Source organism: Paenibacillus sp. FSL H8-0280 (assembly GCF_045040665.1).
Lineage (GTDB): Bacteria > Bacillota > Bacilli > Paenibacillales > Paenibacillaceae > Paenibacillus > Paenibacillus xylanexedens_A.
In genome coordinates, this window is record NZ_CP150296.1 from 2,883,569 (window position 1) to 2,941,239 (window position 57,671).

The window sequence follows — 57,671 nt, forward strand, 5'->3', positions numbered from 1 at the left end:
GCTTATACCGGAAAAATCGAAGAAGCAAAGCTAGCCTTTCAGAATGCGGGCCTATCCGATGTGACGATTACGGTTGGGGAATTCAGTGATAAAAGTAACTACATAGCTGGAGCCAAGCATGCCGTTGGCGAGCTTGTTTACGATGAACTTCAATTGCAGGCACCTGCAAAAGTCCAAACGGATATTATCGATGCAGATAAATATTGGGGTGATGTCTCCATGGAAGTATTACCCGCTTACTCTGGGGATTATATGATCTTCTTAGGAGATGGAAACGTTGCTTCTGATAATGCAGTGTGGAATGCCATACCTGCTGTGCAACATGATCGGATCGTAAAGGTAGATTCTTCGCTATCTTGGTCTACGGACATAATGACTTCCAGTGCATTGATTGATTATATTGTTAGTCAATTGCTGGCATTAGCTAAATAAGAGTTAGAACGAAATTTTAATTGAGCACTCCAAATTTTCAAACATGACCAATCGAATTTATGGACGTTAATATCCATATTCGTTTGGATTGTCAATAGGTGATGAAAGGGAAACGAAATGAAAAGCAAGCCTGAACAAAAACGCCGTGGGGCGATGAACTTCACCATGTACATGGTAGTGGGGCTTGGATTAACGGTTCTCATGTCGGCGGCATCAATTATGTTTGGTGCTGCTGATATGAGGTTAGCAACGGTATGGGAGGCTATTTTCCGATTTGATCCAATGCTCACTGAACATCAAATTATCCAAACCATGCGTCTTCCGCGTACCGTAGCCGATCTGATCGTTGGGTGCAGCCTTGCGGTATGTGGCGCTATCATGCAAGGGACAACGCGCAATCCGCTGGCCGACTCCGGGCTCATGGGGATTAGCTCTGGCGCAGCATTTGCAATTGCACTATGCCTGGCCTTTCTGCCAGGTTATTCGTATTGGCAGATGATGTTATTCGCTTGTCTGGGAGCAGCGATCGCCACCGGTATGACGTACTTTACCGCGTCACTGGGCAATCGCGGAATGACGCCTCAGCGGCTTGTACTCGCAGGTCTGTCTATTTCAATGTTGTTTGGCGCACTCAGTCAGTACTTGGCGATCAATTATAACCTGGGCCGAGCATTAACATTCTGGACGGCGGGTAGTACAGCGGGGGTCAAATGGGGAGAATTGCTGATTATCTCACCGCTCTTTGTTGGTGGTATACTGCTGGCACTGGCGCTGTCCCCTTCCGTTACATTGCTCAGTTTGGGAGATGATGTGGCAAGTGGACTCGGCATTCGTAGCGGACTGGTCAAGATTTTGTCGACAATTATTGTACTTGTGCTGACTGGATTGGCTGTTGTTGTGGTTGGCCCGGTTGGTTTTGTGGGTCTGATCACCCCGCATATTGTGCGATATATGGTAGGTGTCGACTATCGATACATTATTCCGGCAGCGGCGTTATATGGTGCGTTGCTGACCGTATCGGCCGATTTGGCTGGACGTTTGATCAATAAACCGTTCGAAACGCCGATTGCCATTATATTTTCTATCATTGGTGTGCCGTATTTTCTCTTCTTGGCTCGAAGACAAAGGAGGGAATATGAATGATCAAGCGGCGTTATACGATGAAACGAGGCATTATCATCAATGTAGTGCTTATGGTGCTCATCCTTGTGTTTGCGATCATTAGCATGAATTCTGGCAAAATGAATCTTTCACCGCTAGAAGTGCTAAACGTTCTCATAGGAAACGGTACCGATAAGCAAAATCTGATTGTGTTTGATTTTCGTTTGCCACGAATTGTACTTTCGATTTTGGTAGGTCTGGGAATGGGAGCGGCGGGGGTCGTGATGCAGAGTTTGCTGCGTAATGACATGGCTAGTCCGGGAACATTGGGAATTAGTTCGGGATCGGGTTTGTTTGTCCTGTTCTTTGTTGTATTCATTGCATCCACAGGAAAGAGTTCCTTTATTGCTCTGCCTCTGTTGGCTTTTGTTGGCGGACTATTGGCAGCGGGTTTGATCTTTTTATTATCGTATCGCCGCGGACGAGACATCTCGCCAATCGGTTTGATCTTGACCGGGGTCGCGCTAGGAAGCGGGTACGGGGCGCTGACGACTTTCTTGACACTCAAGCTGGATGATTCGCAGATGAACTTCATGCTGTATTGGCTGGCGGGGAGCCTATGGGGCGATGATTGGGGCTATATTTCCATACTGACACCATGGGTCTTGATCTTACTCGGCTATATTTTTTACAAGGCTCGCATACTGAATGCCCTCCATTTGGGCAATCAGACAGCACAGGGGCTTGGTGTTTCCGTGAAGCGACAGTTCTTGGGGTTGTCAATCGCTGCTGTTGCTTTATCCTCTGGCAGTGTAGCTGTGGGAGGCAGCTTCTTTTTCGTTGGATTGATCGCTCCGCATATGGCCAGAAAACTGGTCGGTCCCGATCACAAATTGCTCATTCCGGCTGCCAGCTTGGCTGGGGGACTAGTCGTGGTGTTGGCTGACACGATTACGCGCACGGTTAGCCTCGTAGGAGATGTGCCAACAGGAATCGTTATTACAGTTATTAGTGTTCCATATTTTCTTTATTTACTAGCAAAAGCCAAATAACACAATCAATAATATAGTCGGAATTTTTTGTGGAAAACGGCTTGGCAGGACTGTGCGCTGCATTTTAAAGCAGAATGCACGATATCAAAAGTTCAAACATCGAAGTTACCCTGTATTACCGCTATGCTTCTTAATCAATAGTATATAGAAAAAGATGCCATTACGAGGATATCGTATTGGCATCTTTTGATTTTTACTCATTATTTGATAGTTAAGTGGATTACCGGGAAATTGCATCAGGATTTATATCGCAGGTTCATCCGACAGCTGGAAACGGGAAACGAAATACCAGATGAGCTCGCGACGTGAGGATACCTTGGTTTTGGCGAAAATGGATTTTAAATGATCCTGAACGGTGTAGACAGAAATATGCATCGCGGCAGCAATCTCTTTGGAAGAATAGCTGCGCAGCACATATCCGAGCAGTTCCCGCTCTCGACTGGATAATCCGTGGCTTTCGGCGAGCAAGGGCAGCAAATCCTGTGGCATCGCCTGCTCCAAACGGATAGCAATCTGATCCGGTCCCGTAAGCTGTTGCATGAGACTGGCATGAAGTATGAGGTAACGCCCATCCGGAAGTTGAATGCAAACTTTGGAGGGTGAGTCGGGTGCAATCTGAGTACTCACGACCAATTCTGCCCGATTCTTGCGCTGCAAGTGTGAACTCACTGCACGTACCGGACGGGGGAGAACATCAGGCCCTACATGTTCCAGCATGCGCAATTGTGACAGCCAATATTGAGCGGAGGCGTTCAGGGATAAGAGCTGGAACGTGTCTGAGGTGATCAAAATTCCGGGTTCCTCGGGACTTTCACTCGTGATCTCATCGATCAGTGTCAAGCTCGTGGACCGCAGCATTGATGCAATAGAAGCAGTCCAGGACTGTATCATCCACCGCTCCTCCTCTGTAAAGACAGCATTTTCTGTCTTACGATATAGGGTCAGATATCCCCAGCAAGCGTCTCCACTGACCAATACAGCACGTAGTTCATCACCGAACCCCGCTGGCTGAAGAATGTTGATATAACGTGGGCTTTGTTCAAGCTGTAAGTTCATGGACGTATGAAGTGTAGCTGTATGCTCACCGCTGCGAATTAATTCAGCGTATTTATGTATATCTTCTTCCATGTATTCATTGATGAATAACCGATCATGAATGGCCTCAATGCCATCTTCTGTCACGGCTCCTGTGGAGAGAAGAGTCAGAGGATCAACGGTGGTAAAGCAGTATGCGTCGTAAGGTACAACCGAATGGATCTGCTTGAGAACAGCTTCCCGATAGGTACGTGAGGTCCAGGTTCCTTTTTCAAGAGAAGTGATAAGTCTGTGGTTCCGATCAATACGTGATGTCAACAAGATTACTCCTCTCTCTGTGCGCATATCCCAATGTTCTGGGATTGTAGGCTCGCCGTATCCTTCTATAATGAAATTAGACGAACAACGAGTCAAGTCTAACTTCAATTCAAGAGGAGTGCAGTGTCCATGAATCACAATCCATCACCGATGAGCTGGGAAACAGCAGATGTTCATCGTTACGAACAATCGATAGCCCTGAAAATTCCGGGTTATTCTCATATGCATGATCTAATGGAACGGCTGCTTGCAGCAACTGTTACAGATAACAACGATATTCATATCCTTGTTGCCGGAGCGGGAGGGGGAAAAGAGATTGCTCTGCTCGGATCACGTCATGCCGGTTGGACATTGACTGGAGTAGATCCATCACAGCCCATGCTGCAACTTGCTGAGAAACGAGTCGCGGAAGCAGGCATCGGTTCCAGAGTGAAGTTGCAACCTATCACGGTTGAAGAATTGCCGGAGGATATCGTATATGATGGGGCGACAAGCATGCTCATGTTACATTTCCTTCAGGGGATGGAGGCCAAGAGAACGTTTCTGACCAGCCTCGCAACGAGACTTAAACCGGGTGCACCACTGATCATTGCGTCTGTAAATGCCCATCTTCGTTCACCTGCACATCCAACTATGATGCAAGCTTGGAAGGATCACATGTTGAGTGTGGGCGTCCTTCCTGAAGAGTGGGAGCGGTTTGCTGCTTCCCTGGGCCGTGAATCTGATCCAATATGCTCTGAAGAGATGACTAAGCTACTGACCGAATGCGGTTTCTCACATATTACACGTTACTTCGGGGCGTTCTGGGTGGAGGGGTATTATGCAATTCGAAACTAACGTGAAGCCTATGAAAGATCAGATCTGGGTGGTTGGCGGTTATGGTCAAGTGGGGCAGATGATATGTACTCAACTGGGGAAAATGTTCCCGGGTAAAGTATGGGCTGCGGGTACACGCATGAACCGTGCGGAGGAATTCAGCAGGTCTACAGGTGGTGCTGTGCTACCACTTCAACTGGATGTAACACGGCCTGTAGAGCCATCCATGTTAAGGCCTGTGAAACTGGTCATCATGTGTGTGGATCAGAGCGATACCCGTTTTGTTGAAGCCTGCGCACAAGCCGGAACCGACTATATTGATATTTCTGCAAAATATGATTTTCTCGCCCAGGTGGAACAACTGCATACCAAAATGCAACGTTCCCAATCGACCGCGATCCTCAGCGTTGGATTATCACCCGGAGTGACTAATTTGCTTGTGCGAGAAGCGACCATGCATATGGATCAGGTGGAGGAAGCAGACATTACCGTAATGCTGGGACTTGGAGAGAAGCACGGAAAAGCTGCCGTGGAGTGGACCGTTGATCAGATGAATGCCACTTACCAAGTGATGCATAAGGGCAAACCTGCTGAGGTACAAAGTTTCGGAGATGGCAAACGTATTGATTTTGGAGCAAAACTAGGGCAGCGGAAGGCCTATCGATTTAACTTTTCGGATCAGCATGTGGTTGCCCGGACGTTACGTATTCCAACCGTATCTACCAGACTCTGTCTGGACTCTCGCTGGATCACAGGATCCATGGCAATCTCCAAACGTGCAGGGTTGTTTTCGTTGCTGAGTATCCCGTGTATTCGGAATGGAACGGTTAAGGCATTTGGCCGTATTCCTGGGGGAGAGCCAATGTATGCAGTCAAGGTCGATGCCGTAGGATGGGAAAATGGTGAGCAAATCCGCGTCGAACAACTACTGGTCGGCGCAAAGGAAGCAGATGCAACAGCAGCCGTAGCTGCAGCCGTGGCAGAACGTGTGTATAAAATAGAATTGCCTCATGGTGTGTTTCATATTGAACAGTGTCTCTCTTTGCAGGACATTCAGGATGCACTTCATACGCCACTAAAGGTGACGACCAAGATCACCTAGTTTCATGTTCTTTTGCTGAGAACCTCCGATCTGCTATGATGGAACAATAATCATGGCATGAATGGAGGGAGATCATGAACTGCGTTGCTGTATTACCTTATTACAAAGTACAGAGAGAAGTGACGGGTCTCGCCCAAGAGATTGAGATGAATGCCCGCTCCATGATTCTGTATTCAGATAAAATCGTGACCAAATACCGCGAGTTCAACATCACGGAAGTGTTTGATATGTCATTTCGCCGTATGGGTGATGAAGGTGGATTTTTCTATCTGCACACAAGCACAGGAGTATATCCATATATGGTCGAAATCGACCCCAAACCTTTTATACAAACTTTCAGAAAGATGACGATTCAAAAATTGAAATGACTTGACCTTGCCGTTACGTGAAGGCTTACCCTCGGATAGGAAGGAACCATAACCAATCCAGAGGAGCCGTGAATGTAATGAGTATATTGATTCAGCAAGCGACCATCTTAACGATGAAAAATGCCGATGCCCCCTTCACGGGGGATATTCGTGTTGAGGGAGATCGTATTACGCAGATTGCCGATCACATTCTGCCTCAACCGCAAGATGAGATTATCGATGGTCGCAATAAGGTTGCCATGCCAGGACTGATTAATGCCCACCAACATACACCGATGAGTCTGCTCCGGGGATTCTCGGATGATCTGAAGCTGATGGAGTGGCTCGAACGCAAAATGTTGCCTGCCGAAGCGAGGATGAACCCGGAAGACATCTATTGGGGTGCCAAGTTATCCATCGCAGAGATGATCCGTTCGGGTACCACTGCTTTTGCGGATATGTATATCCATATGAATGAGATTGCAGAAGCGGTTAAGCAAACGGGTATGCGGGCATCGCTTACACGTGGGATGGTATTCATGGAAGATGATGGGGGACGCAGGTTGCAGGAGGCGATCGATCTGGTACAACGCTGGTCTGGAGCGGCCGATGGGCGGATTACAACCATGTATGGACCCCACTCACCCTATACATGTCCTGTAGAGCCGCTACGTGAAGTCATTGCTCTGGCTGTCACTGAGGATATTCCTCTGCATATTCATCTGGCTGAGACAAAGGAAGAAGTTGTAAAGATTCGTGAGCGCTATGGCATGACACCGACAGAGTATTTGGAAGAGGCGGGGATGTTCGAACAGGCACATGTACTGCTTGCGCATGGTGTACATCTGAATCGAAGGGACATCGGCAGATTGAAGAGCATGCGCGGCGGTGTAGCACACAATCCAGTCAGCAATCTGAAGCTGGGGTGTGGAATTGCTCCAATTACCGAGATGTTGGCACAGGGAATTAACGTGGGAATCGGAACGGATGGAGCGGGAAGTGCCACAACCGTGGATATGTTCGAGGAGATCAAAGCCGCGACCTGGCTGCAAAAGCTGGACTATGGCGACCCAACTCGCTTGCCAGCCAAGGATGTACTAAGAATGGCTACACGCGGAAGTGCTAGTCTGCTAGGTCTACAGGATGAAGTGGGTAAGCTTGAGGTGGGGTGCAAAGCTGATCTGATCCTGATCGATCTGGCGAAACCACATCTTCAACCGGTACATGAGGTAGAGTCGCTACTGGCATACAGTGTAAACGGTGCGGATGTGGATACCACGATCGTGAATGGTCAGATCCTCATGAGAGGCAGAAAGCTGCTCACGATCGATGAGGATGAACTTTACCGTGAGGTGAAGGTTAGAGCCAAACGGATTGTTGAGGGAATTTAATTTTAGGTGAATATGATCCGAACTGGAAAATGATTTGTGTTCAAAACGCTATGGAGGCTTACTCCATGGCGTTTTTTGTCGAATTACAACTGGAAATAGTTCTATAGTCCTGTTCAGAATCGGTTCAGAATGACTCGTTATACTGAGCATGTAGTTGTTCAAATTTGAAATGTACACGAGGAGGAACATGAATTGAAGGGGAAACAAAACAAAAAACGGCTTAAGCCGATATTGAAAAAAAGCATGTTGACTGCACTCGGGTTGGGCATTGCGTTGCCTATAGGTGGAACGCTTCCACAAGCTAATGCAGGAGAAATTGGCCCAGAGATTAACATTTCACGGCCTGTGCTCAACGATGGCATCCATTGGTTAAATTATTCATCGGAACAAAACGATCCTTCTTTTGTGTCCGGTGTACCCATCGAGGTAACGAACAGAACAGTTACGATTGATTTAAGTACCCATTTTAATTCGAATGAGTTTAATATCATCAGCGCCACTTCAGGTGATTATAGTGTAGCAAGCGTATATATAGAAGGTGGAAATAAATTAGTTGTGGTTCCTTATAGAAGTGGCAAAATCAACATCGAATTGAAGGCTTATTATACTGTATCTGATGTACCGGAAACGGTTACGGATAACTTTGAACTTAACATTAGTAAAAAAGGGGATGTAAATGCAGACGGAAAAGTGAATTCTCTGGATGCAGCAGACCTTTTGACTTATCTTCGTAATATGGTCAGTCGCCGCGGTTATTCTTATGTAGAGATGAACCGAATGGACGTGGATCGTAATGCAGAACCCACTTTGGGGGATATGAATGCGTTGTTAACCGGATATGCCAATAAAACACTTGGCGCGAAAAACAATGACTATGTGTTGACCTTTCAACAAGTGGACGATGCGCCGTATGTGCTGAATGGTCAATTGAAGGATTACATGGAGAACGTAATTGCCACAGATTATTATTTAATGGATGTTGATGGTGATGATATTGATTACATCAATTCTCCTTCTTATCAGTGGTACCGCGCAACAGACCCTTCAGGAGAAGATATCGTTCCAATAGAAGGGGAGACACGAGAACAGCATACCGTTACATCTGAGGACGAGGATTATTATCTTGTGCTCGAAGTGACTGCTCATTCCAGTTCGGACGCGAATACGGAGCCTAGACGAGTATACATTGTTGGAAAAGAAAAAATACAACGCCCTGATTAAGTCATATTTTTTAATTTAGATAACAAATAACAATTTTTTTCTATCGTTACCATACATTATACCAATTGATACAGACATGGAGGCTAATACATGTTTCAACCGAAAAAGAAACGTCCAAGAATCAGAAGAACAATGTCAGGTCTCATCGCACTGACGCTACTCTCGTCTCTCGTATTCCCGAGTATAGCTGGGGCAGAGCCGGCAGAACCATCACAGGTGCAATTTGCAAATGTTAGTGTACAGGCGGGGCAGACGGTTCATGTCCCTGTTACATTGAAGCAGTCCTATTCTCAGGTTAGCGCTTATAATATGCAGATTGATTATGATACATCTGCCCTGGAAGTTGTCCGTATCACGCCTAAATCTGTCAGCACCATTAGCACATCTCCAGAAGAAACCGGTACAGGAGACTTCCAGTACGTAATTAATAACGAAGAAGGTTGGGTACGGATCATCTGGGTTGATTTTACTGGGGGTGACCACTCAATTGTAGATGAAACCCAATTATTTGATATGGAAATCAAAGCCAAAAGCAATGCGGCGCCTGGAACGAAACAGCTATCCGTAGATCAAACTGATTCAGAACATTGGCATTTTACAAATGTAGAACACAATAGTGGTGCTCAGTTGTCTGGTGGAACAATCACAATTACAGCAGCAAACTCAGGTGGCGACAATTCTGGTTCGACACCTACACCGAATCCTGGTAACTCTTCGGGTGGAGGAGGAGGTAGTGTATCACCAACCTCCCCTGTTGTTACCCCTGTTCCATCGACTCCGGCGGTAACTAAAGGTGTAGACATCTATGTGAACGGTCAGAAACAGGAACAGTCTGCTACGGCTAGCACATCAACGGTAAACAATCAGGTTACCACCACGGTTCATGTGGATAATGACAAAGTCATCAATCAGATTGGTAGTGGATTAAGAACGCTTCTGCTGCCTATTACAGGTACTGGTAAAGGCGCAGTCGTTGGTGAACTGAACGGCAAGCTGGTCAAAACGATGGAAGGAAGTAATGCCGAAGTTGTCATACAGACTGATAGCGGTACGTACACACTTCCAGCTAATCAGATTCGGCTAGATCAGATTCTCAATCAATTCGGAAACACGATTCCATTGGAAGATATCACTATTCAAATCGCTATTGTGCCTAGTGCTACATCCAAGCAAACAGCAATTCAGGCCGCAGCGGACAAGCTGGAGAACACTACGGTGGTTGCAACTCCGGTTGATTTTGAAGTAAAAGCGATCTGGAATGGGCAGCAAGTTAATGTAGATCGTTTCAACTCTTATGTAGAGCGCTCCATTACTTTGCCAGAGGGTGTCGATGGTTCAAAGATCACGACAGGAGTTGTGCTTCAGCCAGATGGCAGCCTTCTGCATGTACCGACAAAGGTTATCAAAGGTAACGGGCAAGATTCTGCTATTATTAATAGCTTGACGAACAGCACTTACGCCCTGATCTATCATCCGGCAACATTCAGCGATGTAACGAATCACTGGAGTCGTGATGACGTACAGGATCTGGCATCCCGTCTGATCGTTGAAGGTACTGGTGAGAACGTATTTGCGCCGGACCGGAGTATTACGCGGGCAGAGTTTACGGCTGTTCTGTTAAGAGGTTTGGGCCTGCACTCCCCGCGCAGTACAGAAGCGGCATCGTTCACAGATGTGAAGACTGGCAGCTGGTATGAGGATGAGGTTCAGACGGCTGTGTCCTACGGACTGATCTCAGGTTATGCTGACGACAGCTTCCGTCCGAATAGCGAAATTTCTCGTGCGGAAGCGTTGACCATTGTGTCACGTGCGATGAAACTGGTCGGTCTGGCACAGGCAAACGCGTCAGAGACAACAAGTCTGCTGAGCACATACAGCGATAGCGCTAAAGTACAGGCATGGGCAGCAGAGCCGGTTGCATCGGCGATTAAACAAGAGCTGGTACAAGGTGCTGATGGCAAGCTGATGACAGATGCAGACATTAGTCGTGCGCAGTCGGCGGCGATTGTGAAAAGGCTGCTGGCAAAAGCGGGATTAATCTAAACTTTATAAGTTGAACTAAAGATTATTTACACTGACACTACGACGATAGAATAACCTTCCAATCGCTGTTATCCCCAGATTTTTTTGAATCCCTTTTCCAAAGGTGAAAATCCGGGGATAAAGGCGAACGCTTCGCTTTTTCAGGTTTTTTCTGTCTTCTCCGTTATCGTGTAAATGATTAGTTTAACTTATATTATCAAATGCAATAACGAAATAAGATAACCCGAGTCCTTATATCTAAGGATTCGGTTTTTTTGTATATAGTTCTTTTGAACAACCTCTTATAGGTGCAATGGTCCAGTTCATTATCAGTTCATACTGATTTGTTACGATATGAACATCAAATAGATAGATATTGTGCATGATCAGGAGAGGAAGAGATCCATATGAAAATACTGGAAGTTAAAAATGTGAAGAAATCATACACCTTATATGGAAAAGAAAGAGTTCCGGTACTCCACGGTTTGAACTTAAGTTTTGAGACAGGGGAATTTGTCTCCATCCTTGGCGAATCTGGCTGCGGTAAGTCGACACTGATGAATATCATTGGTGGCATGGACTCCGACTATGAAGGGGATGTCGTTGTTCGTGGCAAGAACTTAAGTGCAATGACAGAGAAGGAAATGGATGATTATCGGAAGAATAATATCGGCTTTGTCTTTCAAAATTTCAATCTGATCCCGCATCTGTCTGTCCTCGAAAATGTGACGATTGCGATGCAAATGACGGATACCAATGAGAAGGAGCGGAACCAACGTGCCGTTGATATATTAACAGAGGTTGGGCTGAAGGATCATCTGAACAAACGTCCTAACCAGTTATCTGGCGGTCAGAAGCAACGGGTTTCCATCGCACGGGCTTTGTCCAACAATCCCGATATTATTTTGGCTGATGAACCGACAGGTGCTCTGGATAGGGAAAACGGAGATCAAATCCTCGCTTTGCTCGATAGCATAGCCAAAAAGGGAATGCTGGTGATTGCCGTAACTCACTCGCAGAAAGTCGCTGACTCCGGTACACGTATTGTGAAGGTTGAAGAGGGGCGCATTAGTGACGATATTCACCTGAAAGATCCTTCTACGGCTGTTTACGAGAGTGGTCAGGATTCTTCCCGGAGCTTGAGTTTGCTTGCTTCATTCAAGATGGCACTTAAAAATATGAAACTCAACGGCAAGCGTAATGTACTGGTAGCATTGGGTGGATCTATAGGCATATTAAGTGTACTCCTGATGCTCTCCTTGGGGAATGGTATAACGACGTATATGAATGACGAAATCAATTCGAGTATGGACCCTTTGCTCGTGGATATAACCAAGCCGAGTGAAGAAGCCAAGGACATGCAAGGTCCCGAGGCCTTGATGGCACCAGGTGAACCGTTCACCGAAGCTGATGTTGAGACGATTCGCAATTTTCCTAATGTGGATCATGTAGAGACAATTACAACTATTACAGGCAAATCGACTATGGTGAATGAAAAACAAAGTGTGGGACTCACGCAATTAACAACGTTAACGGATGCTTTTGATCCAGCATTGATAACAACGGGTGTTCTGCCGGTAGAAAATGAGATGTTGTTACCCCTCGATACGGCGAAACAATTAAGCGGAAATGATCAAGCTGAAACCATGATCGGTAAGTCTGTGTTTCTATATATCAACGAGATGGATGGCAATAATAAACCGGTAACTTTGGAGAAAGAAGTAACGATCTCAGGTATCTATGAAGCCGCAGATCAACGATCTCCAATGCAACAATCCCCGGGATACATTTCATCAGGGACGCTAGAGCAAATGTATACGGACAAAGGAATAACAATCGGACCGATTCAGGTTAACGCCTATGCAACCGATATGAAATATGTAAATGATATCAATGAAGCTGCTGTTGATGCTGGCTTCGCAGGCTCCCAGATGGCCAAAGTTATGGAGAATATCACGACATATGTAAGTATGGCTTCCATTGTGCTCGCGGGTATTGCAGGCATTTCGTTGATCGTATCTGGTATTATGATATTGGTTGTACTCTATATTAGTGTCGTGGAACGGACAAAAGAGATCGGCATTCTTCGGGCCATTGGAGCTAGAAAGAAAGATATCAAGCGAATATTCTTCTCCGAATCTGCCTTATTAGGCGTATTTAGTGGTATTATTGCGGTGGTCTTTGCAGTGATCATTAGTTATGTATTAAATATTCTCCTGGACAATGCGTTTGGAGCCAAACTCATTAATCTCTCGGGATATTATATCTTGTTTGGTATCGTGGTAAGTACAGGAATTAGTATCGTGGCCGGTTTGATGCCATCATCAAAAGCGGCGAAGCTGGACCCGATGGAATCCTTGCGATACGAATAAAACCAATTGCGGAAAGGATAATGGCTGCATGAACACAATTCTGGTGGTGGACGATGATTCCCATATCCGCAAATTAATCCGAATCTATCTTGAAAAGAATCAATTCTCCGTGCTGGAAGCACCAGACGGTCAAGAGGCGTTAGATATCCTCTCGCATACGAAAGTTGATCTGGCGATTGTGGATGTGATGATGCCGCGAATAGACGGCATTGAACTGACGGAAGATATTCGGTCTTATCTGGATATTCCAATCCTGATGGTGACTGCCAAGGGAGAATCCAAGGACAAAGTCAGAGGATTTAATGCCGGGTCAGACGATTACCTGGTTAAACCATTTGATCCTGTGGAGTTAATCCTGCGTGTAAAATCGTTACTGAAAAGATATAACAAAAGTTCATCAAACATGATTCAGATCAGCGGTGTAACGATTGATTTGGGCAATCTGATGGTTGTTGCGGACAGACAAACTATCGAATTGAAAAAGAAGGAATGTGAATTGTTATTTTCTCTGGCGAGTTCGCCAGGGAAAATATTCACACGTACACAGCTTATAGATGACATATGGGGCATCGATTACGAAGGAGATGAGCGTACAGTTGATGTACATATCAAACGGTTAAGGGAACGTCTTGAACATGTTCCTGAGTTAGTGATCTCAACGATAAGAGGACTCGGTTATCGGCTGGAGCGGGCATGAAAATGTTTAGAAAAAGCCTGCGACTTCGCATCGTAGCTACATTTATCGGGATTGTTCTGGTGAGTTTAATTCTCTCCTTTATGATAAATAACGGGTCTCAGGAAAAAACACCGAATCGGTTTATGGTTACCTTTGCTCAAGATCTCGCTACACTGATTAACCTGATCGATGATCCGGAAAAAGTACAATCAAGCTTAGGTATCTTTGCTCGCTACGGGTTAAATATCACTCCCGTGAATGAACAAAGTGAAGTGTTATCTTCCTTGCCAGAGGACAAGGTTCATTCGTTATTTGAAACGGGTACAACGGATGCCATTTTTCTGTCCAGTAAAGATGGAATCGCGACCATAGGTGTTCCTGGAACAAACGAGGGGATCGGCACATTTCTGATTCAAAGTGATTTCTCATCTCTTTTTCATACACTGCGAAACACGCTCTTAACCTCACTATTAACGGTTCTGGTTATTGGCAGCTTATTAATCTTGTTCATGTCTGGGTACATTGTGAAACCGATTAAGAGATTAACGGTTGCAGCGAAGGAGATGTCATCAGGTGACCTGTCGGTCCGCTTGAAACATAATAATCAGGATGAGTTTGGGGAACTGATGGAGAGCTTTAATCATATGGCCAGTGAGTTGCAGAAAATTGATTCGGTTCGTGATGACTTTGTCAGCAACGTCTCTCATGAAATGCAGTCTCCGCTCACATCAATTAGAGGATTCACCAGAGCACTACAAGATGGTGTTATTCCATTAGAAGAGCAGAAAGAGCATTTGGATATTATCTATGAGGAAACGCTGCGCTTATCGAGGCTCAGTGATAATCTGCTTCGGCTAGCCTCGCTGGATTCAGAGCATCATCCGGTTCATTTCACCACATTCCAGGTAGATGAACAATTAAGAAGGGCGATTTTACTGGCAGAGCCGCAGTGGGCTCAGAAGGACATACAGATCGAACTGGACTTGTTGCCCTGCGAGATCACAGTGGACAAAGATTTGTTTGATCAGGTCTGGCAAAATTTAATAAACAATGCGATCAAATACACCGGTCCTAAGGGTACCATTCATGTCGAAATTGAGACGTCATCTTCACATGTAAAGGTATTGATTAGAGATTCAGGACAAGGTATACCTGAGGAAGCACTCCCGTATATCTTTGATCGATTCTACATGGTGGACAAAGCACGGAGCAGCTCGCTTCGAGGAAATGGATTGGGTTTGTCCATTGTGATTAAAATTTTGAAATTGCATCAATGTACAATTAATGTAGAGAGCGAAGTAGGAAAAGGTACACAGTTTATTGTCACGATCCCCAGATCGACTATTACACCTACATCTTAAGGCAACCCAGAACAGAGAGAGCAGTATGGAAACAATCGGTCCCTGTGCGTTCAGGATTCAGATTGCTGCCATATTGCTTTTTTTGATATCCCTATTCGCGACAAAATTTCACATATAGTTTTGTTTAGCAGTGGATCATTTGATAAAATAGAAGAGACGTTATGTGAATCTATGAACTTAATTAATTTAATCATACAGAGAATGGAGCCATCCAATGAAATATCGCAATATGGAAGATTGTATTAACGATCTGGAGCAGCATGGTCATTTGATTCGGGTCAAAGAAGAGGTTGATCCTCATCTGGAGATGGCAGCGATCCACATGAAAGTGCACGAGGCTAAAGGCCCGGCGTTGTTATTCGAAAATGTAAAAGGCTCAAAGTTCCAGGCCGTATCGAATCTGTTCGGCACGGTGGAACGAAGCAAGTTTATGTTCCGCGGTACGCTGGAAGGCGTACAACGGGTCATGGCAGTTCGTGACGATCCCATGAAGGCGCTTAAGACGCCATTTCAGCATGTCCGTACAGGTCTTGCTGCATGGCAGGCGCTGCCAAAACAGAAATCTATAAGCCTACCCGTGTCGGCGCAAGAGATTCAAATCTCGGACTTACCACTCATCAAACATTGGCCTATGGACGGTGGGGCATTTGTGACGCTGCCACAGGTTTATTCGGAAGATCCGGACAAACCAGGAATCATGAATTCAAACTTGGGGATGTACCGGGTTCAACTGGATGGCAATGATTTTGAAATGAACAAGGAAATTGGGTTACACTATCAGATTCATCGCGGAATTGGTATACATCAAGCCAAAGCTGTCAAAAAGGGAGAACCACTGAAAGTGAGTATTTTCATTGGGGGTCCACCTGCACATACACTTTCAGCGGTTATGCCTTTGCCTGAAGGACTAAGTGAGATGACATTTGCCGGTTTACTCGCTGGACGTCGCTTCCGGTACAGTTACAAGGACGGATATTGCATTAGCAATGATGCTGATTTTGTCATCACGGGTGATATCTACCCAGGCGAGACAAAACCCGAAGGTCCGTTCGGTGATCATCTGGGTTATTACAGTCTGACCCATGAATTTCCGTTAATGCGTGTGCATAAAGTCTATGCCAAACCGAATGCTATCTGGCCGTTTACGGTTGTTGGTCGACCTCCGCAAGAGGATACCGCGTTTGGTGATTTGATTCATGAGATTACAGGAGACGCGATTAAACAGGAGATTCCAGGTGTCAAAGAAGTGCATGCGGTCGATGCTGCAGGGGTCCATCCATTGCTGTTCGCCATTGGTAGTGAACGTTACACGCCGTATCAGGCGGTGAAGCAGCCGACAGAGTTGCTTACGATTGCCAATCGTATTTTGGGTACGGGTCAGCTCAGTCTGGCGAAGTATCTCTTCATTACCGCAGAGGATCAGCAGCCTTTGGACACCCATAAGGAAGTTGAATTCCTGACCTATATCTTGGAGCGCATGGATATGCAGCGGGATATTCATTTCCATACCCATACGACCATTGATACATTGGATTACTCGGGTACAGGGCTGAACAGCGGTAGCAAAGTTGTTTTTGCAGCCTATGGCGACAAGATTCGGGATCTGTGCACGGAAGTTCCGGAGTCTTTGAAAAACATTCGTGGTTATGAGAATCCACAGTTCATCATGCCGGGTATCGTTTCGATCCAGACATCGGCCTTCACGAGTTATACGGATACAGCACAGGAGATGCAAGCATTCACATCTCTATTGAAAGAACAGGGAGGTCTGGACTCGTGTCCGATGATCATTCTATGTGACGACAGTTCGTTCCTGAGTGCTAACCTCAGCAACTTCTTATGGGCAACCTTTACTCGCAGCAACCCTTCACATGACATGTACGGGGTTAATAGCGGATATGACCACAAGCATTGGGGCTGTGATCAGGTGATTATTGATGCACGTACCAAACCCCATCAGGCACCGCCGCTGATTCCCGATGCTTCGGTCGAGAAGAGCATTGAACGATTTTTTGTTAAAGGTGCTAGTCTGGGTTCGATCAAAATCTAATTTGAGATGTCTTGAAGAAGTTCAAACGGAGCGTTTGAACTTCTTTGGCTTACTCTGATACGGCAATGAGGCACAAAAGTGTGTAAAAGTTTAAAACCGGGACTAATTTGGATGTTGGAGTGAGGATAAAGTCTTAGGCGTTCGTATTTACCATTGTGATTAAGGTCGTTTGAACTATGTATGAAATGAAGAATTATAACGATATAAAGAAGTATAGGTATTTTTGTGGCCCCGTTCCGTTGGGTGCTGTTACTATAATGAATTGTTCAGGGGGAATACCGATTTGAGAATCCATATTATGAACCTGCAAGACGGAGACCGTCTAACTGCGGATACATTCAGCGATGCAGGATTACACGTTCTCGGGAAGGGAACTGTGATCAAAGGTGAGGATATCACCTTGCTTATGCAGCACCGTGTAGATTATGTAGATATTGAATCACGCGAAGAGGAAATCACTGAAGCAGAATTTTTTGCAGCAGCCGCAAAGCATGCTTCGGGGATAACTACGAAGGAAGAACCGCCTGAAGAAGAGCTGAAGTCCCAATTTATTCAGACTGTACATAATTATCAAAATGCTTTTCTCGAAGCTCTGACCGTTGGCAAGTTCAACGCCACCATGGTGGATGATGCACTGCAACCGATGGTTGAGGGACTGGATGAGCAGAAAGATGTCGTTCATCTCCTGATGATGCTGGAGCGGGATGACGTCAATAACTATACACATTCAATCCAGGTAGGATTGTTGTCCTTCTACCTTGCGAATTGGCTTGGATATTCTCAGAAGGAGAGTTATCAGATTAGTCGCGGTGGTTATCTGCATGACATTGGAAAGTGCAAAGTATCCCACCGGATTCGGAACAAAACAGAACCGTTGACGGCTGATGAGCAGCTTGAAATGCAGCGTCACACCATATATGGCCATGAAATTATCAAAAATTCGATGACGGATGAAGCGACAGCACTGGTTGCTCTGCAGCATCACGAGCGGGAAGATGGGTCGGGTTATCCGATGCAACTTGAGAAAAGTGAAATTCATCCATATACACAGATTGTATCTGTAGCGGATATCTATATAGGCATGAGATCCGGGAACCACGGAGGAAGCAATCCAAATCTGATCAACAACCTTAGAGATATCTATGGAATGGGATTTGGTAAATTGAATGAAAAACCGGTTCAGGCATTGATGCAACATTTGCTTCCAAATTTCATCGGGAAACAGGTACTGCTCAGCAATGGAGAAAAAGGTGTTATTGTCATGAACAATACGTCTGATATTTTCAAACCACTCATCAAAGTGGAGTCTGAAGAATATCGCGATCTCTCCAAAGAGCGTACGCTTGCCATTGATGAATTGCTTATTTAATCTAAATATGATCTGTATTCCTTACTTATATTGAGAACGGGCCTCCTGTACTAAGACAGGGGACCCGTTTTTTGTTATATCATCCTAGATGTGTTGTTCGACCAAGGAAGCAAGCGTATACTTTGCAAAGACCTTATTTTTCCTGCCAAGGAGCGATCGCCATGATTGAAGTGACAACCGAGATTACGATACATGCCTCGATTGAACGATGCTTTGACTATGCCCGGGATATTGATGTACATACTCAGACCGTCTGGCAACATACGCGAGAGCGAGCAGTTGCAGGAGTAACCACAGGAAGAATTGGAGCAGGGGATACCGTTACATTTCAGGCTACTCATTTTGGGGTCAGACAGAAGCTGAAGTCCCGAATTGTACAGTTTGAACGACCGTTCCTCTTTGTGGATCAGATGGAGAAAGGGGCTTTCAAGAGCATACGACATGAACACCATTTCAGCGTAATTGGGGATCAGATGACTTGCATGAGAGACACACTTCGATTCGAAGCTCCACTTGGATTGCTGGGATGGGCAACGGAGCGACTTGTGCTGAAGAGATACATGCAGGCATTTCTAGAGGATCGTAATCGTAAGCTCAAAGATATGCTTGAGCAGTAGCCAGAATTGAAGGGATAGAGGAGAGAAGACGTTTGATGGATAATGAATATTTTGTAGGTTGGGGCACACTTGCCTTGATTAATGCCGGACTGGCTCAGGGAAAAAACAGAAGTGGTCGGAACTGGTTTCTGATTTCCCTGTTATTTGGTCCGTTGGCAACTCTCTTTATTGTGGTGTGGAATAAACTGGACTAATTCAACGATCGAGATTCCGATGCATATAACGATCGATCATCCAGAACACAAGGGCTGCTGCACTAACGCCAGCACCTAACCAGCAAACAGCTGTCCAGCCCGCCCATGCATACACTTGGGTAGAAACGATGGAGCCGGTTGCACTGCCGATGGAATAAAAGATCATATAGGCTGCCGTCAGGCGGCTCTGCGCTTCGGGGCGAACTTCGTAGATCAGGCTCTGGTTGGTAACATGTACGGCCTGCACGGCGAGATCGAGCAGGATAACACCCAGGATCAGGAACCACAGGGAGTGATGGACATAACCGATGGGCAGCCAGGACAAGAGCAGAATGACAAGGGCGACACCGGTTGTTTTCTGCCCAAGGCCCCGATCGGCGAGTTTACCTGCACGGGCAGCAGCCAGTGCTCCAGCCGCTCCTGCAAGACCAAATGCACCTATGACTGTATGAGACAGGGACAGTGGAGGGCTACTTAGTGGCAGAACCATGGAAGTCCATAAGATGCTGAAGGCTGTAAAAATCAGCATGGCCAGCACACCTCGTACTCGTAACACACGCAACTCACGGTACAGTTGCAAGACGGAACCGAGTAATTGGAAGTAGCTTTGTTTTACTTGTGTGGATTGTTGCCTTGGGAGAACAAAAAATAAGGCGACAATTCCGAGTAATGTAAGGCTGGCCGAGAAGAGATATACCGATCTCCACCCGAACCAATCGTTCAGCGTACCTGCAACCGTTCGTGCAAGTAAAATGCCAATGACGATTCCGCTGGTTACCTGCCCGACAATGCGACCACGTTCGGAAGGGGCCGCCAAGTGTGCAGCAAAGGCAACGAGCGTTTGCGTAATGACGGCTAATAAACCTACGACAGCCATGCCCGCGAATAAAAGTGAGCTGGATTGTGCGGTTCCTACGAGAACCAGTGCAAGCACGGATAAGAGCATTTGAATGATGATCAGCTTGCGGCGATTTAAGAGGTCACCAAGCGGAACAAGAAGGAACAGCCCCAAGGCATAACATATTTGAGTCACTGTGATGACAATCCCTATGGATGATGGCGAGAGGCTGAATTCTTGAGCGATGGAGTCCAGCAAAGGCTGAGCATAATAGATATTGGCGACCGCAAGTCCGCTGCACACGGCAAAAAGAAGAGCAACTAACCGTGACATGGCAGGACGATCCTTATTGGATAATTGTGCATCTGGAGAAGAAGTTTGCATAAATGGATGTCACCTTTCTATTATGTACTGATCGGTATATTATGTTTCGGGATAACCATACTTTATTTGCGTAAATTCTGTCAACAGAGAATTGGGTGAGATTTTCAATTTGGTTAAAAAGGCTTTATGGAGGAGTTTACTTAATTTTAATAATTTTAAATGAGTGATCTTTGACTTATCCATTGTTATGAGGTTAAAATATATAAACATACTGATCGATACATAAAGAGGTGAATTGTATGGTTAGACAACGGGAATTTGATACGGATAAAGCACTCGATGCAGCGATGCATACGTTTTGGGACAAAGGGTTCGAAGCGGCATCTTTAAATGACTTGACGACCGCAATGGGCATACAACGTCCCAGTCTGTACGCGGCTTTTGGCGATAAAAAGGAATTATTTGAAACAGCACTTCGCAGGTATACCACTCAGCATGCGGCCCAAGTCAGAGCCAGACTTCAACAGGGCTCCTCCGTGCGGGAAGCCTTTCGTGGATTGTTTGAACATATTGGAGCAGAGGGGAGTGTGACCGAGCCTAGTCACGGCTGTTTTTGCATTAATACGATGGTTGAGCTGGCTCCACGTGATCCCAAATTCGCTGTCCTTACACGGGAGCATCAGATGTACCTGGGTGTTCTTTTCAAAGAAACGATAGAACGAGGGCAACAGAACGGGGAGTTGTCTACTGACATGAACGCGAGTGCGGTCGCACAGTCTCTGGTTGTATCCATGATTGGACTGACCGTACTGATGAAATCAGGACCGGACCGCTTGTTTGTAGAGCAGAGCATCCAGGTTACGCTGTCTTTGCTGCAGTAATAGGTATTTATTCTGTTTAAAGTGATGCGGAGTTGCTACAATATGTTTAAGAATTGAGCAGGTATAGGAGGAGATCAGAAATGAATACGAAGTTGCGCTGTGCCGTTTTGGATGACTATCAGAACGTTGCGCTGACGTCGGCGGATTGGGGTCCGTTGATGGATCAGGTGGAGATTCAGACATTCAACAACTATATGGGCTCGGAAGAAAAAGTCATTCAGGAATTGCAGGATTTTGATATTGTGGTCCTGATGCGGGAACGTACACCGTTTCCAGAGAAGGTCATTTCGCAGCTCCCTAAGCTAAAACTTCTGATTACAAGTGGTATGCGCAACGCGTCGATAGATCTCAAGGCTGCAGAGAAGAACGGCATCATTGTGTGTGGAACCGAGGGAAGCTCTAATCCGCCGACGGAGCTTACATGGGCACTGATTCTGGGGCTGTCCAGACAACTGGTTACGGAAAATAATGCACTTCGCTCCAATCGAAACTGGCAGAGCACTGTAGGGTTGGATCTGCATGGGAGAACACTTGGATTGCTTGGTTTGGGCAAGATAGGTACTCGTATGGCTGAGATTGCACGAGCATTCGGTATGAATGTGATGGCCTGGAGCGAGAATCTGACACAAGAGAAAGCCGAAAAACATGGTGTGATCTGGGCCGAGACCAAGGAGCAACTGCTTGCACAGAGCGACATCGTATCCATTCATCTGGTGTTAAGTGATCGTACGCGGAATCTGATCGGACAAGCCGAATTTCAACTAATGAAATCGAGTGCGCTATTAATAAATACGTCGCGAGCGGGCATTGTAGATCAGGAAGCTATGGTGGAGGCATTGCAGCGTGGTGTGATTGCTGGTGCAGGTCTGGATGTATATGAGCAGGAACCGCTACCAGTTAACCATGTAATGCGAACATTGCCCAACGTTCTGGCCACACCGCATCTGGGTTATGTGACTCGTGGCAATTATGAGATCTATTATAATCATACCGTAGAGAATATAGCGATGTTCCTGAAGGGAACACCGATCAGGCAACTGCTTTCTTAGAATGAACGTATGCGGAGTATGACTCTGCTATAGTTATATATAATCAACGACAAATAAGGTGCTGCCAGGAAAGAGTTAGACCTGAGCAACACCTTTTTAGTATATCTGTGTAGAAAACAAATGAAGGGACGGATGTAAAATACATCCTATCCTGGTGACCCATCCCCCTCACCAAATTTAACGGCGTGGCCCTCGCTGGGAAGAATGAATCATGGCTACGCTTGATTCACGAACGATTAAGCGTGGTTCAAATTGGATGTGTTCGTAATCGGTAGTGCTCATCTCCCGAATTCGTTTTAACAACAGCTCGGTAGCAAGTCTGGCGACTTCTTCGCCCATTATGGACACGGAACTAATCTGAGGAGACGTGACGGTTGTCCATTGATTGTTATCGACACCCACAACTGCCACATCTTCAGGTACACGAACCCCTAACTCCTTGAACCGATTAACCAATCCGATGGCAACCATATCATTAATGGCATAGACAGCATCTGGCATATGCGTAAGTCCATAGAAATAATCTGCAGCATTGGCACCTGTATTCAATGAAAAGTCCTCACCAAAGTATACGAGAGAAATGTCTACGTGACCTACGGCTTGCTCATACGCACGAAAGCGTTCTTCAATAATGTCCTTTGGTGCTCCTGCATAAGCGATTCGAGTCCGGCCAATTTTGAACAGATGTTCCATCACCAGTTTGCCTTCAGGTTGAGACAGAGAGACGATATCTGCCTTCATGCCCGGTTCCAGTTTTTTACCGTAATTAATCATGGAGATAGGGAGCGGCGCTTTATCAATCAGTCCGGGTAACGTTTTGGGGTACGCCAGAGGCATGAAGATCAGTCCGTCCACATGCAATTTTTTGACATTACGAATGGTTTCCAGCTCGGTTCTGGCATTGCCTGCCGTATTGATCTGCACGACATGGTACCCATGCTGCTTCGCCGTTTGCTCTACAGACCAGGAGATTTCCGGAATGATGGCGTTACGAATGTCGGGTACCACGAGCGCGATCTGGTGCGTTTGCCGGATTTTCAGACTCTGTGCCGAGGTGTTGGGTACAAACCCCAGTTCTTCAATGGCCTGCATCACTTTATCCCGTGTTTTACTGCTGATGCCTTCTGAATTGTTGATGGCCCGGGATACGGTAGCGATGCCGACGCCGGCACGCTCTGCAACGTCCTTGATCGTAAGTTTCTGTTCTTTCCTCAATGTACGCTTACCTCACTTTATCGGAAACGATTCCGAATTATTAGGAATATGTATGAACTTCACGATAGTTATATAACTTGATTATAACATTTGAACAATGAAGTATCCCGTGAAAGGACCAGATTTATGGCGAGGCCTGATTTAATTTCAATGGGACTACAATAATATTTGCCATAATATATGTTAATAACAAGGATTACATCGTTTGAAATACCGCTAAGATCACTTGAATTAAAGTATAAGCATTCTAAAGTGAACTCGATATGATCATGAAATAGACATATTAATGGAGAAATATGTTTGACAGCGTATCTAAAATGTGACATATTTAATTTACGGAAACGTTTCCGATTATATCACAAATTATGATCTGGGAGATGAAATGAATGAAAGCATTACGTTGGCATGGAGTCAAAGATTTACGTCTCGAAAATATTAATGAACCTCACCCTGAAGAAGGAAAGGTCAAAATAAAAGTGGAATGGTGCGGTATCTGCGGCAGTGATTTGCACGAGTACACAGCAGGTCCAATCTTCATTCCCGCTCAAGCACCGCATCCGCTAACAGGGGAACAAGCGCCTATAGTTATGGGGCATGAATTTTCAGGACAGGTGGTTGAAGTAGGGGAAGGTGTTACGCGTTTCAAGGCAGGCGATCGTGTTGTGGTAGAACCCATCTATGCATGTGGACACTGCGAAGCTTGTAAACAGGGCAGATACAATCTTTGCGATCAGATGGGTTTCCTTGGACTCGCTGGAGGCGGAGGAGGATTCTCTGAGTATGTAACTGCTGCAGAAAACATGGTACATGCCATTCCGGATTCAATCTCGTATGAGCAAGGTGCGTTGGTTGAACCTTCAGCTGTAGCACTTCACGCTGTGCGCCAGAGCAAACTGAAAGTGGGAGATACGGCAGCTGTGTTTGGCGCAGGCCCAATCGGACTACTGGTCATCGAAGCGCTTAAAGCTTCGGGAGCGTCGGATATTTATGTGGTGGAGTTATCGGATGAACGGAAAGCAAAAGCAGAAGAGCTTGGTGCCATTGTGATTGATCCAATGCAGTTTAATGTAGTGGAAGAGATCCATCAACGTACACAAGGCGGCGTTAACGTAGCCTATGAAGTAACCGGTGTTCCACGTGTTCTGCAACAAGCCATCGATTCAACACGTATTGGTGGAGAGTTGATGATCGTCAGTATTTTTGAACAGGAAGCGCCGATTCACCCGAACTCGATTGTCATGAAAGAACGTACAGTTAATGGCATTATTGGATATCGCGATGTGTTCCCGGCGGTTATCAGTCTGATGGATAAAGGTTTCTTCCCGGCTGACAAGCTGGTGACCAAACGAATCTCGTTGGATGAAGTAGTAGAGCATGGATTTGAAGCACTGTTGAAAGAGAAAAATCAGGTTAAGATTTTGGTAAAAGCTGAATAGAAATCACAGACAGTAAGAACAAGTAGACAGCACATCAACAGATGTGATTGTCTACTTTTTTTGTATAAATAGGGCGGAATTTGTTGCATGTGCGGGTGGTTTTACATAGTATAAAAAGATACAAATTGTATCATCTTGGTGTGAAGGTAATGATGATGAAAAAATGAAGGAGGAAGCGGACATGCAGAGACATACAAAATGGACAGCCGTAATTTTGACCATTGTCGCAGGAATGAGCTGGATGCTTATGGGGAACTCCAAGCCGAAAAACACCACGTCAACGAGTCAACCCCCTGCGACGGAACGTGGCCTTGCCAAGGTGTCAAATGCACCGATCAGTTCAGCCGATGTAACATCGAAGATCGAACTGCTAGGCAGACCTTTTACCAAAACACCATATGCTAATAACGTCTGGGACATGCAACTGTACAACGGCAAAATATATTTGGGCCACGGAAATAGCAGCAATCTGGGCGTAGCTCCAAATTCAGGTCCTATTCCAGTCATTTATTATGATACAGCGAATGCAAAATTCAAGACCCAGTCGGTGACTAACAGCAATCCGAGCATTTTGCCATCAACGAAGATGTATGTGGATGAGGAACAGATTGATATCTACCGAGTACTAAACGACAAGTTATATATTCCTGGCAATGATTCCGATAGTGAACAGTGGGAGCTGGGTAACTTCTATCGTCTGGATGGAGAGGTGTGGACCAAATATCGCAATCTACCGCTGGGTGTACACGTATACGATTTGGCATCTTATCAAGGCAAGATGTTTGCCGCGCTGGGTACAGAGTCCAAACCAACCATTCTAATCTCTCATAATGAAGGTGAAACTTGGCAAAAATATGCGACCATTAATACGTTTGGTTTCCGGGCTTATACCATGTTCCATCTTAATGGCAAGTTATATGCATCTGGCATGATGTATCCTGCCAATAAAATATGGAATGACAAAACTAATATTCTGGAGATTAATGAAAAACTTGAGAAACGAGATGTTGTCATCTATGGTAACAAAATGCTGCCTGGACTAACCTATCAAACGGGCACGATTCCTTATAATAAAATAGGCAAAAATGTTAACTTCAATAACAAGTTGCTCTATATAGCAGGTGGCGTGTTTAATGATGGGCAGCTGCTGCCCAAATCTTTGAATGTCATGACCGACATCAATCAGGCAAGGCGAGTTAATCTCCCGGATGCCAAGGCGCTCCCAACCGATGTGCTGTTGCGTGATGGCAAGGTGTATGTGCTTACGTACACTCGCCAAAGTGCCAATCTGTATATCAATCGGGTCTACCAATCAACGGATCTGACCACATGGAATGAGATTTTACGTTTTAACCAGGACACCTATGCCAAGTCTTTCGAAGAGAACGAGGGTGACTTCTACTTTGGTCTGGGTACTGATCCGGATGTGTTATCAAATTCATCAGGGAAATTGCTTCGAGTGAACCGCAGCGATATCCCCGTGAATGCTAATTAAATTGGAAGGAAGATTATGGATTATATACTATGCTACATCCACATTATTGGTGACCGGGAAAATACTTTAAGATGTAGTAGAGTGCATGTCAGACTGCTTCGGTAGTGTGATCCAACAGAGGCTGCCGTAAGGTAGCTTTCTTTTTTTTCTATAAGAGTAGTTTGAACGCCCAACTTCGAAAATTTGAAAATAAAATTAAGAAACTATAAAATGGATAGAGAAATAATCCTAAACCAGTCAACTGGATTACACGTGTTACAATATACGAAAGCATGTCGCATTTCATGTGGATGCGGAGTTCCACACTTCCAATTGCAAAGGAGCAATGTACTATGAACGTACCTTCAGCATTATTCAAACCTTTCACCTCGGACAAGCTAACATTGTCTAATCGAATCGTTATGGCACCCATGACTCGCGGATTCTCACCAGAGGGCGTACCTGGACCAGAAGTTGCTGAATACTATCGTCGCAGAGCAGCAGGTGGAGTGGGGCTCATCATAACGGAAGGTACAGGCATTAATCATCCATCTTCGGTTAGTGGAGCGAGTATTCCATTATTCCATGGTGAAGATTCGTTGCAAGGATGGGCTAATGTAGTGAAAGCAGTACATGAAGCGGGTGGCAAAATCATGCCACAATTGTGGCATGTGGGTACAGCACGTCGTTCCGGTGACTTGCCTAACGCAGAAGCTGAACCTGTAAGTCCGTCAGGGGTAAGCATGGCAGGTGAACCATCACGTGAACCATTAACGGAAGAGGAGATTCAAGGTCTTGTACAGGCATTTGCCCAAGCGGCAGCGGATGCACAGCGAATCGGGTTTGACGGCATTGAACTGCACGGAGCCCATGGATACCTGATTGACCAATTCTTCTGGGAGCAGACGAATCGACGGACCGACAATTATGGTGGTGATTTGGTACGGCGAACCCAATTTGCGGTTGAAGTGATTGAAGCTTGTCGTGCGGCGGTTGGTCCTGATTTCCCAATTGTGCTCCGGTTCTCCCAATGGAAGATGGGGAATTATGAGGCACGTCTGGTGGAGACGCCAGAACAATTGGAGCAATTCCTGGCACCACTCAGTGCTGCAGGCGTGGATATATTCCATTGCTCTACACGCCGGTTCTGGTTGCCTGAATTTGAAGGTTCCGAGCTAAATCTTGCGGGTTGGACTAAAAAAATAACAGGCAAACCAGCTATTTCAGTTGGATCGGTAGGTCTTGAAGCTGAATTTGTAGACAGAGCAACCGAGAACCAGGGAACAGGGGATGCCCATCTGGACTTATTAAATGAGAAGTTGGAGAACAATGAATTTGACTTGATCGCCTTGGGTCGTGTTCTGCTTAGTGATCCCGAATGGCCTGCCAAAGTTCGTGAAGGTCACATATCCGAAATCATTCCATTTACAACGGAAGTGTTGCAAACACTCCATTAATAAAAGCCTAAGAACGTTTGGTGAAAGGTGAACGAACGCTGAACGGCAAAGATTTACAACGAAAAGTAAACAAAAACGAACAAATAGGCCGCCTTTGGGCGGCTTTTTGATCTGCCTATACTAATAATTTCAACATATGAAAAATTCACAATAGAAAATCATTTCCTGCACCGTTGCTCCTTTTTATTCTCCACATACATCGCACACGCGCCTAGTCACAACACCATTAAGTTCCACATCTCAGGTTCCAGTGCAACCCCTTTTTTTACCGCTTAAGTGTCTAAACAACGATTCAATCTTCAGTACGACTTATTTTGAAAATCCACCACCTTATGATAAGGTTAGGCCTGAACCCAAGGGTTGCCAAGATGACATTACATAAGGAGGGTGAATATCCTTGCACAACTATAGGTACAACTCGAACAATAAATGGAGAAAACCACTGCATATGATGTGTCTTCTGTTGGGGATCGTTCTGCTTTTATCGGCATGTGGCCAAGCACAGAAACCTTCCTCCGCAACGGACTCGAATATCGGCTCGAACGCTGGCTCCCACTCAGGGCAATCTTCCTCATCGCCGGAGCAAAATACCGTTCCGCCTAAGGAAGAAGTGCAAGAGGAAACTGATCCAGTTCAAGAGCAGCTCAGTTCATTAACGTTAGAAGAGAAAATTGGACAGATGATACTGGCCGGTGTTCAAGGGACAACGTTGGATGATCAAGCCAAACAGATGATTACGAATCAAAAGGTAGGGGGCATTATTTTCTATGCCAACAATGTATCAACACTCGAGGGAACAGCCAAGTTTGTGAAGTCCATCAAGGAAGCGAATCAGTCCAACCCGGTACCGATCTTCATGAGTGTGGATCAGGAGGGTGGCAAAGTCAGTCGTATGCCGGAGACGGTGGAATCCATTCCTTCCAGTAGAAAAGTAGGCGAGACGAAAGACAGCGCGCTTGCTGAAACGATGGGCGAATTGTTGGCGAGACAGGTTCAGCTTGCGGGTTTTAATGTGGACTTTGCTCCTGTGCTGGATGTGAATAGTAACCCGAGGAACCCGGTGATTGGAGATCGTTCATTCGGCAGCTCGGCAGAACTGGTGTCACGTATGGGGATTGCAGAGATGAAGGGATTACGTAGTGAAGGCATTATTCCGGTAGTGAAACATTTTCCGGGTCATGGTGATACGTCCGTAGACTCCCATCTCGATCTCCCAGTCGTGAATAAAACGGAAAAACAACTGGCCGAGCTTGAATGGATTCCGTTCCAGGCCGCAGTGAAGGAGCAGGTAGAGGCGGTCATGGTTGCACACATTTTGTTCCCGAAGCTGGACCCGGATCATCCGGCTTCCTTATCGGATGTCATTATAGGTGAACATTTGCGCGGGAAGTTCAAGTATGATGGTGTGGTCATCACAGATGACCTGAGTATGGGTGCAATCGCGAAGAACTACAAGTTGGACCAGGCAGCCCTGGCAACGGTTAAAGCAGGAAGTGACATTCTGTTGGTAGCTCACAGTTATGAGAGTGCCAAGACGATTTTTGATACGCTAATAAGTGCAGTGAAGTCAGGCAAAATCACCGAGTCCCGAATTGATGAAAGTGTATATCGTATCCTGGCATTGAAGCAACAATACAAGTTATCGGATGATCAGAAAGCTTCTGGAGACCTGAAGCAATTGAATGCAGATATTGTGGATTGGCGTAAGCAAATCGATGCTAGATAATAAATCCTGTGTTATGATTTTGCCAGAGGTGAGATCCAATAATGTATACCATTATGATAATAGAGGACGATCCCAAGATTGCGGGATTATTGAAATCACATATTGAACGCTACGGGGATCGGGCCGTACTGGTCGAGGATTTTGAGATGATTGTGCAACAGTTTGAGCAGGTACAGCCACATGTGGTCCTTCTGGATATCAACTTGCCCAGTTACGATGGTTTCTATTGGTGCCGCCAGATTCGTACGCTGTCGACATGCCCCATTTTGTTTATCTCCGCACGGAGTGGGAAGATGGATCAGGTCATGGCACTGGAGAACGGGGCGGATGATTATATTACGAAGCCATTTGAGCATGAGATTGTTATAGCAAAAATTCGAAGTCAGCTGCGCCGGGTATATGGGGACTATGCTGCACGTGACGAAGAACGCAAGGTGGAACTGGACGGTTTGGTCGTGTACTTGGAAAGACTGGAGATTCAGCTTGGTGATCGCAAAGTGCAGCTGACGAAGAAGGAAACGATCTTGCTGGAAACGTTACTGCGCCGCAGTCCAAAGCTTGTGAGCAGAGAGACAATCTTGGAGAAGCTGTGGGATGACTCTTTTGTGGATGACAATACACTCAGCGTTAACGTTACTCGGGTGCGTAAGCGATTAGCCGAGCTTGGTATTACGGATGCACTGGAAACGGTCAGAGGTTCGGGTTACCGATTGAACAATAACTGGAAAGCTTCTTCTCCATCATGAGATTGTTTATAAGAGAACATCTCGCTTTAACTTGCTGGGTTGTTGCCATCTTGTTCACCGTTGTTGCAGTGTTCTGGTATGACGGTTACAACGATTGGGTCACGGCTGCTTATGCCGTAGCGCTGGGATTGTTTTTATACATCGGATATTTGGTGTATCGTTATTATTCACATCGCTCCTTTTATGCCCGAATGTCACGGTCGATGGATTCGCTGAAGGAATTTGTACCATTGAACGAAACAAGTCCATTATCACTGGCGCTGGAGAAGTTGTTGGATTCACAATACGGCCAGTATCACGCACATCTGCATCGGCTGGAACAACGGCAGCAAGAATATCTGACGTTCATGAACCAGTGGGTACATCAGATGAAGACACCATTATCCGTCATCGAGTTGACCGTGGAAGGTCAGGAAGATGACGATCCTCGGCTCGTAAGCATTCGAGAGGAAGCAGACCAGATGAGACGGGGATTGGAAACTGTGCTGTATGTGGCCCGGTTGGATACCTTCGAGCAGGATTTCAGTGTGGAACCCGTGATACTGAAGACCGCTGGGGAAGAAGCGATCCATGAACTCAAGCGATTCTTTATTCGCAATCACGTCTATCCAGAGATGCATATCAATTCTGCGCTGGTTGTGCAATCCGATGCCAAGTGGATTCGGTTTGTATTGGTACAGTTACTGTCGAACGCAATAAAGTACTCCGCGGGCAGCGGGCAAAAGATCTATGTGCGTGCATATGAAGCAGAACGCTCCATCATGCTGGAAGTCGAGGATCAAGGCATCGGGATTCCGAAGTCTGATCTGAACCGGGTATTCCAACCTTTCTTCACCGGGGAGAACGGGCGGCATTTCAAAGAGTCCACAGGCATGGGGCTGTATATTGCCAAAGAAGTGTTAACGCGGATGAATCATCGGATTGATCTTGAATCCGTGTACGGCGAAGGAACGACTGTCCGAATTACATTCAACTCCTGAAGTGACAGGTTGAAGATAAGATGGGACGTGAGGTCTGTATTTTTGTTGAAAAAGTGTGAGTGGAGTATGAATTACAATGTAAGTGTACGGTGTAAGTATAGACGTCTATTGCCTGATCGAGGCGAAGGCGTCTTTTTGATTTTCATGATGCAACCTTACAACATTGTCATGTTGATGAAAGGTTAAACCATAGGAGAATGGCCGAAACTTCGATAGACTGTAGTCATAAGAGTACAGGAAAGGCCACGCACAATACACATGCACATAGCATGAATGTAACTTGATTTTGAATTCATATATCACTAAGGAGTTGTAACCATGGAGATTTGTTCTGTGAAACAGATCAGTAAAATCTACAAAGGCATCGTATCTTATGAAGCGTTATCAGGTATTGACCTCAGTATTCAGGAAGGTGAGTTTGTTGGCATCATGGGACCATCGGGTAGTGGCAAAACAACGCTGCTGAACATGATCTCAACCATTGATCACCCAACATCAGGCGAACTGCGGATTACAGGGAAGAATCCGTTTGAATTGAATCAGGACGAACTTGCACTGTTCCGGCGCAAAGAGCTTGGTTTCGTTTTTCAATCGTTCAATCTGTTAAATACTCTGACAGTTAAGGAAAACATTGTGCTGCCACTGACTCTTGACGGTGTTTCGCTAGCAGAGATGAACACTCGTGTTGAACAGCTGGCAAGCAAGCTGGGGATCGAGGGTATTCTGAACAAACGGACATATGAGATATCAGGAGGACAGGCACAGCGTACGGCCATTGCCAGAGCGCTTATCCATTCCCCGAAGCTGATTCTGGCCGATGAGCCAACAGGCAACCTGGATTCGAAGGCGGCAAGAGATGTCATGGAGATTCTCGAAACTCGCAATCAGGAGGATCAGGCTACGATGCTGCTGGTCACTCATGATGCAGTAGCTGCAAGTTATTGTAGTCGGGTTGTCTTTATCAAGGATGGCAAACTGTATAATGAAATTCACTACGGCGATAATCGCGCAGCCTTTTACCAGAAGATTATTAATGTATTATCCCTAATGGGAGGGTCAGGACATGAATTTTCGCCAGTTCGCCATTAATAACGTTGTTCGCAACAAACGAATTTATCTGGCTCATTTTCTGAGCAGTACATTTTCCGTTATGATCTTTTTTACTTACGCATTGCTTCTGTTCCATCCTGATTTGAAAGCGGGGTTAAAGGGATCAAGTGGGACGGTAACGTTGCTTGCAAATCAGGGGTTTGTGATTGCAGAGATCATTATATTCATCTTTTCATTCCTGTTCCTGCTCTACTCCGTTGGTTCATTTCTGAAGACGCGCAAGAAGGAATTTGGTATTTTCCTGATCATAGGCATGACACGTAAGCAGATGAACAGACTTCTGTTTATGGAGAACATGTGTATCGGATTAGCTTCCATCATTACCGGGATTGGACTCGGAATTATTTTCGGCAAATTGATTCTGCTGATCTGTGGCTCCATGCTGGCTGTTGAGAACAGTCTTCGATTCTATTTTCCGCTAAAAAGCATTGCCCTGACGGCAGGTGCATTTCTGCTGCTGTTTGTTGTGATCGCGATGTCCTCATCCTTGCTCATTCGCAAAGGGACTCTCATTGACCTTGTGAAATCAGAGGAAAAACCGAAACCGGAACCCAAAGCCTCACGTCTACTCGCCTTGTTATCCGTATTGTTGATTGGTGGGGGTTATGCAGGAGTATTCACTTTTGTATGGATAAGCTTCTCCTTTCCGTTATTACTCGCAAGTGTCGTGGTTGTTATTGCAGGTACGTACTTTCTGTTCACGCAGCTCAGTGTATACATCATTCGGGCACTGAAAAGAAATCCAAGGTTGTTTTTCCGTAAAACCAATCTGCTCTTCCTATCTGAACTTACCTATCGAATGAAAGATAACGCCATCATGTTTTTCATGGTAAGTATCATCTCGGCTTCTTCATTTACGGGAATTGGCACCATGCTTGCTATTGCTGACCCGGGGTTGTCGTCCATGTCGAATCCGTACGCATTCAGTTATATGAATAACTGGTATACTCCAAACTCCGAGCGACATATTCGGCAGATTGAAGAAACGTTGATTGATAATCAAGTTCCCTACGTGAAGGGCAGTTATGCTCCTATAGGTGAAAATAATAATGGGAATATTATCAAACTGAGTGATTATAACCGTCTTGCGAAGGCACTGGGGTATGAAGAACGTACGTTGAAACAAATCGATGAGTCATTTATGACACCAAGCAATTTGGCGATGCGCAAGGAGTACCGTGAACAGGTTGAAAAAGGAGCCTCGGGAGGAAAGATCAATCTGGAGGTTGATAATCAGCACATACCTGTCCAGCTATCGACACCTGGTACCGATATTGTGATTCCTTTTCAATATGAAATTTATCTCTACGTCGTAACCGACGAATTGTTTAATAAGATGAGACCTGCGTACAACGAGGAAGTTGGCATGCCTGAAGGTTTCTATTCGAGTCGAACGATACAATTTATCGTGAAAGATTGGATGGGTACACGCAGCTTTGCTCCTGAATTGATCAAATCCATTCAAGATGATCATTCCGAAAAAGGTTATTACGAGGTCAGCGCGCTTGTGGTGGATTGGCTTAATTCCAAGCAGACCAATGGCATCATTCTAATTTTGAGCGGCCTGATCGGCATTGTTTTCTTCACCTTTGCAGCAAGTTTCACGTATTTCAGACTTTACGCAGATCTAGAACGGGATGAAGCGCAGTATCGCATGATTGGCAAAATGGGACTGAGTCGTTCCGAACTCCGTAAGATCGTAACAAGGCAGCTATTGCTTATGTTCTTCCTGCCGATTCTGGTGGCGGTCATCCACAGTTCGGTTGCCTTTGTGGCGTTGCAGCAACTGGTTGATTTCTCGGTCTTTGGATACAGCCTGCGCATCTTCTTGGTGTTTGCTTCCATGCAGATTTTGTATTTTGCACTCGTTCGCTGGCGGTATCTGCGTCACATGTATTCCAAATTAGTATAAAATAGCATGGCCCAACAGACACCGGACTCTTCGCTCGGTGTCTGTTGACTTTTCTATCTCTGGCACAGTACTATTTTGTTAGATACAGAATGTATCATTACATAGTTTCTCAAGCAGTTAGAAGGATGGAGTTACAGAAATGTCAGGCCGGTGCCTGAGAGGGAGGACATATCATGAGTATCACGATGTCTCGTGGACAAGCTTACATTCAGCGTCTGAATGATGAGCGGAATGTATGGCTGGACGGAGAGCGTATCCAGGTAACTGGGCATCAGGCCTTTCAGGGAACACTTCAAACCATAGAAGGATTGTTCAATCTGGTGGATGACCCGGAGACAAGGGAAACCGTGGCCTATTGGGACGAACAGACGGGAAGTTACGTGCATCGCTCCTTTCTAGTGCCTCGTTCACTTCCTGATGTAAACAGCAGGGCGGATGCTTTTCGGCTATGGGCCGATCGGACGTATGGGGTTATGAGCCGTTTGTCTGATTATGCCCGATCCAGGCTGACAGGTTGGTACGCAACACGACATGAGATGACAGCGCATGACCCGGCATTTGCAGGTAAAATATCCGCATATTTTGAACAAGCCAAGCGAAAAGATGCATTCCTAACAATTGTCCAGCGTGACCCGCAGATTAATCGTTCCTTGCCTGTTGGAGAAGATGAGGATGCCATGCTGCGAATTGTCAAAAGTAATGCGGAGGGCGTTGTGATCCGCGGGGCCAAAATGGTGGCAACAGCAGCGCCTTATGCCGATGATATCATTGCTTATCCCGTTCAACGAATTCCAGGCCACCTGCCAGAGCTGGCCCATATGGTAATTGTAGCCGCGGACAGCCCGGGCTTGCACATGATGTGTCGTGAATCTTTTGCCACAAAAGATACAGATAAATCACATCCACTCAGTGCGCAGTATGATGAGATGGATGCTGTATTATTTTTTGACGATGTATTTGTGCCCTGGGAACGTGTATTACTGCACAATAACCCTGAAGCCGTATGGCAGATTCGCTGCAATACAGCTTCGGCCAGTCTGGCCTACCATCAGAGTGTCATTCGTTTACACTCGAAACTGGAGTTTATTACAGCCGTGACCTCATCCATTGCCAAGGAGATTGGGGTGGACTCTTTCCTGAATGTGCAGGAACAACTTGGAGAGCTGATCAGTCAGATGCAGACTATCGAGGGACTGATTATTGCTGCTGAAGCACAGTCCAAACCAGACACATTTGGCAACTGGTTGCCGGAATTCAAATATATTGAAACCGCACGTAATCTGGGCAATCGCTATTATCCCCGCGCGGTGGAGATTTTGAAGACCATTGCTGCGGGTGGTCTGATTCAGATTCCTTCAGGTACGTTTGAAATAAATGAAATGATGGGTTCTATGGTAGGCAAATATCTTGGTGGAGTAACGATGCAAGCCCCGGAGAAGATTCGTCTCTTTCAACTCGCATGGGAGCTGACTGGAAGTCCACTCGGAGCAAGGCATGATCTATATGAACGTTTCTACGCGGGTGATCCCGTGCGCAATCGGGCGAACCAATATGTGCAGTATGACAAGGAACGTTTATTGGGAAAAGTTGAACCGTGGCTTCGTTCGCTGAAGGATTGATCTGATAATCTAATACAAATGGTCCGAATGAAGATTGAAAAGCCTGAATGGAGAATGAAAAGCTTGAATGTAGGCTGAAAACAGCCCTATTTTAGTTAATGCCTTGGCCTGAGCCAGGGCTCTATTTCTATTTATTTAGATTATCTTTAGAAATGATTTAGGTTGAATTAAGAGACGTAGTATATAGTAATAATGTAGAGATAGGCATAGAGTATAGGAAATGAGAGGAATAACATGAGATACACCGTATTAATTGCAGATGACGAACCAGAGATTGTTGAACTGCTTCAACTCTATCTGGAGAAGGACTATACCATTAAAACAGCGGTGAATGGAGCCGAGGCGCTACAAACCATACGTTCAACACAGATCGATCTGGTCATACTGGACATTATGATGCCTGTAATGGATGGATTGCAGTTGATCAAACAGATCAGAGCCACATATCACATGCCTGTACTGTTCCTGTCCGCCAAAAGTCAGGATCACGATAAAATCCTTGGACTCGGACTTGGGGCAGACGATTATATAGCGAAGCCGTTCAACCCGCTTGAGATTGTCGCCAGAGTAGAGGCGTTGCTCAGAAGAGTCAATCAATTTGATGCAGCGGAGATCCCCAAAGCGAAAGAACAGAATCTGGTATTAGGTGAGCTGACGCTGGATCGATCCCAATGTATCCTTTTTCGTTCAGGAAATCCTGTAACATTGACCTCTACAGAGTATAAAATTATGGAATTGTTGCTTGATCAACCTGGCCGAGTGTTCACCCGTAAAAAAATATACGAAGCAGTCTGGGGCGATTATTATGCGCACGAGGACAGCACGATTATGGTACATATCAGCAATATTCGGGAGAAGATCGAGCGTGACTCCAGACAACCGGAATATCTCAAAACGATAAGGGGACTGGGATACAAAATTGAAGCGCCCATGGAAAGCTAGAGAAAAGCGACTGTTACAGACATCTCTGACACTGGACTTCTTGCTGTTCAACTTCTTTTTGCTATTACTGGTATTGATTGTGTACCTTATGGTTTCACTGGATGTCGTGGATTTTCGCATTTCGGATCAGGTGGTTGATCCGGATCTGAATGTTGAAGCCCACGTATATGTGGCAGAGCTGGATAACGAATTTTATTCCGGTGGAGGTTCGGTGTCGAAAAGCAAAGACACAGAGATTCAACGTCTCAAGGACAGCGGTGGCTGGATTGAGATTCTGGATGCGAATCGCAATGTCATTCGTCATGTGGGAGACAAGCAAGATTCGTTCACCCATTACAGTGAAGCTGATCTGTATGCTGGACTGGAGAACCGAAGCGACCAGCCGTACTATTACTCCATCACTCCATTTTCGACAGAAGGAGCGGCAACGTATGTGTTGCTGAAGATCCCGCGTGATCTGGTCAGTGTGCGAATTAACGATAATCAGTTGATTACCAATCTGAAACATCCATTATCCTTTTACATTATGATTGGCATCGGTTTGGTTTTATTGTTGATCTTTGTCTATAGCTATTGGGTCGCACGGAGAATCAAAAAACCACTCAGTATCCTCTCCTCGGGTCTTACGCAGATGATACAAGGAAATTATAGTACACGGATGTCTATCTCGGCCGAGAGGGAATTTGTCCAGATTGGTGAGACCTTTAACTACATGGCGGATGTCATTGAGAACACCTCTGCGGAGAAACGTTACGCCGAAGAGAGCAAACAGCGACTGATTGTAGATTTATCACATGATCTGAAGACACCGATAACATCTATACAGGGATATGCGCAGGCATTGGTGGAAGGACGTGGGGAGGACAAGGACAGGCAGCAAAGATACCTGGGATACATCTATAACAAGTCCGTTCAAGTTGCACGCATGATACAGAATATGCTGGAGCTGCTCAAGGTGGATTCGCCCGATTTTCGCATGCATATTCAGAGAAGAGAGATTGGAGAATTCGTGCGCGAGATTATGGCAGATACGTATGGGGAGATTGAACAGAAACAGTTTGTCCTTCATGTACTTGTTCCTGATGAGGTGATCTACGCGAGGTATGATCCGGAGCTGTTATCCAGAGTCATTCAGAATCTGATCACCAATGCTCTGTCTTATAATCCACTCGGGACAGAACTGCGCGTCGAACTCATTCCGCTTCATACCCATGTGGTGATAGAGGTGGCAGATAACGGAGTGGGCATACCTCAAGAACTATGGTCAACGATCTTTGACCCGTTTGTACGAGGGGATGAGGCGCGGACAGCGACCGGAGGCACCGGACTTGGTTTGTCCATCGCACGACGTAATACGGAGAAAATGGGTGGACGGCTGATCCTTTCCCGGCGTGGGCGAGAGACCACCGTGTTTACCATTGAGATTCCAAATTAAATAAGAGAAGAAATGTCCATGTGGAGGGAAATATTTTGTTCAAAGTAAATACGTTTGTCCGGTTCAGTATTGCACTGGCGCTGATATTGGTTAATATCTATTTATTATCACGTGTGAGCTTCATCTTTCAGCCGCTCGTCACCATGATCACGGTCATTACCGTGCCGATGATGTTGTCGGTGTTCTTTTATTATCTGCTCAGACCGCTTGTGAATTATATGGAGAAAAAGAAAATAAATCGCACGCTAAGTATTTTGCTAATCTATCTGGTTATTGCTATTCTGGGAGTGTTCTTCATCATTGGTTTATGGCCATCGTTACGTGAGCAACTAATCAATCTGGTTGATAACGCACCAAGTCTAATTAATTCATTAAGTGACCAGCTGAGAGAGCTGGAGCAAAATGGTGCCATTCAGGCCTTGTTCCCTGAGGGCTCGACACCGTTCTCCCAGATCACGGAGTATATCAACAAAGGATTTAACTTTGTAACCAACTATGTAAGTGGATTTTTCTCGCTTGTTTCCAGTTTTGCGATCATCTTGTTTACATTACCCATCCTTTTGTTCTATATGCTGTTACAAGGCGAGAAATTTGGTCGTAAACTGGCACATATCGCTCCAAAACGTTTCCAAAATGACAGCCGTGAAGTTGTACTTGAGATTGATCAGGCGCTGAGTGGTTTTATTGTAGGTCGAGTCTTGGTAAATCTGGCGCTGGGTGTACTGATGTATATCGGTTTCCTGATCATTGGACTGCCGTACGCATTACTGCTCACGGTAATCGCGGTCATCATGAACTTTGTTCCATTTATCGGAGCGATTGTGTCGTCCGTGCCTATTGTGATCATGGGTCTCGTGGTATCACCATCGGTTGCCATCTGGTCTCTGATTATTATTCTCGTCGCTCAGCAGATTCAGGACAACCTGGTTGCACCGTACGTATTCGGCAAAAAGCTGGATATTCACCCGTTAACGACGATTATTCTGGTCTTGGGTGCAGGGGACCTGGGTGGAATTATTGCCATCCTGATTATTATCCCAGTTTATATGATCGTTAAAATTCTTCTGGTTCGAATCTATAACATGTTCTTCAAGGACAAATGGCAGAATGCATAGAATTTTAATTATTCGAAGGAGTGGAGCGCATGTCTGAAATTATCGAAAAACAATACAATGAACCTGAATATATCGCACCTCAATCTGTTCAAATGGGTACCATTCACATCTCGAACGATGTGTTATCCAAGATCGTGGGGATGGCCGCTCAATCAACGGCTGGCGTATCCTCCATGTCGGTTGGACTGACTGAAGGGATTGCCAAGAGTATCAGCGGCAAGAGCCTGCAAAAAGGGATTGACGTACATGTCAAAGACGATCAGGCAACCATCCAGCTGCGCATCAACATTCAATATGGCAACAAGATGCACGAGGTCTGCCGTGAACTTCAACATAATGTTCAACAGGCTGTAGAACAATTAGCTGGCGTTATGGTCGATGAAATCAAAGTGCAAGTTGTTGGCATATCCATGCCGGAGACGGTATAAACAATTAAAAAGAATGTAAGGATAAACGATTAACAAAAACAGCACCTTCCCAATTAACAACTTAACTGGGAGGGTGCTGTTTTATGTTTACGGTAGTAGGTGGGCGCTTCGCCCATCACTTTTTTGAACATTTTGGAGAAAAGCAATTGATCGGTGTAGCCCACAGAACGGGCAATATCACCAATGGTTAGACCGGGATCAAGGGTCAGTTCGGCTGCCCTGCGCATCCGATAATGGACCAGATACGATTGGATGCTGCTTCCCATCTGATCCTTGAAGAGAGAGCACAGGTAACTGCGCTGCAAGCCGACATGAGCCGCGATGGATTGCACGGTAATGGCATTGGCGTAGTTCATTTCAATAAAGTCCATCACCTGTGTTACGTACGTTTCCTTCGAATAATCCTGTATGGGTTGAAGATGATCTGAATTGGCCTGATCAATCAAAATGGAGAAGAATTGATATAGCATCCCAGTCATACTGATCTCCCAGCCTTTAAGGGTATGCCGCGAATTAATCATTCGGTGCAGGCAGGATCGCATCTCGTCATCCTCATTGCCCAGCTCAAAAATCGGGTGATGCTCGGACAGACAGGCCTGCTGTAAAAAGGAAGAACTATTGCTGCCTTGAAAAGCAACCCAGCTGTATTCCCATGGATCATCCTGATCTGCTTCGTAATGCACGACGGAATGCGGAACAATCAGAAAACCTTGACCTTTGTGCAGGGTATGCGTTTTGCCACCAACTTCGAAGGTGCCTTTGCCATTCAAAATATAATGAATTTTATAATAGTCTCGCATGGCAGGGCCAAAGTGGTGACCAGGTGTACAGGCTTCCGTGCCATAATGAAGGAGCTGAAGCTCCTGAAAATGATTGTTCTTGAACATATACGTAATCAAGGGTATTCACTCCTGTACGATTTCGTCTCATCTTGCATTTTAACATATTAATTAGTGTGAAAGATGAATAATTTAAGACTAGTTTATATAGATAACAATCATTATTACATATGTTCAAAGTGAAATGCCATATCGTTTATCCAGGAAAATGTCTAAGATGAAAAGGAATTCAACAAACCTTACAGGAAAGTGAGAATAACGATGCCCTATACTGCGAGTGAACAACGATATGATGAGATGAAATATGTACGTTCCGGCAAATCCGGAATCAGACTGCCGCAAATTGCGCTGGGTTTATGGCAGAACTTTGGTGGCAACCGCACATTGGATATTCAGGAAGAAATGATTTTACGTGCCTTTGACCTCGGAATTAATCATTTCGATCTGGCGAATAACTATGGTCCACCTCCAGGATCAGCGGAAGAGAACTTTGGTGTGATTTACAAAAAACATCTGCGTCCTTACCGGGATGAACTGCTCATTTCGTCGAAGGCAGGTTACCATATGTGGAGTGGACCTTACGGCGAATGGGGTTCCCGCAAAAACCTGATTGCCAGTCTGGATCAAAGTCTTGGTCGGATGGGGCTGGACTATGTGGACATTTTCTATCATCACCGTCCAGATCCGGATACACCGTTGGAAGAAACGATGACGGCACTGGATCACATCGTGCGGCAAGGTAAAGCTCTGTATGTGGGCTTGTCCAATTATAATGCAGAACAGACGCAAGAAGCGGTAACCATTCTCCGTCGTCTGGGTACGCCGTGTCTGGTTCATCAGCCAAACTACTCGATGCTGAATCGCTGGATTGAAGACGGTTTGCAAGACGTACTGGATGAGCAGGACGTAGGTTCCATTGCGTTCTGTCCACTCGGCCGCGGTCAGTTGACGAATAAATATGTCGATAAGATCAAGGAAGAACGCGCCAATCCAACAGGCAATTTGAAAAAAGAAGCATACACGGACGAACGGATTGCCAAGTTCGATGCGCTTCAGGCAGTTGCCGAGCGAAGAGGGCAGACGATCTCCCAACTGGCTCTGAACTGGATCTTGCGCGGTAACCGTGTAACCTCAGCACTGATTGGTGCAAGCCGTGTGTCCCAGATTGAAGAAAACGTGGCTGCCCTCCAGGCAGCGGATCTGACAACGGAAGAGTTGAATGAGATCGAAAGTATTTTGGACGGAATGGGTAATTATCCGTGGTAACATACACAGTATAGCTGTGTGAAAATTATAGTTAGGTAAAATTAATTTAATATAAATTAAGAATGAAATGGCGCCTACCTGATTATCAGGAGGGCGCCATTTTGTATATGTCATTTTCTTTATAGGATAAGATCTATTATAATAGTTCATTAATTGACCTATGTTTATTTTTTTGGAATGAGCCTAGTTCATAGCACCTGGTCCTAGGATTTAGGGTATAATATATAGAAGCTATACATTTGAACTACGAAGGAGAGGCTCCATTTGAACTTTGAACAGTGGATTTCGCCTGAAAGCTATAACCTGACATCCGAGATGGAGAATCATCCATCAGACCGGATTGCACTTAGATGGCTCAGCGATCAACGAGAATTGGAAGAGATTACGTATGGTGATTTATTCAAGCAGGCGAATCGTCTTGCTGGAGGTTTGCGTGAACTTGGACTGGAGAAGGGTGACCGGGTGTTGGTCATGGTACCACGCCGGATAATTGCCTATGTCATTTACATTGCTTGTCTGAAATTGGGGATTGCCGTTATTCCTTCCTCCGAGATGTTACGGGCAAAAGATCTGGAATATCGTCTGCGTCACTCTGAGGCGCGGGCTGTTATTGTATGGTCCGAGACGACCTCGGAAGTGGAAAAGATGGACGCGGATCTGCCATCACTGGCACATCGAATTGTGGCATCACCTAATGGCGAAGTTGGCGTACCTGCTGAAGGCTGGGTTAATGTGCATGAGTTAATGCAGAATCAACCCGATGAGATGGCTGCGGTGGAAACACACCGTGATGATACAGCTATTCTTGCTTATACTTCGGGCACAACTGGTAATCCCAAAGGAGTTGTACATAGCCACGGTTGGGGATATGCTCACCTGCGAATCGCTTCTTCATTATGGCTGGATATTCAACCTTCAGATACCGTGTGGGCAACGGCTGCACCTGGCTGGCAAAAATGGATCTGGAGCCCGTTCCTGTCGGTACTCGGAAGAGGCGCGACTGGCCTGGTCTACAATGGATCATTCCAGCCCAAGCGTTATCTGGAACTGATGCAGGAACATCAGATTAATGTCCTTTGCTGTACACCAACGGAATATCGGTTGATGGCCAAAGCCGATGATCTTGGACATTATGACCTGTCCCATCTGCGCAGTGCTGTTTCAGCGGGCGAACCGCTCAATCAGGAAGTCATTGAAATCTTCCAGCGTCACTTCGACCTGACTATTCGAGACGGATATGGACAGACCGAGAGCACGTTGTTAATCGGCAGTCTCAAGGATGCGCCTGTACGCATTGGCTCCATGGGTCAGTCGATTACACCTGGATTGATTGAAATTATTGATGAAGAGGGACAACCTGTTCCTGCGGGTGAAGTAGGAGATATCGCGGTACACAAAGAGATGCCAGCTTTGTTCAAGTCCTATTATCAGGATGAGGGACGGAAGGAAGCCAGTCAGCGTGGCGATTATTTTGTAACAGGGGACCGTGCACGTAAAGACGAAGAAGGTTACTTCTGGTTTGAAGGCCGCAGTGATGATATCATCATCAGTTCGGGTTACACGATTGGACCATTCGAGGTGGAAGAAGCACTCATGAAACACGCCAGCGTGAAGGAATGTGCGGTGGTTGCAAGTCCGGATGAGATCCGCGGTAATGTGGTGAAAGCATTTGTCGTACTGCGAGATGATTCGCTGGCTTCACCAGAACTGATGCGTGAATTGCAGCACCACGTCAAGGAAATCACAGCACCTTATAAATATCCACGTAAGATCGAATTTGTTACGGATCTGCCGAAGACCAACTCTGGTAAAATCCGCAGGATTGAGTTACGCGAACAAGAAAAACGAAATGTATAGATCATTTTGTATAGATGAAATTTTGCAAATTGATCATGCGTAGTGAAAGAGAAGGAATCGATTCTGAAGAAGCGATAGCGTTCTTATTTGTCTCCTAATTTTAACCTTTGAAAAATACGATGAAGAAAATTAGGGGACAACGACGATCTAAAGAACGATCCTTCGCTGTAACGGCCACTCAACAGAGTCCAAGTCATTTGCAATCCATGTCATAATATATGAAACAGGAGTGAATACAACCATGAGTCAATTTGAACAAACCTTTGAAAAGTCATTGGAACAATACGCAGAACTGGTTGTCAAAGTCGGCGTGAATATTCAAAAAGGACAGGATCTGCTCGTCACTGCACCCATCGAAACGCTTGAATTCACACGTCTGATTGTGCAAAAAGCCTATGCGGCTGGTGCCAATTATGTACAAGTGGACTTTGATGACGACAACATTACCCGCAGTCGTTTTGAACATGGCTCCAATGACAGCTTTGACTACTATCCAGCCTGGAAAGCGGATATGATGGAAAAGTTTGCAGAAGCAGGCGGCGCTACCCTGACGATCAAAGTTCCAGATCCTGAACTGTATAACGGAATTGACTCCGATAGTGTTTCCCGTGCTACTAAGGCAGCTGCACATGCACGTCGGGGATATGCTAAGTATACACGTAATCATGAAATTAGCTGGTGTCTGATCAAAGCACCGACCAAGGCTTGGGCGAACAAAGTGTTTGCCGACATCCCGGAAGAAGACCGAATCGACGTGATGTGGGAAACCATCTTCAAAATGAACCGTGTCGATGGCGGAGACGCTGTACAAAATTGGAGAGAACATCTGGATACCCTGAATACCATGAGTGATCTCCTGAACAAAAAGAACTATAAGAGTCTGCATTACCGTGCGCCAGGTACAGACCTGAAAATTGAATTGGTCCACAACCACATCTGGGGTGGCGGTGGTAGCGAAAATAAACAAGGTGTATACACGGTCGCCAATATGCCGACTGAAGAAGTATTCACCATGCCTAAGCGCAGCGGAGTGAATGGATATGTTAGCAGCACCATGCCTTTGAACCTGAACGGGCAACTGGTAGACCAGATGAGAATCACATTCAAGGATGGACAGGTTGTAGCGTTTACGGCAGCATCCGGTGAAGAGCATTTGAAGAACCTGTTTGCCACCGATGAAGGAGCACGTTATCTGGGTGAGGTCGCACTCGTACCACATGACTCTCCGATCTCCAACCTGAATCGCATTTTCTACAATACGGGTATTGATGAAAATGCATCCTGCCATTTGGCTGTGGGCAGTGCATATCCATTCAACATGAAAGATGGCACAACGATGTCGAACGAAGAGTTGCTGAAGCATGAGTGCAATGTGAGCTTGACTCACGTTGATTTCATGATCGGTTCCGCTGAGTTGGATATCGATGGTGAGTTACAAGACGGTACAATCGAGCCGGTATTCCGTAAAGGCAACTGGGCATTTTAATTTCTAATCTAGTTATATAAGTTGAACTAAAGATTGTTTACACTGACACTACGATGACAGAATAACCTTCCAATCGCTGTTATCCCCAGATTTTTTTGATTCCATTTTCCGAAGGGGGAAATCCGGGGATAAAGGCGAACGCTTCGCTTTTTCAGGTTTTTTCTGTCCTCTCCGTTATCGTGTAAATGATTAGTTCAAGTTAAATAGTTGCAGTAATATTACTGAACGAGAAAGTGACTTCAATTTGAAGTCACTTTTTTTTCCTCGTAAAGTAGATTACACAGGTCTTACAGGCACACATATTTCGCAATAATGCTGATTGAGCAGTTCCCAACGATATCGTTCTATAACCGGCTTGTTGTCCATCTGATAACCACTTGTTTGTAAATGAGGGATGATCACATTCCATGCTCGCTGAATAGCTTCTGCCGTGTGCTTCACTTTACAGATGAGATAATCTCCGCCTGATAGCTCGCCAAACTCAATAGAATCATCTTCAAGACGTTCAGATTCAGTGATAAAAATACAGGCATCATATCTACATTTTTCGGGAGGTGTGCTCGCTGGGTCATCCTGAGGAATACCGAATAAAATTGCTGCTTTATTAAGCAGTTGGTTTTTGTCTGCCCATTGTTTCAGCGTATTCATCGCTTGAGCATTGGCTGGACCGTAAGGACCGACTTGTCGAACATAGGCGATACGATATGACGGGAGGTTTTCGATATACATTTCCATGAAAATCTTCCTCTCTGTACGATTTCTCTTACATGTTGGATGCTAACATGGTATAAAAAAATTTGCTTAGGTAATTGTTGAATCCCGGCGACGAAACTCATAGAATAGTGATAATATGTTGGAAGACTGTTCCAATAGAGCAAAACGAGAGGGGGAGGCGTTAGACATGGATATTACTTATGCCTTCACGGATGAACATTTCAGGCAAGTTGTGTTGGATCGTTTTTGTGATCAGCGGGATTTCATTCAGGAGAGTGACGTTTGTGAGGTTGAGATATTAGAACTCTCAAATCACAATATTAGCAATCTTGATGGAATCGAGTATTTCAGGGGTCTTCAAGAGCTGGATTGTGCCTATAATCAATTGACCGGTTTGGATCTAGCTCAGAATCACAAGCTGAGGATATTACGTTGCAGAGAGAATCAGCTTCTTACACTGGACCTCAGTTCCAATTTGGAATTGCAAGTGCTGGATTGCAGTTTTAATCGACTTCGCAAATTGGATCTTTCTCATAATCCCAGGCTTGTAATGGTGGAGTGTCATTGGAATATGTTATCGGAGCTGGCTTCGGAGCCCCTTGAGCAGTTGGAGGAACTTAGTTGCAGTTATAACGCTCTTTTCTCACTTGAACTTGAACACAATAAGCAACTGCGACGACTTGATTGCGCCAACAATTACATGTTGGAACTTGATGTAACCGGTTGTCCAAACTTGATTGAACTTCGTTGTAACCACAACAATATTAAACAGTTGGATCTTCGTTCGAATTTGGTTTTGGAGAGTGTCCGGTGTTTTAACAACCATATTAGCAAGCTGGATATTCGCCATAACGTACAACTGAAAGAGTTGTACTGTTCCGAGAACAAATTAACCGAGTTGGATTATAGCGCTAATCTCAAACTGGAGAGACTGCAATATGCAGACAATTTGATTTTTGAATCCAATCATGAAGTTCAGGGGATGGGTGTGTTTCAGTATGACGTCTCGATGTCCAACTATCAGATGCGCTTGCTGGTTCAGGGTAATGAGCTTGTAGTCACTGCACAGGTTTCAACCAAGACAGAGATGGAAACATTGTCCCCATATATGGAAGAGACGTGGAAACGGTGGGACATGCTTGGTGAACAGGCGCTCAGAACCATTGCCGAGGCTCATCTGGATGAAAATATCAATACATTGATTTTGGCTGATGCAGAATTTCAGGGAGATCAATATTTCCGATTGGGTTATGATGCGGGGGATACACCTGCTGGTCGACTGTACATATATGCGGAGTTTGACGATGAATTTCACATGTTGGATACGTTGATCTATGAAACGTATTAAAGCCACGAGATCGTGGCTTTTTTGCTTTGTCTTTTAACTACTTATATGTTATTCAGCGTGCATTTTGTTGAAGCTAACATATTCGTTAATCGGTTTACGGTAACCGCGTGGGCGCTGTTTAGCTTCCGACTTTTTGCCGATGGTGATCAGCATAACCGGTACGTAATGGTTAGGGATTTCCAAACTCCGTTGCAGTTCTTCCGAGTCAAAACCAATCATTGGACAAGTGTCCCAACCGCGATCCTGAGCAATCAGCATCAATTGCATGGCAGACAGGCTTGCATTGCGAATCGCATCCTCACGTTGGAAGAATCTGCCCCGAGATTCGTAAAATTCAGTGACACTTTGGGATTCCTGCTCGTATTGGAACGGAGTAAGAGCGCCCAGGTTCAGCAGGCCTTCGTTAATAGTGCGGATATGATGATGCGCGTTGACGTCGCCCAATACCACGATGACCGCAGAAGCTGTTTTTACCTTATATTGCTGGGAAGCCTCATAGACTTTCTCTTTCTGTTCCTCGTCTTTAATCACAAGATAGTGCGTGTGTTGCAGGTTAAAGGCAGATGGTGCGAATTTGTTCAGGGCAAACATCTCTTGTAGTTCCGAATCCGAAATTTCAATTCCTTCTTCAAAAATAACGGCCGATCTACGGTTTTTGACCAGATTCTCTAACTCACTCATGATGGTTTCCCTCGCTTATGTATGATTTATAAACTGACTATAACACACTTAGTTACTTTATGTAAGTATTATTTTAGAATAAGACAAGGATTGTCTGCCATACGCTAAAATAAAACACTAGAGGTGATTCATGAAAGCATTAATCGCAAGGTATATGGGAGGACATGACCCTCATGAATTTCGGGTATATGTGATCCAATCTTCGACGTTAAAACGTTTTGTAGTAGTGGAGATTATTCTAGGCCCTATCGTGTACAATGTCGCACTTTATTTGTGCCATAATGCAATACTTGCTGGCGTAGGCTCTTGGGCTGGAACAGAAGGTCTGAAGAGACTGCCACTGGTCTTTAGAAAAATCGTTGGAACATGATGAGGGGTGTAAATGAAAGATTGAAGCAGAAGAGGGCCAGTTGCGGCCCCATCTTCTCCTTCAGTCATGTTATCTATAGTCACGCTTCTTTTATCTAATCAGATAACTATAACTGTCTAAGCTTTGGGTTAACCTGCCTTATTTGGCAAGTTCCAAATACTGCTCCAGCGTAAGTTTCTGGTTGGTAATCTCACCAGCAATATATACCCCTACATAACGTACATGCCATGGCTCATAGGAGTAACCAGTCAATTTCTCCTGATCTTTGCCATAACGGATGATGAAGCCGTATTTGTGGGCATTGGCTTTCAGCCATTTGCCTTCTTTGGTGTTGCCAAAGCTTTGCTGAAGATCGTAACCAGCCGAAGCGCTGGAGATATCCATAGCTAGGCCGGTCTGATGTTCGCTTTGTCCTGGCCGAGCACTTGTTTTATTGGCAACAGCTTCACCTTTGATGCTGGCATTACGGTCAAAGATCGATTTCTGGGTCGCATAAGAGCGATAGCCAGACACCGCTTTGATATCGATGCCGTCTTTTTTGGCAGCCGCAAATAATTTTTCAATCGCGGTTGCAGCCACTTTACGCATTTGTTTCTTCGGACTGGAACCTGAGAAGCTAAAAGGAATATTAGGTACAACCAAATCTTGAGGTGCATAAGTTGAAGGCAGATTTCTCTTTTTATTGACAAGCACAACTGTACTGGACACATTGGTCACAGTTGCCACATTTTTAATCGTTTTGATCGTACGACCAGGTGCATTATCATGCAGAAATTGAGTGAAGCTAGAGCTTGCAGCAGACGCGACGGAATTCAGGCTTGAAGTGACGGGAAACGTAGTAAATGCAGAACCTGCTACAACAGAGCCTACGAGAATTGTAGATATGATGGATTTACGAGTAAAAGATTTCATGATGTGTGTTCCTCCTCGGAATATATGAATCTATATACCGAGTATACTAGAGGATTATATCCATAGGTTCTCCAATTGTTTCCGAGTTGTAAACAAAGTTTGCTATATACGTTGAACCAAAGATATTTACACTGGACACTACGATGACAGAACAACCTTCCGATCGCTGTTATCCCCAGATTTTACGAATTCCCCTTATAGGGGAAAATCCGGGGATAGCGTATGCTTACGAAGCAGCTTTCTTTCAGAAAGCTTTTAGGCGAACACTTCGCTTCTTCTAGTTGTTTCTGTCCTCTCCGTTTCGTGTAAATGTTAAGTTCAATTTATATAAAATCTTCTTTTTGCAACTCTCGTAGAGGCAGTATACATAAAAAAAGCCGTTGCATTAGATGCAACGGCTTTTGATGTGAAGAGAGATAATGCTAGATTACTTCAAGTATGCTAGAGACTGTATTACAACATGCAGGCGTCGGATGCATCGGAGCTTCCCGCAGTTACTGCACGGGTGTCACGAACGCGAACGTTGGCGCTGAGCACACCAGAATCACTGCTTAATTTGAAAGAAGGATAATTTTCTTCCGTATCCAGCTTCATGTGTTGTTCCAGGTTCAGCTGCTGCTTCGGATCAACATAGAACGGAACCAGATTGGTTTCAATCTGCGCGTCGAGAGCCGCAAGTTCATCAACAATGATAATAGCGATAACTCCGTTACATCCGCAACCTTCCAAGTCATAGATCACTTTGAAATATCCGGGTTGGTCATTCAGGCTTTCCGTCAATCGTTTTGCAGCCAAATCTGTAATTTGAATATACATATAGGTTCACTCCTTTATATGTGGTTGTAAGTTGTAAAAGGATTCATTCAGCTTCTATTCCCATTATACCACTTTGGCAAAAATCAAAGCATTTATTTTCTTGACTGATCAGTCTGGAAAAGGTATTCTTTATTTAATCAATAGGGAGGTGGGGTCTGAAATTGGGAAGAGCCAAGGAATTTGACACGGAGACCGTTCTAAGAAAAGCAACGTCTGTATTTGGAGCGTACGGTTATGAAGGTACATCTTTGAGCTTACTGTTGAGTGAACTTGGCATTGCGCGGCAAAGCTTGTATGACACCTACGGAACTAAACATGATTTATTTGTCTCTGCTCTTAAATTCTATATTCAGCAGAAGACAGAGGCGGGGATCAGACTATTAAACGAAAGCACAAGTGTGAGGCAAGGCGTGACCGAGTTGTTCAACGAAGTGGTTAACGTGTTGACAGACAACGAACGTCGTAATGAATGTTTCATCATTAATAGCGCGGTTGAACAGGCACCACAAAATCACGAAATCGCCGCCTTTATTCAAACCACTAACCAACAAATGGAAGATGTTTTTCATACTGCGCTGTTACGAGGCAAGAGGAGTGGCGAATTGAGGCACGCTGAGGAAGAATTGCCCGGGCTTGCCCGTTTTCTGAATTATTCCCGACTCTCATTGACCTTTACGGCGAAAAGCGGTGCAAGTGCAGAAGCGCTGCGAGATTTTGTACAGATGACCCTAAGGGCTTTGGATTAACGATTTACATGATTTGAGCAAGAATTCTTAATGGTTTTGGAAATGAACGCTTATGGCGTTTATTTTTTGACCATTATAGACCGATTGGTCTGGAAAAACACCAAACAAAACTGAAGGAGGAAGCAAGCATGATCAATGATAAACCGTTGACACTTATTACCGGAGCTAATGGAAAGACAGGAAGACGTATTGCGGAGATGCTTCAAGAGCAACAATATCCAGTACGTTTGGCAGGAAGAACTAAACCATCTCATTCTGGTTCTGCCGATAATTATGTCTATTTTAATTGGTATGATTCCGAGACATATGCGCCGGCGCTGAAAAATGTGAATCAGGTGTACCTTGTTGTGCCAGCAATGGATATGAGCCCAGAAAACGCCATGATTCCATTCATCAAGGAGGCATTGTGGAACGGCGTTAAGCGATTCGTTTTACTTGGCAGTGCTTCAATTGATGAAGAGGGTCCTATTTTCGGCAAAGTACATCAGTATTTAAAAGCCCATGCTCCTGAGTGGGCTGTATTGCAGCCTTCCTATTTTATGGAGAACTTTACGGAGGGACCGCATCGGGAGACAACGAAGCAACTCGGGAAAATTTACAGTGCTACGGGTAACGGAAAAATTGGATTTGTTAGTGCAGATGATATCGCGGCGGTGGCCTTCCATGCTCTAACAGATGTTGTTCCTCATAATACGGAGCATATCATTACAGGGCCGGAGACGTTGTCCTATGGACAGGTTGCAGACGTCTTGAGCCGTGTACTGGGTCAGTCCATCCAGCATGAATCTTTGTCCGATGATGAATTGAGGAACAGCATGATTCGCGCAGGAATGTCAGAAGAATACGCTGCTGCCCTCGCAGGACTGGATGTGCCTATCCGGGAGGAGGGGAGAGAAGATCAGACGACGGATACGGTGAAAAAATTAACGGGGAATAACCCGATTTCATTCGAGCAATTTATTCAAAATCATATGGAAGTATGGAAATAATGGAAGAAACATTTTCATATTATGAGAAGACGGTGCCTAGTGCCCGTCTTTTTGCATGTCTACCAACATGTTGGCATCGTTGATTCAGCTATGGATCTCTCCCTAACCAGGGACACTACGGAAAGCAGTGATTATACGAACACACTTTTGGGGAAATAGATGAAGATGAATGTTAGGGCGTGTCTGAGACACGCCCTAGATAAAGGGGCGAAGAGAGCGAATGATTCAGTTCGAAAATGTATCGAAACAATATCCTGATGGAACAACGGCTTTGCGTCAGGTTAACCTCAACATTAACAAGGGAGAACTGTTTGTCATGATTGGTCCGAGTGGATGTGGCAAAACCACCATGCTCAAAATGATCAATCGCCTGATTGAACGAACAGATGGAACAGTGCGCATTAATGAACGCCCAATCGATGAATACAACATTCACGAATTGCGCTGGAATATAGGATATGTGCTGCAACAGATTGCACTATTCCCGCATATGACAATTGCCGAAAATATTGCAGTTGTTCCTGAACTCCGAAAATGGAAGTCAGATCAAATTAAGGAGCGTGTACATACGTTACTGGACATGGTGGGTTTGCACGGAGATACGTACAGTGAGCGTAAACCGTCCGAGTTATCCGGAGGACAACAGCAGAGAATTGGTGTGTTGCGTGCACTCGCTGCCGATCCCGAGATAGTTTTGATGGATGAACCGTTCAGTGCACTCGATCCAATGAGTCGGGAGAAATTGCAGGACGATATTTTGGATATCCAGCGTCAGATGAAAAAAACAATTGTGTTTGTCACCCATGATATTCAGGAAGCGATGAAGCTCGGGGATCGCATCTGCATTATGAAGGATGGACAGGTTTTGCAGGTAGGCACCCCGGAAGAACTGGTCCGACAGCCAGCTAATGATTTCGTACGTGAATTTGTTGGAAGTTCTAACACCGTTACGAGTTCACAATCTGATTTTGATCTCGAATCCATCATGTCACCACTCTCACCGGGTCATGTGCCAAAATCAGCCAAAACTGCCGTTCCTGTATCCATTACGTTAACGGAATTAGTTGATATAATGGCTTCCCATGATCATCTGCTGGTTGAACGTAACCGCCAGATTATTGGCGAGATCAGTCGAGTTGATCTGATGAAATACTGGTCTGGTCAGTTACAGGAACGAGGTGAAGGACATGAGTAGATTCACGGAGGTGTTCAGTGAGCGCAAAGGTCAGTTGTTGTCTGCTCTCCTGGAACATATTCAGATCTCATTTATCGCATTGTTCTTTGCTGTCCTCATCGCTATTCCGCTAGGTATATACCTGACACGCAAACCAAGAGTGGCTGAACCCATTATCGGGGTTACGGCTGTGTTGCAGACGATACCTTCCTTGGCGCTTCTCGGATTGCTCATCCCGTTATTCGGCATAGGGACACTTCCTGCAATTATTGCATTGGTGGTGTATGCGTTGCTTCCTGTACTCCGCAACACGTACACGGGCATATCCGAAGTTGACCCTTCCATGGTCGAAGCGGCGAATGCGATGGGCATGAATAGTCGTCAACGGCTTATCAAAGTGGAACTGCCACTGGCGATGCCTGTCATTATGGCCGGAATTCGGACCGCGATGGTGCTTATTGTAGGAACGGCGACACTTGCTGCCTTGATCGGCGCAGGAGGTTTGGGTGCATTAATCTTGCTGGGCATTGATCGGAACGATACGGAACTGATCATTCTTGGAGCCATTCCGGCTGCCTTGCTGGCTATTTTGTTTGATGTACTATTGCGTCAATTCCAGCGGTTATCCTTCAAGAAAACATTGGTTACCTTGGGTTCGCTGGCTCTGATCGCGATACTTGTGATCACCATTCCCTTCTTGGCACGTGGAGGGCAGAAGGATCTCGTGATTTCCGGGAAATTGGGGGCGGAACCCGAAATTCTCATTAATATGTACAAATTGTTAATCGAAAAAGATACAGACCTGACCGTTGAACTAAAACCCGGATTAGGCAAAACACCATTCCTTTTTAATGCACTCAACTCAGGTGATATTGACATCTATCCCGAATTCACAGGGACAGCCATCTCCGAATTCATGAAAGAAACGGCAGTGAGCACAGATCGGACAGAGGTCTACGAACAAGCTAGAGACGGAATGCTGAGCCAGTTCAACATGGTGCTGCTGAACCCTATGGATTACAACAATACGTATACGTTGGCCGTTCCAAAGAGCATCGCAGATCAATACAATCTCAAGACCATTTCGGATCTCAAACCGGTGGAACAGCAGATAAAGGCAGGATTCACGCTGGAATTCTCGGATCGGGAAGACGGATACCTTGGCATACAGAAAAAGTATGGGATTGAATTCCCGAACGTTGCAACAATGGAACCCAAGCTTCGCTATGGTGCTCTTCAGCGCGGAGATATCAACCTCGTAGATGCCTACTCCACAGATAGTGAGTTGAGACAATATGAACTCGTTGTGCTGGAGGATGATCAGGAGTTATTCCCACCGTATCAAGGCGCGCCGATGCTTCGTCAAGAAACGGCAGATCAATATCCACAACTGGTTGAGGTGCTGAATCAGCTTGCTGGCAAAATTACGGATGACGAGATGCGTCAGATGAACTATGACGTGAACGTAGAGGGAGCGAATCCTGAACAGGTTGCAGCAGAGTACCTTAAACAGGCTGGATTGTTGTAACTTCAGGCATCCCTGCAATAGATGTACCAAAAGGATGAGGAGGAACCATGATGACACAAAAAACGTATGACTTGATTGCGATTGGAACAGGAAGCGCGGCAAGCTCTGTTATCACCCGTTGCGCTGAAGCAGGCTGGAAAATCGCTGTAATTGATGAACGTGAGTTCGGCGGAACGTGTGCACTGCGTGGCTGTGATCCCAAGAAAGTGCTGGCTGGCGCGGCTGAGCTGATTGACTGGAATGAGCGTATGCAAGGGAAAGGAATTCAGGGACAGGCGACCATCAACTGGTCTGAACTTATGGCCTTTAAACGTACCTTTACCGAGAGCATACCTAGAGCAAGCGAGGATAAATTCAAACAGGCAGGAATGGACACATTCCATGGTAAAGCTTCATTTGTCGATGAAGACCATATTCAAGTTGGAGAAGAAGTGCTCCATGGCAAACACATCCTGATTGCTACTGGTGCAAGACCTGCGCCACTTGAGATTGAGGGCTCAGAGCATCTTATATATAGTGATGACTTTCTGGATCTGGAACAGCTGCCGGATCGATTAGTTCTGGTAGGCGGTGGATACATTGCATTTGAGTTTGCGCATATTGCGGCCAGAGCCGGGACGGAAGTTCATATCCTGCATCGGAGTGAGCAACCTCTGAAGTCGTTTGATGCGGAGCTGGTAGAATCTTTGTTGCAAAAATCGAAAGAGATCGGCATTCATGTTCACTTGAACGCGGAGGTGAAGTCCATACGGCAAGAGGGGAACGCCTATGTTGTTCATGGCACACGCAATGGTGCAGATCACCAGTGGCAGTGCGGACTTGTCGTTCATGGAGCCGGGCGTGTTCCTAATGTGGATGGGCTGGAATTGGAGAAAGCCAACGTTAGCTACAGCAAAAAGGGGATCACGGTGAACGAGTACTTGCAAAGTGAAAGTAATCCGAGAGTGTATGCTGCTGGCGATGTAACGGATACAAAAGGGTTGCCTTTAACCCCGTTAGCAGGTCAGGAATCTCGGGCTGTATCGTTCAATTTGTTGGAGGGAAATCAACACAAACCTAATTATAAAGTGATGCCTTCCATTGTGTTTACTGTCCCTGCCCTTGGAGCTGTAGGTATGAGCACAGAAAAATCCAAGAAAGAGGGGTACGAGGTGCAGGTAAATGATATGTCGAAATGGTATACTTACAAGCGAACTCATGAAAAATTTGCCATGGCCAAAGTGGTGATCGATAAATCAACCGGACGTATTCTGGGTGCGCATGTGCTCGGGAGCAAAACAGAAGAATTGATCAACCTTTTTGCAATGGCGATTCAGTTCAATCTGACTATCGATCAGTTAAACACCATGAATTTTGCATATCCTACTGCTGCATCGGACCTGGGTTCTTTAATTTAGAAGTGATGATGAACTCCCCTTTGGGACGGAAGGAAGGATGAAAACAACGATGTCATCGGATTTTATTGGGCTTCATGAAGGCAAGTGGACGAAGGAACCCGTTGCTGCACGGATGGATGGGGATCGTTTCGTTGTGGAAGCTCGGGAAGGCAGTGACTTCTGGGAGAACACATTCTACGGGTTCTGTCATCGGGATGGACATGCCATGCTTGCTCCATGGGACGGAACGGAAGCGATTGAGGTATCGTTTGATCTAAGCTCATTCACCGAATTATATGATCAGGCGGGACTAATGTTATGGTATGGAGAAGACCAATGGATCAAGGCCGGAGTTGAGGTCAATGATGGCGTGGCACATGTTGGAGCCGTCGTGACGGATACGTATTCGGATTGGTCACTCTCTCCTGTGCCAGAGTGGGGTGGACGAATCGTAACAATCAGAGCCTCCTACAGTAATGAGGCTGTTGTCATTCGTGCTCGCACAGATGAGCATCCTTGGCGTACGATTCGGGTTGCACGGTTTGCCTATCCAACGAACAAACACGCAGGTCCATTTCTGTGTTCACCAAAGCGTGCAGGATTCGAGGTAGCCTTTACCAAGTGGATATCCACGACACCCGATCAAGACTTGCATACAGATCCGCCGATGACGGATTAAAACAAGTTAAGATGCACGATAAACAATGAAACATGAACAGGTGTATCTGGCTTAGAAAGCAAGACAACACAAATAAGCAAGTCTTCCATTAACGGAGGACTTGCTTATTTTTTTGTGTTTAAACTTTGGACTGTGAAGAGTCTCCAGTTACTCATTTCATCATTCACCGGGGTCAGTGAGTTCTTTTCGTACATACAATAGAGTGCTTGCGAACTTTACTTGAGTTTAACGTTTATTTACTCGTCTCCGTATCCAGGGACTGGGTTTCGGTCTCTTTTTCATCCTCACCATCATTGGACTTATTGAACTCAAGCATACGCTCCTCGTAATCGTCCAGGAACCATAACGGGTCCATACTGTCTTCCTCACCGTTGTAATTGATTACGATTTCGTCGCCAGCCTTGATGTCTGTATAAGCGTAGAAGTCAAAGGTGTGGTTATCAAAATTGATATCGTAAGTAGCGTTAGGTTCATAGGAGTGGTTGATCAGACTGCCGTAACCGAGCAGAATGGCGGTATGATTCGCCCCATATTCGAACACGTAATCTTCCAAAATCGTTTTTTCGACATGCTCATGATCTTCATTTGGGTAAGGCACAACGGGTGCCTGATGGATAAGGGTTCCTTTGGCAATATCAACGGTAGCAAATACCCCGCGGTTAAACTCACTACCATCACCCAACTTGGATTGTTTCACTTCAATCATATTGTTCACCTGATGCTCTTC

The 57,671-nt window shown here is 45.4% G+C and carries 51 protein-coding genes (1 of these 51 cut by a window edge); 42 read left to right on the forward strand and 9 right to left on the reverse strand.

Annotated features, from left to right (window positions below):
• The 3 genes from MHI12_RS13000 to MHI12_RS13010 all read left to right on the forward strand — a co-directional run.
• Positions 1-432, forward strand: partial view of an AraC family transcriptional regulator gene (locus tag MHI12_RS13000; protein WP_405172587.1) — the 3' portion only. It extends 1,536 nt beyond the left edge of the window; only the last 432 of its 1,968 coding nucleotides appear in the window; its start codon lies beyond the left edge, outside the window; the stop codon is at positions 430-432.
• A 117-nt stretch (positions 433-549) separates the two neighbouring features.
• Positions 550-1,575 (forward strand): iron ABC transporter permease, encoded by a 1,026-nt coding sequence (locus MHI12_RS13005; RefSeq protein ID WP_074094813.1) that lies wholly within the window; start codon positions 550-552, stop codon positions 1,573-1,575.
• Entirely contained in the window at positions 1,572-2,585 is a 1,014-nt protein-coding gene (locus MHI12_RS13010) for an iron ABC transporter permease (RefSeq protein ID WP_017688818.1), read from the forward strand. Before MHI12_RS13005 ends, MHI12_RS13010 begins: the two co-directional genes overlap by 4 nt.
• A gap of 243 nt (positions 2,586-2,828) precedes the next feature.
• Here the strand turns inward: MHI12_RS13010 and MHI12_RS13015 are convergent, their stop codons facing one another.
• A complete protein-coding gene (locus tag MHI12_RS13015; RefSeq protein WP_405172588.1) occupies positions 2,829-3,938 on the reverse strand; it encodes a helix-turn-helix transcriptional regulator in 1,110 nt (369 codons plus the stop codon).
• A gap of 129 nt (positions 3,939-4,067) precedes the next feature.
• On the opposite strand from MHI12_RS13015, the gene MHI12_RS13020 reads away from it, so the two are divergent.
• The 13 genes from MHI12_RS13020 to MHI12_RS13080 all read left to right on the forward strand — a co-directional run bounded on the left by MHI12_RS13020 (position 4,068) and on the right by MHI12_RS13080 (position 19,476).
• Positions 4,068-4,775 carry a class I SAM-dependent methyltransferase gene (locus MHI12_RS13020; RefSeq protein ID WP_405172589.1) on the forward strand — a complete coding sequence of 236 codons (708 nt, stop codon included), beginning with the start codon at positions 4,068-4,070 and terminating at the stop codon, positions 4,773-4,775.
• Positions 4,759-5,856: a saccharopine dehydrogenase family protein gene (locus tag MHI12_RS13025; protein WP_405172590.1), complete on the forward strand. Its 1,098-nt coding sequence runs from the start codon at positions 4,759-4,761 to the stop codon at positions 5,854-5,856. The genes MHI12_RS13020 and MHI12_RS13025 overlap by 17 nt, the downstream gene beginning before the upstream one ends.
• 74 nt (positions 5,857-5,930) lie before the next feature.
• A complete protein-coding gene (locus MHI12_RS13030; protein ID WP_074094818.1) occupies positions 5,931-6,224 on the forward strand; it encodes a hypothetical protein in 294 nt (97 codons plus the stop codon).
• Positions 6,225-6,301: 77 nt separating this feature from the next.
• Positions 6,302-7,594 (forward strand): amidohydrolase, encoded by a 1,293-nt coding sequence (locus tag MHI12_RS13035; protein ID WP_405172591.1) that lies wholly within the window; start codon positions 6,302-6,304, stop codon positions 7,592-7,594.
• Between the two features lie 192 nt (positions 7,595-7,786).
• Positions 7,787-8,815: a hypothetical protein gene (locus MHI12_RS13040; RefSeq protein ID WP_405172592.1), complete on the forward strand. Its 1,029-nt coding sequence runs from the start codon at positions 7,787-7,789 to the stop codon at positions 8,813-8,815.
• 90 nt (positions 8,816-8,905) lie between these two features.
• Positions 8,906-10,858, forward strand: a complete 1,953-nt coding sequence (locus tag MHI12_RS13045) for an S-layer homology domain-containing protein (protein ID WP_405172593.1) — start codon at positions 8,906-8,908, stop codon at positions 10,856-10,858.
• A 386-nt stretch (positions 10,859-11,244) separates the two neighbouring features.
• Positions 11,245-13,209 carry an ATP-binding cassette domain-containing protein gene (locus MHI12_RS13050; protein WP_405172594.1) on the forward strand — a complete coding sequence of 655 codons (1,965 nt, stop codon included), beginning with the start codon at positions 11,245-11,247 and terminating at the stop codon, positions 13,207-13,209.
• A gap of 28 nt (positions 13,210-13,237) precedes the next feature.
• Entirely contained in the window at positions 13,238-13,906 is a 669-nt protein-coding gene (locus tag MHI12_RS13055; protein ID WP_405172595.1) for a response regulator transcription factor, read from the forward strand.
• A gap of 2 nt (positions 13,907-13,908) precedes the next feature.
• Complete coding sequence (locus tag MHI12_RS13060) at positions 13,909-15,246, forward strand: ATP-binding protein (RefSeq protein ID WP_405172596.1); 1,338 nt, start codon at positions 13,909-13,911, stop codon at positions 15,244-15,246.
• A 214-nt stretch (positions 15,247-15,460) separates the two neighbouring features.
• On the forward strand, positions 15,461-17,296 hold the full coding sequence (locus MHI12_RS13065) for a UbiD family decarboxylase (protein WP_405172597.1): 1,836 nt from the start codon (positions 15,461-15,463) through the stop codon (positions 17,294-17,296).
• Positions 17,297-17,579: 283 nt separating this feature from the next.
• Entirely contained in the window at positions 17,580-18,665 is a 1,086-nt protein-coding gene (locus tag MHI12_RS13070; RefSeq protein ID WP_047842713.1) for an HD-GYP domain-containing protein, read from the forward strand.
• 161 nt (positions 18,666-18,826) lie between these two features.
• The gene (locus MHI12_RS13075) at positions 18,827-19,282 is read left to right on the forward strand and encodes an SRPBCC family protein (RefSeq protein WP_405172598.1); all 456 of its coding nucleotides are present in this window, start codon (positions 18,827-18,829) and stop codon (positions 19,280-19,282) included.
• Positions 19,283-19,314: 32 nt separating this feature from the next.
• Entirely contained in the window at positions 19,315-19,476 is a 162-nt protein-coding gene (locus MHI12_RS13080; RefSeq protein WP_155985038.1) for a hypothetical protein, read from the forward strand.
• 1 nt (position 19,477) lies between these two features.
• On the opposite strand, the gene MHI12_RS13085 is transcribed toward MHI12_RS13080, so the two are convergent.
• Positions 19,478-20,698 carry an MFS transporter gene (locus MHI12_RS13085; RefSeq protein ID WP_405172599.1) on the reverse strand — a complete coding sequence of 407 codons (1,221 nt, stop codon included), beginning with the start codon at positions 20,696-20,698 and terminating at the stop codon, positions 19,478-19,480.
• A gap of 239 nt (positions 20,699-20,937) precedes the next feature.
• Here MHI12_RS13085 and MHI12_RS13090 point away from each other — a divergent pair, with 239 nt between their 5' ends.
• Entirely contained in the window at positions 20,938-21,519 is a 582-nt protein-coding gene (locus MHI12_RS13090) for a TetR/AcrR family transcriptional regulator (protein ID WP_405144272.1), read from the forward strand.
• Positions 21,520-21,599: 80 nt separating this feature from the next.
• Positions 21,600-22,568, forward strand: coding sequence for a D-2-hydroxyacid dehydrogenase family protein (locus tag MHI12_RS13095; protein ID WP_405172600.1), 969 nt, complete (start codon positions 21,600-21,602; stop codon positions 22,566-22,568).
• Positions 22,569-22,745: 177 nt separating this feature from the next.
• Here MHI12_RS13095 and MHI12_RS13100 read toward each other — a convergent pair whose 3' ends face one another.
• Positions 22,746-23,783: a LacI family DNA-binding transcriptional regulator gene (locus MHI12_RS13100; protein WP_405172601.1), complete on the reverse strand. Its 1,038-nt coding sequence runs from the start codon at positions 23,781-23,783 to the stop codon at positions 22,746-22,748.
• A 386-nt stretch (positions 23,784-24,169) separates the two neighbouring features.
• On the opposite strand from MHI12_RS13100, the gene MHI12_RS13105 reads away from it, so the two are divergent.
• The 13 genes from MHI12_RS13105 (at position 24,170) to MHI12_RS13165 (ending at position 40,163) form a co-directional block, all read left to right on the forward strand.
• On the forward strand, positions 24,170-25,219 hold the full coding sequence (locus tag MHI12_RS13105; protein WP_076249528.1) for a 2,3-butanediol dehydrogenase: 1,050 nt from the start codon (positions 24,170-24,172) through the stop codon (positions 25,217-25,219).
• Positions 25,220-25,400: 181 nt separating this feature from the next.
• Positions 25,401-26,714, forward strand: coding sequence for a hypothetical protein (locus tag MHI12_RS13110; protein WP_036608608.1), 1,314 nt, complete (start codon positions 25,401-25,403; stop codon positions 26,712-26,714).
• Positions 26,715-27,046: 332 nt separating this feature from the next.
• Entirely contained in the window at positions 27,047-28,150 is a 1,104-nt protein-coding gene (locus MHI12_RS13115) for an NADH:flavin oxidoreductase (protein ID WP_341007160.1), read from the forward strand.
• Between the two features lie 397 nt (positions 28,151-28,547).
• Positions 28,548-29,876: a beta-N-acetylhexosaminidase gene (nagZ, locus tag MHI12_RS13120; RefSeq protein ID WP_405172602.1), complete on the forward strand. Its 1,329-nt coding sequence runs from the start codon at positions 28,548-28,550 to the stop codon at positions 29,874-29,876.
• A 41-nt stretch (positions 29,877-29,917) separates the two neighbouring features.
• On the forward strand, positions 29,918-30,622 hold the full coding sequence (locus MHI12_RS13125; protein ID WP_091031246.1) for a response regulator transcription factor: 705 nt from the start codon (positions 29,918-29,920) through the stop codon (positions 30,620-30,622).
• Positions 30,619-31,602 (forward strand): sensor histidine kinase, encoded by a 984-nt coding sequence (locus MHI12_RS13130; protein ID WP_405172603.1) that lies wholly within the window; start codon positions 30,619-30,621, stop codon positions 31,600-31,602. Before MHI12_RS13125 ends, MHI12_RS13130 begins: the two co-directional genes overlap by 4 nt.
• A 318-nt stretch (positions 31,603-31,920) precedes the next feature.
• On the forward strand, positions 31,921-32,691 hold the full coding sequence (locus MHI12_RS13135; RefSeq protein ID WP_405172604.1) for an ABC transporter ATP-binding protein: 771 nt from the start codon (positions 31,921-31,923) through the stop codon (positions 32,689-32,691).
• Complete coding sequence (locus tag MHI12_RS13140; RefSeq protein ID WP_405172605.1) at positions 32,666-34,624, forward strand: ABC transporter permease; 1,959 nt, start codon at positions 32,666-32,668, stop codon at positions 34,622-34,624. The genes MHI12_RS13135 and MHI12_RS13140 overlap by 26 nt, the downstream gene beginning before the upstream one ends.
• A gap of 173 nt (positions 34,625-34,797) precedes the next feature.
• Positions 34,798-36,243: a 4-hydroxyphenylacetate 3-hydroxylase family protein gene (locus tag MHI12_RS13145; protein ID WP_405172606.1), complete on the forward strand. Its 1,446-nt coding sequence runs from the start codon at positions 34,798-34,800 to the stop codon at positions 36,241-36,243.
• A 234-nt stretch (positions 36,244-36,477) separates the two neighbouring features.
• The gene (locus MHI12_RS13150; RefSeq protein WP_405172607.1) at positions 36,478-37,185 is read left to right on the forward strand and encodes a response regulator transcription factor; all 708 of its coding nucleotides are present in this window, start codon (positions 36,478-36,480) and stop codon (positions 37,183-37,185) included.
• Positions 37,163-38,620, forward strand: a complete 1,458-nt coding sequence (locus tag MHI12_RS13155) for a sensor histidine kinase (protein WP_405172608.1) — start codon at positions 37,163-37,165, stop codon at positions 38,618-38,620. The genes MHI12_RS13150 and MHI12_RS13155 overlap by 23 nt, the downstream gene beginning before the upstream one ends.
• Before the next feature lie 35 nt (positions 38,621-38,655).
• Positions 38,656-39,735 (forward strand): AI-2E family transporter, encoded by a 1,080-nt coding sequence (locus MHI12_RS13160; RefSeq protein WP_340915085.1) that lies wholly within the window; start codon positions 38,656-38,658, stop codon positions 39,733-39,735.
• Positions 39,736-39,764: 29 nt separating this feature from the next.
• Positions 39,765-40,163, forward strand: coding sequence for an Asp23/Gls24 family envelope stress response protein (locus MHI12_RS13165; protein ID WP_047842725.1), 399 nt, complete (start codon positions 39,765-39,767; stop codon positions 40,161-40,163).
• 53 nt (positions 40,164-40,216) lie between these two features.
• Here MHI12_RS13165 and MHI12_RS13170 read toward each other — a convergent pair whose 3' ends face one another.
• Positions 40,217-41,062, reverse strand: a complete 846-nt coding sequence (locus tag MHI12_RS13170) for an AraC family transcriptional regulator (RefSeq protein WP_405172609.1) — start codon at positions 41,060-41,062, stop codon at positions 40,217-40,219.
• A gap of 201 nt (positions 41,063-41,263) precedes the next feature.
• On the opposite strand from MHI12_RS13170, the gene MHI12_RS13175 reads away from it, so the two are divergent.
• The 3 genes from MHI12_RS13175 to MHI12_RS13185 all read left to right on the forward strand — a co-directional run bounded on the left by MHI12_RS13175 (position 41,264) and on the right by MHI12_RS13185 (position 45,611).
• Positions 41,264-42,268 (forward strand): aldo/keto reductase, encoded by a 1,005-nt coding sequence (locus MHI12_RS13175; protein ID WP_405172610.1) that lies wholly within the window; start codon positions 41,264-41,266, stop codon positions 42,266-42,268.
• 264 nt (positions 42,269-42,532) lie between these two features.
• Positions 42,533-44,125: an acyl-CoA synthetase MbcS gene (gene mbcS / locus MHI12_RS13180; protein WP_405172611.1), complete on the forward strand. Its 1,593-nt coding sequence runs from the start codon at positions 42,533-42,535 to the stop codon at positions 44,123-44,125.
• A gap of 241 nt (positions 44,126-44,366) precedes the next feature.
• A complete protein-coding gene (locus MHI12_RS13185) occupies positions 44,367-45,611 on the forward strand; it encodes an aminopeptidase (protein ID WP_289392273.1) in 1,245 nt (414 codons plus the stop codon).
• A gap of 276 nt (positions 45,612-45,887) precedes the next feature.
• On the opposite strand, the gene MHI12_RS13190 is transcribed toward MHI12_RS13185, so the two are convergent.
• On the reverse strand, positions 45,888-46,346 hold the full coding sequence (locus MHI12_RS13190; RefSeq protein ID WP_405172612.1) for a GyrI-like domain-containing protein: 459 nt from the start codon (positions 46,344-46,346) through the stop codon (positions 45,888-45,890).
• A 166-nt stretch (positions 46,347-46,512) separates the two neighbouring features.
• Between MHI12_RS13190 and MHI12_RS13195 the strand changes: the two genes are divergently transcribed.
• Complete coding sequence (locus MHI12_RS13195; protein ID WP_405172613.1) at positions 46,513-47,673, forward strand: leucine-rich repeat domain-containing protein; 1,161 nt, start codon at positions 46,513-46,515, stop codon at positions 47,671-47,673.
• 48 nt (positions 47,674-47,721) lie between these two features.
• Here MHI12_RS13195 and MHI12_RS13200 read toward each other — a convergent pair whose 3' ends face one another.
• Positions 47,722-48,354 carry a nitroreductase family protein gene (locus MHI12_RS13200; protein ID WP_076214767.1) on the reverse strand — a complete coding sequence of 211 codons (633 nt, stop codon included), beginning with the start codon at positions 48,352-48,354 and terminating at the stop codon, positions 47,722-47,724.
• 130 nt (positions 48,355-48,484) lie between these two features.
• Between MHI12_RS13200 and MHI12_RS13205 the strand changes: the two genes are divergently transcribed.
• Positions 48,485-48,724, forward strand: coding sequence for a hypothetical protein (locus MHI12_RS13205; protein ID WP_017688780.1), 240 nt, complete (start codon positions 48,485-48,487; stop codon positions 48,722-48,724).
• A 138-nt stretch (positions 48,725-48,862) separates the two neighbouring features.
• Here MHI12_RS13205 and MHI12_RS13210 read toward each other — a convergent pair whose 3' ends face one another.
• Both MHI12_RS13210 and MHI12_RS13215 read right to left on the reverse strand, forming a co-directional pair.
• A complete protein-coding gene (locus tag MHI12_RS13210) occupies positions 48,863-49,636 on the reverse strand; it encodes a D-alanyl-D-alanine carboxypeptidase family protein (RefSeq protein ID WP_405172614.1) in 774 nt (257 codons plus the stop codon).
• A 453-nt stretch (positions 49,637-50,089) separates the two neighbouring features.
• Positions 50,090-50,452: an iron-sulfur cluster biosynthesis family protein gene (locus MHI12_RS13215; protein ID WP_405172615.1), complete on the reverse strand. Its 363-nt coding sequence runs from the start codon at positions 50,450-50,452 to the stop codon at positions 50,090-50,092.
• Positions 50,453-50,613: 161 nt separating this feature from the next.
• On the opposite strand from MHI12_RS13215, the gene MHI12_RS13220 reads away from it, so the two are divergent.
• The 6 genes from MHI12_RS13220 to MHI12_RS13245 all read left to right on the forward strand — a co-directional run bounded on the left by MHI12_RS13220 (position 50,614) and on the right by MHI12_RS13245 (position 56,944).
• Positions 50,614-51,198 (forward strand): TetR/AcrR family transcriptional regulator, encoded by a 585-nt coding sequence (locus MHI12_RS13220; protein WP_405172616.1) that lies wholly within the window; start codon positions 50,614-50,616, stop codon positions 51,196-51,198.
• A gap of 128 nt (positions 51,199-51,326) precedes the next feature.
• Positions 51,327-52,187: an ergot alkaloid biosynthesis protein gene (locus MHI12_RS13225; protein WP_405172617.1), complete on the forward strand. Its 861-nt coding sequence runs from the start codon at positions 51,327-51,329 to the stop codon at positions 52,185-52,187.
• A gap of 220 nt (positions 52,188-52,407) precedes the next feature.
• Positions 52,408-53,382: an ABC transporter ATP-binding protein gene (locus MHI12_RS13230; protein WP_405172618.1), complete on the forward strand. Its 975-nt coding sequence runs from the start codon at positions 52,408-52,410 to the stop codon at positions 53,380-53,382.
• Positions 53,375-54,889 (forward strand): osmoprotectant update ABC transporter permease/substrate-binding subunit OpuFB, encoded by a 1,515-nt coding sequence (opuFB, locus tag MHI12_RS13235; RefSeq protein WP_405172619.1) that lies wholly within the window; start codon positions 53,375-53,377, stop codon positions 54,887-54,889. The genes MHI12_RS13230 and opuFB overlap by 8 nt, the downstream gene beginning before the upstream one ends.
• A gap of 50 nt (positions 54,890-54,939) precedes the next feature.
• Positions 54,940-56,286: a dihydrolipoyl dehydrogenase family protein gene (locus tag MHI12_RS13240; protein WP_405172988.1), complete on the forward strand. Its 1,347-nt coding sequence runs from the start codon at positions 54,940-54,942 to the stop codon at positions 56,284-56,286.
• A gap of 37 nt (positions 56,287-56,323) precedes the next feature.
• Positions 56,324-56,944: a DUF1349 domain-containing protein gene (locus MHI12_RS13245; protein ID WP_256719956.1), complete on the forward strand. Its 621-nt coding sequence runs from the start codon at positions 56,324-56,326 to the stop codon at positions 56,942-56,944.
• Positions 56,945-57,176: 232 nt separating this feature from the next.
• Here the strand turns inward: MHI12_RS13245 and MHI12_RS13250 are convergent, their stop codons facing one another.
• On the reverse strand, positions 57,177-57,650 hold the full coding sequence (locus MHI12_RS13250; RefSeq protein ID WP_405172620.1) for an SET domain-containing protein: 474 nt from the start codon (positions 57,648-57,650) through the stop codon (positions 57,177-57,179).
• Positions 57,651-57,671: the final 21 nt, after the last annotated feature.

What these genes read in the sequence shown, in the direction of transcription:
- MHI12_RS13060 (WP_405172596.1), top strand. Translation starts at nt 13,909, where the DNA reads ATGTTTAGAAAAAGCCTGCGACTTCGCATCGTAGCTACATTTATCGGG.
- MHI12_RS13250 (WP_405172620.1), bottom strand. Translation starts at nt 57,650, where the DNA reads ATGATTGAAGTGAAACAATCCAAGTTGGGTGATGGTAGTGAGTTTAAC.
- MHI12_RS13230 (WP_405172618.1), top strand. Translation starts at nt 52,408, where the DNA reads ATGATTCAGTTCGAAAATGTATCGAAACAATATCCTGATGGAACAACG.
- MHI12_RS13195 (WP_405172613.1), top strand. Translation starts at nt 46,513, where the DNA reads ATGGATATTACTTATGCCTTCACGGATGAACATTTCAGGCAAGTTGTG.
- MHI12_RS13240 (WP_405172988.1), top strand. Translation starts at nt 54,940, where the DNA reads ATGACACAAAAAACGTATGACTTGATTGCGATTGGAACAGGAAGCGCG.
- MHI12_RS13165 (WP_047842725.1), top strand. Translation starts at nt 39,765, where the DNA reads ATGTCTGAAATTATCGAAAAACAATACAATGAACCTGAATATATCGCA.
- MHI12_RS13115 (WP_341007160.1), top strand. Translation starts at nt 27,047, where the DNA reads ATGAACGTACCTTCAGCATTATTCAAACCTTTCACCTCGGACAAGCTA.
- MHI12_RS13225 (WP_405172617.1), top strand. Translation starts at nt 51,327, where the DNA reads ATGATCAATGATAAACCGTTGACACTTATTACCGGAGCTAATGGAAAG.
- MHI12_RS13055 (WP_405172595.1), top strand. Translation starts at nt 13,238, where the DNA reads ATGAACACAATTCTGGTGGTGGACGATGATTCCCATATCCGCAAATTA.
- MHI12_RS13035 (WP_405172591.1), top strand. Translation starts at nt 6,302, where the DNA reads ATGAGTATATTGATTCAGCAAGCGACCATCTTAACGATGAAAAATGCC.
- MHI12_RS13125 (WP_091031246.1), top strand. Translation starts at nt 29,918, where the DNA reads ATGTATACCATTATGATAATAGAGGACGATCCCAAGATTGCGGGATTA.
- MHI12_RS13095 (WP_405172600.1), top strand. Translation starts at nt 21,600, where the DNA reads ATGAATACGAAGTTGCGCTGTGCCGTTTTGGATGACTATCAGAACGTT.
- MHI12_RS13175 (WP_405172610.1), top strand. Translation starts at nt 41,264, where the DNA reads ATGCCCTATACTGCGAGTGAACAACGATATGATGAGATGAAATATGTA.
- MHI12_RS13025 (WP_405172590.1), top strand. Translation starts at nt 4,759, where the DNA reads ATGCAATTCGAAACTAACGTGAAGCCTATGAAAGATCAGATCTGGGTG.
- MHI12_RS13075 (WP_405172598.1), top strand. Translation starts at nt 18,827, where the DNA reads ATGATTGAAGTGACAACCGAGATTACGATACATGCCTCGATTGAACGA.
- MHI12_RS13105 (WP_076249528.1), top strand. Translation starts at nt 24,170, where the DNA reads ATGAAAGCATTACGTTGGCATGGAGTCAAAGATTTACGTCTCGAAAAT.
- MHI12_RS13190 (WP_405172612.1), bottom strand. Translation starts at nt 46,346, where the DNA reads ATGGAAATGTATATCGAAAACCTCCCGTCATATCGTATCGCCTATGTT.
- MHI12_RS13135 (WP_405172604.1), top strand. Translation starts at nt 31,921, where the DNA reads ATGGAGATTTGTTCTGTGAAACAGATCAGTAAAATCTACAAAGGCATC.
- opuFB (WP_405172619.1), top strand. Translation starts at nt 53,375, where the DNA reads ATGAGTAGATTCACGGAGGTGTTCAGTGAGCGCAAAGGTCAGTTGTTG.
- MHI12_RS13140 (WP_405172605.1), top strand. Translation starts at nt 32,666, where the DNA reads ATGAATTTTCGCCAGTTCGCCATTAATAACGTTGTTCGCAACAAACGA.
- MHI12_RS13145 (WP_405172606.1), top strand. Translation starts at nt 34,798, where the DNA reads ATGAGTATCACGATGTCTCGTGGACAAGCTTACATTCAGCGTCTGAAT.
- MHI12_RS13020 (WP_405172589.1), top strand. Translation starts at nt 4,068, where the DNA reads ATGAATCACAATCCATCACCGATGAGCTGGGAAACAGCAGATGTTCAT.
- MHI12_RS13030 (WP_074094818.1), top strand. Translation starts at nt 5,931, where the DNA reads ATGAACTGCGTTGCTGTATTACCTTATTACAAAGTACAGAGAGAAGTG.
- MHI12_RS13010 (WP_017688818.1), top strand. Translation starts at nt 1,572, where the DNA reads ATGATCAAGCGGCGTTATACGATGAAACGAGGCATTATCATCAATGTA.
- MHI12_RS13185 (WP_289392273.1), top strand. Translation starts at nt 44,367, where the DNA reads ATGAGTCAATTTGAACAAACCTTTGAAAAGTCATTGGAACAATACGCA.
- MHI12_RS13110 (WP_036608608.1), top strand. Translation starts at nt 25,401, where the DNA reads ATGCAGAGACATACAAAATGGACAGCCGTAATTTTGACCATTGTCGCA.
- MHI12_RS13210 (WP_405172614.1), bottom strand. Translation starts at nt 49,636, where the DNA reads ATGAAATCTTTTACTCGTAAATCCATCATATCTACAATTCTCGTAGGC.
- MHI12_RS13090 (WP_405144272.1), top strand. Translation starts at nt 20,938, where the DNA reads ATGGTTAGACAACGGGAATTTGATACGGATAAAGCACTCGATGCAGCG.
- MHI12_RS13050 (WP_405172594.1), top strand. Translation starts at nt 11,245, where the DNA reads ATGAAAATACTGGAAGTTAAAAATGTGAAGAAATCATACACCTTATAT.
- MHI12_RS13215 (WP_405172615.1), bottom strand. Translation starts at nt 50,452, where the DNA reads ATGTATATTCAAATTACAGATTTGGCTGCAAAACGATTGACGGAAAGC.
- MHI12_RS13205 (WP_017688780.1), top strand. Translation starts at nt 48,485, where the DNA reads ATGAAAGCATTAATCGCAAGGTATATGGGAGGACATGACCCTCATGAA.
- MHI12_RS13245 (WP_256719956.1), top strand. Translation starts at nt 56,324, where the DNA reads ATGAAAACAACGATGTCATCGGATTTTATTGGGCTTCATGAAGGCAAG.
- MHI12_RS13150 (WP_405172607.1), top strand. Translation starts at nt 36,478, where the DNA reads ATGAGATACACCGTATTAATTGCAGATGACGAACCAGAGATTGTTGAA.
- MHI12_RS13200 (WP_076214767.1), bottom strand. Translation starts at nt 48,354, where the DNA reads ATGAGTGAGTTAGAGAATCTGGTCAAAAACCGTAGATCGGCCGTTATT.
- MHI12_RS13085 (WP_405172599.1), bottom strand. Translation starts at nt 20,698, where the DNA reads ATGCAAACTTCTTCTCCAGATGCACAATTATCCAATAAGGATCGTCCT.
- MHI12_RS13065 (WP_405172597.1), top strand. Translation starts at nt 15,461, where the DNA reads ATGAAATATCGCAATATGGAAGATTGTATTAACGATCTGGAGCAGCAT.
- MHI12_RS13130 (WP_405172603.1), top strand. Translation starts at nt 30,619, where the DNA reads ATGAGATTGTTTATAAGAGAACATCTCGCTTTAACTTGCTGGGTTGTT.
- MHI12_RS13005 (WP_074094813.1), top strand. Translation starts at nt 550, where the DNA reads ATGAAAAGCAAGCCTGAACAAAAACGCCGTGGGGCGATGAACTTCACC.
- MHI12_RS13045 (WP_405172593.1), top strand. Translation starts at nt 8,906, where the DNA reads ATGTTTCAACCGAAAAAGAAACGTCCAAGAATCAGAAGAACAATGTCA.